Source organism: Pedosphaera parvula Ellin514 (assembly GCF_000172555.1).
Lineage (GTDB): Bacteria > Verrucomicrobiota > Verrucomicrobiia > Limisphaerales > Pedosphaeraceae > Pedosphaera.
The window spans coordinates 1-56,856 of record NZ_ABOX02000050.1 but is presented as its reverse complement, the minus strand read 5'-3'; the positions used below and the strand labels follow the sequence as shown (position 1 = coordinate 56,856).

Genomic DNA, 56,856 nt, shown 5'->3' with positions numbered 1-56,856 from the left:
GTTTGCGCAAGTTTCCCGCAAGGGGGGCCGTGAGACAAACTTTTGGATGCGACCGGAGCCGGGCGTGCTCCTAACACATCGTCTGGAGGAGGGAACGCAAGCGGTGCGCGTGGTGCAGTTTGATGCCAGGAATTCGGCCTGGTTCAGTGAGGTGACGAACATCGTGATAGCCGCGGGGGTGGCGAATGAGGCGACAATGGAACTGAAACACGGCGTGACGGTGCGGGGGCAATTAGATGCACTGGTGCCGCGCCCGGTGGTGAACGGGCGGGTGATCGCACATGTCGGGCCGATTGGATATAAAGCCGAGAATTCGCCTCCGCAATGGCATGCGTGGACGGAGGTGCGAGAGGATGGAAGTTTTGAAATTGGATCTTTGCCGTCGGGAGATTTGGAGATGGTAGCGCTGTGCGATGGATTCGTCAGCACAAACGGGCCGGGAAAATTCCAAATGCGCTATCCACAAAAGCATGTGCTGGGGACAAATGACTTAACCATCACGATCGGCATGGAGCCGACGGTTCGGTTGAAGGTGCTGGTAACGGATGATCAAGGTAAGCCACTAAAGGATGCGCAGGTGTCCGCCTGGCCGAGTGTTCGTTATGGTGAATGGGCAGCAGTGGTCCTGGCCGCTGATTGTTACAATAGTGCGGAATGGTTTTCCTTGAAACCGTTGAAGAAGTCCGAGGACTGGTTCAAGACCCCGGCGGATTTTGTAGGCGTAAGTGACAGCGCGGGTGTGGCAGTGTTGCCAAATTTGCCGGTAACGGTGAAGGAATTCACCGTGGATCACCCTCAGTTCACCGTGCCAGTGACTAGTCACCATGGGGAGGTAAGCGCCGGAGAGTAACTGTCACGCTGGTTCCGGGGCAGACCAATCATGCAGCCATCGGGATGGAGCCGAAGGGGCAAGCGCCGATTGGGCATTATTAGCAAACAATGACCAGAGACAAGCTGCAGGTCTTCCGGTGTGCTTTTGACTTTGCTTGAGAGTTTTTGAATAATGAGAATCGATTTATGAAATCCAAGGTGCTGATTCTCCTGCTCACAATTCTGACTGGTGACATTTCCATTGTTCAAGCCTGCAAGTGGGATTCGACAACCTTGAGCGAGGAAAAAAAGAGGCATCCGGAGTTGGCGAAGGTGGTCTTGGGAGAAGTGCCTGCGCCGGAGGACCCGAAGGTGATGCGGGAGCGGATTCAGAAGTTGATGGCGAACCGTCGTGAGAACGAGCCGATGTGGTGGAATGATCTGGCGGTGGCGCACATGAACCTGGGGGAGTTGAAGGAGTCGGTGCTGGAATCGGTGACGAACCGGTTTGCGAATGATTACGGGATTCATGCGAATCTGGGGACGGCGTATCATTTGATGGGCCGATATACGGATGCGGAGAAGGAGATTGCGCGGGATTTGGAAATCAATCCGGATGCGCATTTTGGGTTGGAGAAGTATCACCTGGCGTTGTTGCAATATTTGGTGCGGGATGACGCGTATAAATCCAGGCATGTTTATGTGGATGAGTTCACGGTGCCGTTTTTCAACAGTAGTGAGGCAGTACTTCCGCGTCCACAGGCGGGCATGGGGGTGTTTGAGGAGCCCAACAAAGATGGCCAGGAAATGATGAAGCTGGAAAAGGAGTATGCGGAGGTGGTCAAAAAAGGCGGACGTGCCTATGGTCTGGGCTCTATCCTCGTTCTTCTAACTGAATTTGACTCGCCTCCTGATTATCGAAAGAAATGGAATCTGGCGGTGATCTCAAGTTGCAGGAGGGGGTTATTTACATGGCGACTCTCAATCCCAAGGAGCCGGCGTGTTTCCAGATGCTTGGGATTTTATGCATGCGGAAAGGGGATCGTCACCTAGCGGCTTCGGCGTATGAGAGGGCAATAGCACTGGGATCGCCGCAGGCGGCGATACTAACCAGGCATGCAAATGAACTGCATGAGTTTATCAGGGAATCGCGGAAGCAAGACTATCCATATTACGCAATCATTGGCTTGGGGCTGCTGGTTATTGCTTATTACATTTATGCGAAGATTCGCGGTAGACAGAAGAAGAACAGGGAAGTGGACGCGTTCGGATTCTGAACCAAGGGGTGGTTTTGCGGTCTTGGTCCGTTCTTTGATCGTGGTCGGGAAGTATGAGTCTCGTTGCCTCGTCTGCTACGGGATTAAGGATGGTCGGGGGTTGGGTCGGCATTGTGGCCGCGTTCGTGGGAAGGCTCTGGAGGACTGGTTGTAAAGGGAAAGTAGAGTCTCGTTGGCTCGCGTAAAACAGGGAATAGGTTTTAAGTTTCGTCGGCTACCCGGGCGAGTTGCTCGATGGTGGGAGATTTAAAGATGGTTACGAATTGCAGCTTTTTACCGGTGAGTTTTTCCCAGCGGGCCAACAGCCGCACGGCGAGTTGTGAGTTGCCGCCGAGTTCAAAAAAATCGTCGCGGATGCTCACGCGCTCCAACCGGAGCACTTGCTGCCACAAGTCGCAGAGTTGACGTTGGGTTTCGGTTGCGGGCGGGATGTGCGCGCTGGCAGGAGAGGGGATCGGCGCGGGATGCCGCGCTTCGACAAGTTTTAGGATTTGTTCCGGGTCACGGGCGTGACGGATGATCCACCGGTAACGTGCTGGTCGCAACGCGGGTGGATCACCATCCATGAGGATTGCGGTGGATGCAGGCGCCGGTAGGGCAGCGGATGTGCGCGGAGATTCCGGGACTTCGGGGTTATGGACGACCGCGGCGGCAAGGTCCGTGGGGAAACGGAAGGGAGAGTTGTCGCCGATGCCATGGCAGGCGGTGGCGCTGATGCGGTTCAGGAAGTCGAAGGCGGGTTGATTTCTTGCGGTGGGCAGGAAGGGGATTTCGACATTGCGAACGCCAATTTTTTGCGCGATTTGTCCCAGACAAGCCAACATGCGGTGTTCCACACCTTTGCCGAGCACGCGACAGCTTAACAGGAATGTATCCACGGTGAGGGTGTCGTGGGAAGTTTGGTAGGTTATAACGCCGGTCAGGCCGTAATCTCCGAAACGGTCACGGACGGTCACTGTCAGAATGTGTGCGGGGTTTTCCCGGTGGAGCTTGAGAATTTCCTCTTCGGAGCGGCGTTGGGTAGTGCAGTTGAACTGGTTGGTGCGGTGCGTCAATTGGGATACGCGTGAGAATTGTTCCGGTCGGGCGGGTTCAATGTGAATCTGAAGTTTCAAGCCGTCCAGAAAATCGGCCAAGGTGGGAGCGGCGGCTTGGGATTGTTCGCGGAGGCGGTTTTGCTGGTACATGGCGTTGCGCCCCCGGTCTTCGCTGGTGACATTCCAATGGTCGAGCGCCCAGATGTGTTGCAGGAATCGCGGCCACTCGGCCAGGTCTTCCGGGAGTTGGAGAGCGAGAGTTTCAGGACAATGGGCCTCGACTTCGGCGCATTCGAGCGGATTGTCATCCAGCAGCACGAAGCTATCGAGCCCGAGGTTCAATTCGTGGGCGAGTGAATGAAGGTTCGCGGACTTGGCTTGCCAGTTGACGCGCCGGGCGGCGAAGTGTTCCGGTCGCAACTGCATTTCGGGGCGGGAGCGGAAGACTTCGGCGACCTCGGCATCATTGTTTTTGCTACAGAGGCAAAGGAGCATTCCCGCGTCATGTTGCGCCCGCATAAATTTTTGCAGAGCCAGATGGGAGGGAGTCAATTCCACGCCCAGAGGGCCATCTTCACCGCAGATTCCGCCCCAGAGCGTTTGGTCACAATCCAGGGCGATGACCTTTTTTGGCCGTCGGGTCAGCGCGTGCGTTTTGCGGATGATGAGGGTGGCGAGGGCGGAGTAGCAGGCAGGTGTATAGGGCAGCTGGCCGAGACGGCTGGCTTGCGGATCATCGTATTGAGGCACAGGATAAAGGTTGAGCAGGTCCGCCGGTGTGACGAGGTGAATGTTTTTCAAGCCGACGAGTTCGGCGGTAAAAAGTTTATCCAGAGAAATTATTGTTTCTGCGAGGGAAGGGTTGGCCAGGGCTGAGTTTGATGCTGGACACAGGCAAGCCAGCCAGGGAACGGTGCCACGAGAAATGGCGGTCTTTAAAATCAGCAACAATTCGCGCGCGGCCCGTTCGCGCTCATGGCCGGCGGAGGAGTTGCCCAGATCTTCCCAACGGAGCAACAGGATATTGAGTCCGCACTGATTGGTTGCGAGCAGGCTGGCGGGATCGAGTAGTTGTTGAAAGACTTGATTGTACGGCGCGAAACGAACCTCCCCAGCCAGTTCCAACTCGTGCATCCAGAATTGGAAGGTTTCCTCAAGCGGTTCCGCAGTGAAGGTGGCGGCAATCGCGAGTATGAATTGTCCTGACTGCCGGGCGGCGGCATCCAAATGCGTTTGGGGGGGAGGTGGCCGGAGCATAATGGTTAAGGGCTTGGGTGCCGTTGCCAGTCTGAACGCTCCGGGAGTTGGCGGCGACGTGGTTGGGCGGTGGACAAGTCCGATCCGGCTTCTGAGCATGGAGGTCCTGGATGGGTTGCCAAAATCATAAACGCATTCTTCAGCGCTACCGCCTTGTTCGCCTAAAGAATCATAATTGCCCTCCGGTTGCCATGGGTTGAATCCCTAGTAGCCAGCCCTCAATTTTTGTCCGCGAATTACGCGAAAGAACGCGAATTGGGACCACGAAGCCGCAAAGCGAAGAAATGGCGAGAAAAAAGGGACATAGAACACACATGGGAGTGAAGGATGAGGATGGGGCGACGCAGGGGCAACGGCAAACGAGGCAGATTAGGATCGCGATTATGAGCAGGATTAGGAAAGCGGCAAACGTTTCCCGCGTGACTTTTGGAGGGGTTGGACGCAGATTTTGCGGATTAATTAATGAGCATGAAAAAAAGTTCTCCAGTTTCGCGGAGTGGCAGGTTTGCCAGTGGTCCGGGTGCGGACGTGGCGGAGTTTACGGAATCGATTTCGTTCGATTGGCGTTTGTGGCGTCATGACATCATGGGATCGATTGCGCACGCGACGATGTTGCAGAAGATCGGGGTGCTGACGAAGGCGGAGCTGCAGGCGATCACGAAGAGTTTGGAGGAGATCGGGCAGGAGATTCACGACGGGAAGTTCGAGTGGAAGCCGGAGCTGGAGGATGTGCACATGAACATCGAGGCCGAGCTGACGAAGCGGGTGCCGACAGGGGCGAAGCTGCATACGGCGCGGTCGCGGAATGACCAGGTGGCGCTGGATATGCGGTTGTGGTTGCGGGATGAGATTGTGGAGCTGGCGGGGGAGTTGCGCGGGTTGCAAGGGGCACTGGTTGGATTGGCAGATAAGAATGCGGAGGTGGTGATTCCGGGTTACACGCATTTGCAACGGGCCCAGCCGGTGTATTTCGCGCATCATTTGTTGGCGTATGTTGAGATGGTGGAGCGGGATCATCAACGGCTGACGGATGCGTTTCAGCGGGTGAATGTGTGTCCGCTGGGAAGCGGGGCGATTGCGGGGTCGACGCTGCCGTTGGACCGGGAATTTGTGGCGGAGCAACTGGGCTTTGTGGATGCGAAGGGGAAACCGGTGGTGACGCAGAATTCGATGGACGGGGTGAGCGACCGGGATTTTGCGATTGAATTTTGCAGTGTGGCGGCGCTGGCGGCAGTGCATTTGTCGCGGTTGGCGGAGGATGTGATTTTGTGGGCGAGTTCGGAGTTTAATTTCATCAAGATTGCGGATGCGTATACGACAGGGTCGTCGCTGATGCCGCAGAAGAAGAATCCGGACGTGGCGGAATTGACGCGGGGCAAGACGGGTCGCGTGGTGGGGAATTTGATGGCGTTGCTGACGTTATTGAAGGGATTGCCGATGACGTATAATCGCGATTTGCAGGAGGACAAGGAGCGGTTGTTCGATACGGCGGTGACGATACGTGGGTGCGTGCGATTGATGGGGGCGATGTTGGAGAACACGAGCGTTAATACGAAGAATTGCGCGGCGGCGGCGAGTGACCCGGCGTTGTTGGCGACGGATTTGGCGGATTATCTGGTGCGGAAGGGAATACCTTTCCGGCAGGCGCATCATGTCGTGGGAGCGGTTGTGGCCTTGGCGGAGAAGGAAGGAAAGGCGTTGAATCAATTGACGCTGGAGCAGTTGAAGGCCTTGGACAAGACGTTTGGGAATGATGCGCTGGGGGTGTTTGATTTGAAGAAGGCGATGGCGCAGCGGAATTTGATTGGCGCGCCGGGGACGAAGGAAGTGGCGAGGCAGTTGGGGCGGTGGAAGAAAATTTTGAAGGGGTAACATTTGGCCACCAACGAACATTCAGCTGAATTGTTAACCTCCTTGTTGCGGGATGTGTCGCGAACTTTTTATAAAACGCTACGTCTTTTGCCTGGTTCCATACGCCCGCAAATCGGGTTGGCGTACTTGCTGGCGCGGATGACGGATACGATTGCCGATACGGAGATTGTGCCGAGTGAGCAACGACTGAAGGCCTTAAGTGATTTGAGGGGGCGAATTCTGGGGACAAGCAAGGAGCGGTTGAAGTTTGAGGAGATTGCGGTGAAGCAGGGATCGGCGGCAGAGCGGGCAGCTTTGGAGCGATGTGAAGAGGCGTTGAAAGTTTTGGAAGACTTTGAGGCGGAAGATGTTAAGCGTGTGCGGATGGTTTTGGATACGATCACGAGCGGACAGGAGTTGGATTTGCAGAGGTTTGCCGGGGCGTCGAAGGGACGGATTGTGGCGTTGAGGGTGGATGCGGAGCTGGATGATTATACCTATCGCGTGGCGGGATGTGTGGGGGAGTTTTGGACGAAGATGTGCCGGGCGCATTTGTTTCCGAAGGCGGCGATTGATGAAGAGTTGCTGTTGAAGAATGGGGTGAGGTTTGGGAAGGGATTGCAATTGGTGAATATTTTGAGGGATTTGCCGGCGGATTTGAGCCACGGGAGATGTTATATGCCGTCGGAGAGGTTGGCGCAGATTGGATTGAACCCCGGGGATTTGTTGGAGTCTAAGAATGAAACGAAGTTTCGCCAGCTTTACAATGAGTACCTGGGAGTGGCGGAGTCGCATCTGGCGGCGGGATGGGCGTATACGAATATGTTGCCGAAGGGATGCGTGCGTGTGCGGTTGGCGTGCGCGTGGCCGATACTGATAGGAATGCAGACGATAGCCAAGTTGAAGACGGAGAATGTGCTGGATCCGCGGCAGCGGATCAAGATTAGCCGGGCCGAAGTGAAGCAGCTGATGATGCGTTCGGTGCTGGCCTATCCGTGGCCGCCAGCCTGGAAAAGGCTTTTCCCGGCTGCAAATTAGATGTTGGTATGTTTGGAAAGCTATTGCTTATCCAAAAGAATTTGATTAAGAATAGATTTTATGCAGATCCCAAAGTCATTGCTGATTATTTGTATGGCGGCGTTGGGCGTGAGCTCGGTTCATGCGCAAAGTGCTGATACTGATGTACAGGCCAAGGCACGTGAGGCTTTGCGCCAGAAGCTTGCTGAAACTCCGGTTCAGCAATCCGCTCCGAGTGCGGTCACTCCCGCACCAGCAGCCCCAGCGGAAGCGCCTGCGCAGGTTGTGCCCCAGGAAGCGCCGGTGAAGAAGAAGACTGCTGCGAAGAAGCCTGCCAAGTCTGAGACTCCGGCTCCCGTGGCCGCCGCGACTGAAGAGGTGATAGTGCCGATCTCCCAGCTTGATGCGAGCTCCGAAAGCAAAGCACGTGAGGCGTTGCATCGGAAGATGCAGGAATTGAGGAGCCAGAATGTGGCGGCAACACCCGCTCCAAAGGTGGGAGGACAGGCTGAAACACCCGCAGTCGCAGTCAATCCTGCGCCAAAATCCAACAAGTACGAATTTATGGATGTCGGCTCATCGCCGGCCTCAACCGCTGGCGTTGTTGTGGCGAACACGAAAGACGCGAAACTGGCTGAGCTTTTGAGGTTGTACATGGCCGATCAGATTACGCCCAATGAATATCATGCCCAACGGGCCAAAATTATCGCCATGCCTTGATATTTTTGTTCTTTGACCGCCAGGTGATTGCCTGGCGGTTTTTTTGTTCCCAGCAGTTTTGTTCGGCTCTTGAACTTTGGTTGTTGCACCTTAAACTCTCGTCCCATGCATTATTTTCGTTACGTTGGTAATAAATTTTACTGTGAGAATGTATCAGTGGAATCGCTGGTAAAGAAATACGGTTCGCCGCTTTACATTTACTCACAACGCACCTTGACGGAGCATTTTCAGAAGTTGGACCAGGCTTTGGCTCCGGTGGATCATTTGATTTGCTTCGCCTTGAAATCCAATTCAAACCAGGCGGTTCTGCGTACCCTGGCTGATCTGGGCGGGGGATTTGATATTGTCAGCAGCGGTGAGTTGCAGCGCGCCATCGCGGCGGGTGCTGATCCGCGCAAATGCGTTTTTGCCGGCGTTGGAAAGACGGAAAGCGAAATTGAGTTCGCACTCAAGAAAGGGGTTTACTCCTTTAACGTGGAGAGCGAGCCTGAACTGCAGCGTATCAACCGCATTGCTGGCCGCCTAAAAAAGATCGCGCCCATCGCTGTGCGTGTGAACCCGAACGTCGATGCGCATACTCATGCCAAGATTACCACGGGCACTTACGACAATAAGTTCGGAATTGCGATTGAGAACATTGAAGGGGTTTATGCGCGGGCTTCGAAGTTGAAGAATATCAAGCTGCGCGGTCTCCAGATGCACATCGGCTCCCAGCTCACTTCGGTGGAGCCATTTGAGCAGGCGGTTAAGAAGGTGTCGCCATTGGTGGAGCGATTGAAGAAGAAGCATGGGCTGGAATTCTTCAGCATCGGCGGCGGGTTGGGAATTGTTTATGATCCAGCCCTGGAAAGCTCGAACCCTGAATGGTGGCGCACGACCAAGGGGAAGAAGATTTTGACCCCGACACTTTATGCGACCCGGTTGGTGCCTTTGTTGAAGCCATTGGGATTGCGCATTTTGATGGAGCCGGGCCGTTTCATTTCCGGCAATGCGGGCATTTTGGTGACACGCATTGAGTATGTGAAACGCACGGGCAAGAAGAACTTCCTGATCGTGGATGCCGCAATGAATGATCTCATTCGGCCGGCCTTCTACGATGCGTATCATGAAATCGTGCCATTGACCCGCAAAAATGGGCAGTTGATCAGCTCCGATGTGGTTGGCCCGATATGTGAGTCGGGCGACTTCTTTGCCAAGGACCGGCCGTTGCCCAAGCTGGGTGAGGGGGATCATCTCGCCCTTCTGAGTGCCGGCGCATACGGTTTTGTGATGGCGTCGAATTATAATACCCGTTCCATGGCGGCTGAGGTTCTGGTCAACGGGAACAAATCCGCGCTGGTTCGCGAACGTCAGCCGGTGGAAGAGATTTGGGCCGGTGAGACTGTGGCGCCCTGGCAGAAGTAGTTTAGACTGCTGAGGGCAGGTTTGAGATTTGCAAATGAGTGCGAGTCGTGGAGTGTGTCCACGACTCGCCTGTTTTACTGCAGTATAAACTAAAAAAGGAGAGTCTATGTGTTGCTTTTCACAGCCTGTTCAATCGGTGAGTGCCACCAAAATATTTGCCCGCACGGGGGAGGGTGAGAATCAGTTCGTGATTTACAGCATGTCGATCGCGGCGAATCGGGATCTAGCAATGATTTTGCCGTTGCCGGTCAAGAAGGGTGCCGGGGAGAAGGCGGTCCATTTTATTAGCCTGAAGGAGTATCCGAATTTCTTTGAGGATATGGAATTGGGATTTCCTATGCCAGCCACGAGAGGCCTTACTGATGGGATTAACACTGCACCGGTTCCAGCACCCGCAAGTCTTGAAGTGGTAAGGGTGGGAAACTTCGAAGCCTCTTTCGTTCCCACGGTGAAGGACTTCGCGCGGTTGGACGCCCGGTTTCGACTTCCCGCCGGTACATGGAACAAGTTGCCGGGGTATGCTCATTATGGATTTGCTGTGTTCAAATTGAAGAAGGGAGCCGGACCGATTCATCCGATGGCTTTTTCCTTCCCTCGGCGGAATACGGATAAACTATTCTTTCCAACAGTACACATCCACGACGGTAAGGTGCATGCGAAAGCGGAGTTTGATCACGTGCTTTATTGCCAACCGCACGAACATCAGCATTTAGAGCTTCTGCACTGGAACGAGTCGCCCCAACACGCTCGCAGTTTCATGAAGTTGGATAAATCCAAAGGACTGATCGAGCCGGATCAGCATTGCTACAAGATGCCAATGACGGGCGAGTTGCCGAATAAGGACACGTTTTTAGCCGTCCAAGCCTGAGTTAGATGGTGAGCTCCTGGCTTGGGGTTTATTGCGAAGCCAGGTTGTTCCATGGCTAACCAGAATTGAACCACGCGGTTGTACTGTGCATGAAAAGACTATTATTAGCCGGCTTGGGATTGCTTTTGAATCTGGCTCTTGTCCACGCTGCTGATTTTGACATTAAAATCGCGGATCAATTCTCCAAGCTGGTGTCCACCAACGCCGAGCTGAAAAAGCTCGCTGGCGGAATGAAGTTTGTGGAAGGACCGGTGTGGGTTTCGCGTGATGGTGGATATCTGGTGTTTAGTGACATTCCTGCTGAAGAGCTCAAGCAATGGAGTGCCAAAAATGGGCTCGCCACATTTCGCACGAACAGTCATGGCGCCAACGGTAACTGTGTTGATCGGAAAGGAAAATTGCTCTCCTGTGAACATCTGGGAAGACGGGTGGCGATCACAGAGAAGGATGGCAGGATCGAAACGCTCGTGGATCAATACGAGGGGAAAAGGTTCAACTCACCGAACGACGTGGTGGTGAAATCGGACGGCACGGTATGGTTCTCGGACCCGGATTATGGCTTGGGCAGCAAGCCGAAGGAAGTGGACGGGATGTATGTCTATCGCTTTGATCCGAAGACGAAGAATATTTCGATTGTGGCAAAGGATTGTGACCATCCGAATGGCCTCTGTTTTTCACCGGACGAAAAAAAGCTTTTTGTAGCGGATTCCGGCAAGCCGCGTTTGATCCGCGTCTATGATGTGCAGAAGGATGGCACGTTAAGTGGTGGTCGGGTTTTTTGTGTCATCGACAAAGGAGTGCCGGATGGCATTCGTTGTGATGCGAAGGGAAACATTTTCTCCAGCGCCGGGGATGGAGTGCAGATCTTTAATCCGCAAGGCGAATTGATCGGGAAGATTTTGGTTCCGGAATCGCCGGCCAATTTGTGTTTTGGCGGAAGGGATGGAAAGACCCTTTTCATTACCGCAAGGAGTTCACTCTATTCGATTCCGGTTCTGGTCAAGGGTGCAAAGTGATCGTGAAAATGTCGTGCTTTAGGCTGGCCGATTGATTATTTTAAACAGGTATTTCCAACTGCGGGCGTGTTCCACGAAGGGATACGCCGTGGATGAACACTGAAACCAACAACCCGGAATAAATTATGTCAGAGAGAATTGGATTCGTAGGTGTCGGACGGATGGGAAGCAATATGGCTCGTCGCCTAAAGGAGCAAGGTTACACAGTTTCTGCGGTGTATGACGTGAATACCGCCGCGGCCCAGGCGTTGGCGCAGGAATTGGGTTGTGAATCCCCAACCGAGCTCAAACAGGTCACCAAGCTTTCCGATATCATCATCACGGTAGTGACGGATGATGCTGCGATGAAAAAGATTTTTGGCGGTGGATTGCTGAGCAGGTCGAAAGGCAAGCTGTTTATTAATTGCGCAACAGTCTCGCCAGAGATCCATGTGAAGGTCGAGGAAAAGGCTGAAAAAGCTGGATCACAGGCGCTTGAAGCCTGCATGGCTTCGAGCATCACCCAGGCACGCGAGGGCAGCCTCTATCTCATGTGCGGTGGCAAACCGGAAGTCTTCGACCGCGCCAAGCCGGTTCTGGAAAAGCTCAGCGCCTCCCTTCGTTACGTTGGCGGTGCTGGTCAGGCTGCCCAGGTAAAGGCGCTTGTCAATATGATCATGAACATCAATACCGCAGGATTGGCGGAAGGACTCGGTCTTGGTGCGGCGCTGGGGTTGGATTTGGCGATGCTGCGCGAAGTCTTCTCGCAAACAGGCGCCAATTCCCGTGTGTTGCAAACGGATGGTGAAGATATGCAGAATCGCGATCATAGCTGCTTCTTCTCCGCGGCGCATGCAGCCAAGGATTCCGGCATTGCACTCAAGTTGGCAAAAGGTCAGGGTTTGAACCTGCCGCTCGCCACCGCCACCAAGAAACAATACGACAAGATGGTCTCCGAAGGTTTGGGCGAACTCGACAAGTCGGGCATCGCCGAACTGACGTTCAAGGGACGTCATCTGCACAAGTAATTTTTGCCAGCAGGCGGTTGGGTTCACTAACCGCTTGCTTTCCGCGACAGCCAACCGCTGTTGGCCTCGATCAATCATGAAGCCGATTCCTCCTGTTCTCCGTCATATCATTAATCTTTGGACGCTCGTCTGGTATCCTTCCAAAAAGCGGGAATGGTCTTTGGAGCGAAAACTTAAAGCAGTAAAGGAAGCCGGTTTCGATGGGTTCACCAGTTTGCTTACCCCAGAACACAAGAAACTCGGCGATAAGTATGACTTGATGCGGGTCGGATATTTTGCGTCGGGTAATCCGGAAGAATTTGGCAAACTGCTAAAACAGAACAAGGATGCCGGAGCGCATCATATTAATGTTCAATTAGCTGACCACGATACACTGGCCAAGGTGGCGGTGCAGTTGGCGAAGAAGTTGATGGCAGAGGGGCGGAGATTGGGAGTGGAGCCTGCCATCGAGGTCCATCGGGACACCTGCACTGAAACACCTGAAAAGACTTATGCATTGGCTGAGGGATACGAGAAAGCAACCGGTCAACTTCTCCCGATGACATGGGATCATTCGCACCTGGCGATTGTGAAGCATCTGTTGCCACCCTATTGGGAACGTCTGAATAGGCGACCTGATTTGATTCAGCGTGCCCAGCAGTTTCATTTCCGTCCGTTCAATGGCCATCACTGCCAAGTGCCGGTGACGAATGGGCGCGGAAAACTAACACCCGAAGTTTTGGATTATCTGCCATTTGTCGAGAAAGTGATGGAAACCTGGCTGGAGACGGCGAATCCGGGGCGTGAAATGATTGTCGTGCCTGAAATGGGGCCGCTTTGGCTGGGATACAATTTGCATTCTCTACCCAATAGTTGGGAGGATGCTATTATACTACGTAGTGAAATAGAAAAGTGTTGGCGTCGAGCCATTAAAAAATGGAAGCCAAAAGTGAATGATTGAGAAGTCATGACCTCGCATAAGCTCCAGAAAAATTGGAAGGATAGGCTGAAGTCAGCCGTTCCCTTCGGACTGGGGCAGGCCAAGCCCAAACACTTTCGCGACATGGGGCAGGTGATTTGGAAGAATCGGGATAACCTTGGCTACGCGTACAAAGTATTGAGCCGGGGAGTTTGCGATGGTTGTGCGCTGGGAGTGGCGGGCTTTCATGATTGGACCATCAAGGGGGTTCACCTGTGCATGACGAGGTTAAATTTGCTGCGCCTGAACACCATGCCGGCGTTGGATGTTAAAATTTTGGAGGATGTCGCCAATCTCAGCAAGCTGGACAATGCGCAACTGCGTGAATTGGGACGCCTGCCTTACCCAATGCTGCGAGGGAAATCAGCCAAAGGTTTTCGACGGATTTCGTGGGATGAAGCCTATGCGCGGATTGGCAAAAAGCTGCGGGCGACAGATCCGAAACGCTGGGCGATGTTCGTGACTTCGCGTGGGGTGACCAATGAGATTTATTATATGGCGCAGAAGGTCGCACGCTTTCTCGGCACAAATAATGTCGATAACGCCGCGCGACTATGTCATGCACCATCAACCGCAGCCATGAAAGCTGCAGTAGGTGTGGCGGCCACCACATGTAGCTATAAGGATTGGTATGGTACGGATCTGATTATTTTCTTTGGCGCCAATCCGGCCAATGACCAACCGGTGACCACGAAGTATTTGCACGAAGCCAAACAGCTCGGGACGAAGGTAATAATGGTGAATCCCTATTTGGAGCCGGGGATGAAACGTTATTGGGTGCCGTCCACGATGAGTAGCGCTCTGTTTGGAACTGACATAGCGGATTATTGGTTTCCGGTATCGCAAGGAGGCGACATTGCCTTTATTTATGGTGTGTTGAAGGTCATTTTCGCGAACGGTTGGGAGGATGAAAACTTTGTAAAGAATTATGCGGTTGGCTTTGAGGAGCTCAGGAAGCAAACCGAGCAGATGGATTGGGCGGTGTTGGAGAAGCAATCCGGAATGGGTCGCGCCAGCATGGAGGAGTTCGCGGAGTTGATTCATCAGGCGAAGAATGCGGTGCTGGTTTGGAGCATGGGCATTACGCAGCATGTCTTTGGCGCCAATGCGGTTCAAATGGTGCTAAATCTCGGCTTGGTAAAGGGCTATGTGGGGCGGGACAAATGTGGGCTTATGCCTATTCGGGGACACTCTTCCGTGCAGGGCGGTGCGGAGATGGGTGCTTACGCGACGGCACTTCCCGGCGGCAAGCCGGTCAATGCGGAAAATGCTCAAAAGCTCTCGGCAGAGTATGGTTTCAAGATTCCTGAGTGGGTTGGGTTGACGACTACTGAGATGGTGGAGGCTTGCGCCCGTGGAGAGATGGATGTGCTCTACTGTTTGGGTGGCAATTTCCTGCGCACGCTGCCAGATCCAAAGTATGTTCAGCAGGCTCTGGCCAACGTGCCGATGCGGGTGCATCAGGATATCATTCTTACCGACCAGATGTTCATTGAGGCAAAGGAAGAGGTGATTCTGTTGCCAGCCAAAACTCGTTACGAACAAGATGACGGCGGGACGGAGACGATCACCGAGCGCCGCATCGCCTTTACGCCGGAAATTCCACGCCAAGTGGGCGAAGCAAAAGCTGAGTGGAAGATTTTACGCGAGCTGGCTGCCGCAGCCTATCCCGAGAAAGCTCATTTGCTGGGATGTGAAACCGGCTGGAAAATGCGTGAGGAGATCGCGCGTGTGGTTCCCTTTTACGATGGTTTTCAAAAGTTAAATAAAACAGGTGAGGCTTTCCAATACGGCGGTCCGCACCTTTGCGCCGACTGGAAATTCAACACCCCTGATGGCAAAGCACACTTCTGCCCGGTACCGCTTCCGGATTTGAATCGAAAACAGGGCGAGTTCAAGGTCAGCACGCGTCGTGGCAAGCAGTTTAACACATTGATTTATGCGGAGATCGATCCGTTGAACCAGGCGCCGCGCGATGCCGTTCTGATGAATCCGGACGATGCTGCGGAGTTGCACCTAGTCCATGAAGATCGGGTGTTGCTAAAAAATGAACTTGGGCATTACGAAGGACTTGTATTTCTGGCTCCGATTGCGCGCGGGAATCTGCAGATTCACTGGCCTGAGGGGAATGTAATTGTTCAGCGTGGCATGGTAGATCCTGCCGGGATGGTTCCGGATTACAATGCCTGGGTGCGCGTGGAGAAGGTTTAGTGCGTCCAGATCATTTGATTGCCCAAACGAGCGTCATCCACTCTGAATGTTGACAGCCTGTGACGAACGAACAAAAACAACAAACAGGTGGTTCAGAAATCACTCCCGCGAAAGTGCTACGCTGGCGGGTTGGTGGGAAATTGCTGGAGGAGGATGATCAGCTTGTCACCGAAGAACCGCTGGAGATTCGTGTGCGCGGCAAGAGCGTGGCGATCACAATGAGGACTCCCGGGCAGGATGAGGAGTTGGCGGTTGGATTTCTTTTGACCGAAGGCATCATTAAAAGAAGAAGCGATGTAGTGGAGGTGGCGTACTGTCAACAAGGTGAGGCTGCCAATTATCAGAATACAGTGAATGTCTTTCTTGCGCCTGATGTTGCGGTGAACTTTGAAGAATTAACCCGGCATGTATTTGCTTCGTCCAGTTGCGGGCTGTGCGGCAAAGCCTCGATCGAATCGGTGCATCAGCATTTCACTCCCGTTGATTCCAACGTGACGATTGCGCCCGAAATGATTTTGCAGTTGCCGGATTGTTTGCGTTCGGCACAGGAGACGTTCTCCAAAACCGGTGGTCTGCATGGAGCGGGAATCTTTGATGTGCAAGGAAACTTGCTCGTCATGAGAGAAGATGTGGGCCGGCACAATGCGGTGGATAAAGTGTTGGGTCATTGTTTTCTGAAACAGATATCCCTGAGCAACCATGTGTTGTTGGTGAGCGGAAGGGCTTCCTTTGAGATCATGCAGAAAGCGCTTGCTGCAAGGATTCCGATTGTTTGCGCGGTGTCAGCGCCGTCCAGCCTGGCGGTGGAGTTTGCGCGGGAGAGCGGGCAGACGTTGGTCGGATTTTTGCGAGGAGGAAGCATGAACATTTACTCCCACCCACAGAGGGTCATTGTTTTAGGATGTAGCTGAATAAATTCGCGTTGACCGAATCGGATGGTTGTCCTTAATCTCTCATGCCTAAGCCCTCATTACTCAATTGCACAAACTATGAATACTATTGTACCTCTTATTAGTTCAGGCGTTGCCGGTCCATTGGGTGTCCTTCATCTGCCGCGTTTGTGGCTCAAAGCCTCCCTCGAAGCCTGTGGTAAACTGGCTCCGGGCTATCCTGGCGCTGGCAAAGGTTATGACCAGATGGTTATCGACGGCATCGGTTTGAATCGTGATGCCGTGTTGAAGTTTATCAAGACGAGCAAGCCAACGTATCCTCAGTTTGAGGCCTGGGTGAAGCAGAATGCCACCAAGCTCGACAAGGCTTCCATTGAGAATCTAAATGCAGCCATCCGCGGCTACCATCATGATGATGATACGCGCAAGTGCATTCTCCATGCGAATGGTCTTTCGGATGATGCTTCCGCCTCCAAAGATGCAGTAAACTTGAATAATCTGGATGACTGGAAGGAATTCCACGAAGCCGTTCTCAAGTAAAATTTGGTTCTGTTGATTTGTGCCGGCGCAAGCTCCAGTGCTTGCGCCGTTTTTTATTGCACTTGACATTGCAACTATTTTTCACTCGACATACGTTGCCATTTTCGGATAGCTTCGCTGCGAACCCCCAACGAAAGGACAAGCATGAAAGGCAACGAATACCTTTTTCCCCATCGTCTTACCCGTCGTGATTTTGTCAAAATGGCAGCGACTGCAACTGCCGGTCTGGCTCTGCCGGGCTCAGGTTTTGCAGAAGAAAAAAAAGAACCTGTCCGCATTGGTAGTGGATATCATACGTATGAACTGGTCGAGGATTGGGGCAAGCTTCCCGCTGGAATGAAGTATGGTCATGGGTGTGGGATTATTGTGGATTCCAAGGACCGCATTTTCGTCACCTCCCGTTCTGCAAACCCTTGCGTTGCCATCTTTGATCCGGACGGAAAGTTGCTGGAGACCTGGAGCAATGATTTTGCCCAGAAGGTCGGGTATACCACGGCAGAAGTGGCCGACACTGCACACTGCCTGTATTGGAATAAAGAGGGCGACGATGAATTCATTTATTGGACTGAGAATGTCAGCACCAATAAAGAGGGTCCCAAAAAGGGCAAGCGTGTTTACAAGACAGATCTGAAAGGGAAAATCCTTTATCAGATCGGAAATGTGGAGAAGGAAGACAGCACTTCACAAAAATTTGATTGGACCAATCCGACCGACGTGGCTGTAGCGGCCAATGGGGACATTTACGTCGTAGATGGATACGGCAGCCAGCGTGTCAGTCGGTTTGATAAGAATTTTAAGCACATCAAGACCTTTGGGACCCGTGGCAAGGAACATGGACAGTTCAACACCTGTCATGGAGTTTGGATTAATACCTTGAAGGGGGATCAGGAAGTTTATATTGCCGACCGTCATAATGATCGCATCGAGGTTTTCTCACCGGAACTCGAATATAAGAGGACGCTAACGGGTGATGTGCGTAACCCGTGTTGTTTCTATCAGCACAAAGATAAACTTTTTATTCCTGATCTGGCGAGTCGTGTCACCATTCTGGATGCGAACGATAAGTTGGTGGCACATCTAGGGGATGGAAAGGACAAGCCGGACAACAGCAAGAATCCATCCATGTTTGCCGCACCGCATGCACTGACGGTGGATTCCCATGGCGATTTGTACGTGGTTGAGTGGGTGCCCTTCGGACGCCCACGCAAATTCAAGCATACGCCTCAAATTGCTTAAGACTGAGAGTTGTGCGAAGCCCGCTCATCCCAGCCATGGGATGCGGAAAATGAGTAGAGCTGCTTCTGAAGCTTTGCAATCGGTTGCGGAGCAGGTTTCTGCGGCGTGGCGAGCCCTGAAATTTAGGTGCTGGTTGGGTTTGCAATCCGGCACGGCCCCGTTAACTTGCCTTTATGCAAAGTGAATTTGCCGTGACCGCACACTGGCGAGGGGAGTTTGAGGAGGCCGCCTTTCAGGCCTGGGCGCGGAAATTGCGTGCCGAATTGCACGCCCCCAAGGTTTCGCTGGGACTGGTTTTCATGTCACCGAAAATGTTTCCTCAAGCGGAGCAGATTCTGGAAATTCTACGAGTCGACGGCCAGATACCGTTGCTGGCGGGTTGCTCCAGCAACAGCCTGATCACGGGTGTTCACGAGTTCGAAGATGATGGCGGACTGGTGGTGGCGCTCTACTCGCTTCCGGGTGCTGAATTGAAGGCGTTCCGATTTACTCAGGCGGATCTGGAGCAAGGCAGCGGTCGTGCTTACTGGCAGCACAAAACCGGCGTTACTCCTGAGCAGACCAACGGTTGGCTGGCCTTTGCTGATCCTTTCAACATGGATTGTGAAGCCTGGCTCGGCAGTTGGAACGAGGCTTACGCGCCAGCGCCGATTCTTGGAGGACTTGCCAGTGGCGAACAGACCACACAGCAAACCCAGCTTTATTTGAATGGGGAAGTGTATGAAGAGGGTGGAGTGGCCATTTCCATTGGCGGAGACGTGAAACTGGTCGGAGTCATTTCACAGGGATGCACACCGATTGGCGATACCTGGACGTTGACGAAGGTCGAGAAGAATTTGATTCAGGAAATTGGAAATCGTCCCGCATTTGAAGTTCTCGCTGAAACTTTCGGCACGCTCACGCAAGACGAGCAGCAAGCTTCGCGGGGAAATCTATTCATCGGGTTGGTCATGAATGAATATCTGGAAGAATATCATCGTGGCGATTTCCTGGTGCGCAACCTCATCGGTGTTGATCCCCAATCCGGTATCATTGCCGTGGGAGCGTTGCCGCGTCTGGGGCAAACCATCCAATTCCAAAGACGTGATGCAGCAGCGGCTACAGAAGACATGAAAGCTCTGTTGGCGCGGGCCAGGAAGCAGCTGGCAGGCGCCACGGTCTATGGCGGTTGCCTGTGCAGTTGCAATGGCCGCGGTCAGGGATTGTTTGGAGAGCCAGACCACGATGCAAAGATGATTCAGGAAATGCTGGGACCCGTTGGGATGTCCGGATTCTTCTGCAACGGAGAAATTGGTCCGGTAGGAGAAAGGAATTTCCTCCACGGCTATACCGCTTCTTTGGCTTTGTTCGTCAAAAAGAGCTGAGCTTACTCCCACGCCTGCAAATTCAAAAAGCAGAGCCAACCGGAACCATTCAAGTGCACGTTGCTAGGAAGTTTTCTTCCCAAATTCGGCATCGAGCGGAATAAATTTTATGATCAGGAAGCCTGGAATCGTGGCCAGCAGGACCCAGATGAAAAAATGTTGATAGCCGATGATGTCCTGCAGCCAGCCGCTGAACATACCTGGAATCATCATGCCCAGTGCCATGAACCCGGTGCAGATGGCGTAATGCGCGGTTGAATGCTGGCCGCGGGCGATATAGATCAAGTAAAGCATGTAGGCAGTGAATCCAAAACCGTAACCGAATTGCTCAATGGCGATGCAAAGGTTGATGATCCAGAAGTTGTCCGGCATGGCGTATGAAAGATAAACGAAGACCGCATCCGGCAGATGAATTGCGAGCACCATCCACCAGATCCAGAACTTCAGGCCTTTTTTCGCCGCCACCACTCCACCACAAAGACCGCCAATCGTAAGTGCGGCAATTCCGATGGTTCCGTAGGCGAGCCCAAATTGGGCAGTGGTCAACCCCAGGCCGCCGACCTCACGGGCATCGAGCAGGAAGGGAGCGACCATCTTGACCAACTGCGCTTCAGCGAAGCGATAGAAGATCATGAAGAGAATCAGGAATCCAATTTTATCCTTTTTGAAGAAAGTGCCGAAGGTGTGGAAAAACTCCTTCATAAACTTTTTCAAGGAATCTGCAGTTCTAGGCTGGTCAGTCGCCGGCCAGGGCAGAATAAATCGATGGTAGATTCCAAAAAAGAGGAACATTGCGGACAAAATAAACATCGTGATGACCCAGGAGAGAGGGATGTTGCCTGAGGAGACCTGCATGGTGGTGGAAGCCGATGTTTTTAACTTTGGATCGAGTTGAATTACACCCAGCGCAGGCTGATTCCAGTTTTGATCGTTGAAGACGAGTCGCGTGCCTTCGGCCACGGAAAAGCTCTTATCATCACTGGCACCCAAGCCCATGCTCACTCTGGAACCGAGGCTTACCACGACATCTTTACCCGGGGGTTTGGAGAGATGAATTGAAACCAAGCCAATGTTTCCTGAAGTATCGCTCTTGGATTTGGGTTCTGGTGCGAAATGCGATTTGAGGAAGGCTTCCAAAGGGTTTGAGATCAAGGTTGAGAATAGGGCGCCAATGGGTTTGCTAACATAGGTGCTCCACCAGGAAGGGTTGTCCTCGGCTTTCTTTTCAAGCTGATAAAAGCCATTTTGGACATTGTTGCTTTTGGCCAAGGCAATCAGTGACTGTATCTCCTTTTTTGAACGAACTTCGGGACTCACCTCGACCACTTCAGGTTGGGCGAGAATGCGCAACTGTCCTTCCAGAGGAGCAGTGGTGATTGGTTGTTGATCCAAGGATTGAATCAAGGCGACCCCGGGCCTGGCATTCACGTGCAAATTAACCTTTGGAAGACCGGTATTGTTCTGAATGTAACCAGCGAGGATAACGAGAAGTCCCTGACCGAAAATAGTGGATATGCGGTAGAATGTGCTGCGGATGCCGACGAAAAAGGCTTGTTCCTTCTCAGTAGTTGCCAACATGTAGAAGCCATCCGTTGCGATGTCCTGCGTTGCCGAGCTGAAGGCGAGAATCCAGAAAAAAGCCAGGGTGTATTTAAAAAAGTTGGGAGATGGAATGGATAGCGCAACGCCGGCGAGCGCGCCTCCAATAATGATTTGCATGATCCAAATCCAGAGCCGTCGGGTTTTCAGGATATCCACGATGGGACTCCAGAGAGGTTTGATGACCCACGGCAGATAAAGCCAGCTTGTATAGAGAGCGATGTCTGTATTCGAAATGCCCATGCCCTTGTAGATAATGACCGCGACGATCATCACCACCACGTACGGGAGACCTTCTGCGAGGTAGAGCGTGGAAACCCATGCCCAAGGATTGCGATAGGTGGCTTTGGTCGAACTGGGGACCTTTGGTGTCTGCTGCGATACGCTGGGCATTGACATAATATCGGAATTACGGGGTTTTGTAGCAGCAAAGCGGAGGGAGCGGCAAGCTCAGAAAGGAGTGGCGGAATCCGCCGAGACACGAGGAAATGAAAAAGCCATACCGAAATCTCCGGTATGGCTTGAAATGTCAATTGAGCGGATTACTTCTTCGCCAAACTTTCCTTTACGGCGATGACGCAACGGGCGCAGATGGTTGGATGCTCAGGGCTGCTTCCGATATCGGTTTCCCAGTGCCAGCAGCGTTCGCACTTTTGGCCGTCGGCTTTCGCCACGACTGCGGTGATGGGTTGATCGCCTTCAGTTTTGATTTCAAGTTGGGAGACGTTCAACAACTCACGCAAGGCTTCTGCATGCGATCTGGCTTCGGCGAGAGAAGGGTTCGTGCCGGACAAGTTCAGCTTTGCGTCCAGAGCCTTGCCGATGGTCTTGGCCTGACGCGCCTTTTCCAACTCCGGCAGGACCTGTTCGCGCAACTCAAAAAGAGTTTTCCAGGTAAGCTGCTCTTTTTCAGGAAGCGTGAAGCTGGCAGGCGTCCAATTCGATAAATGAACGGAAGCTGCTGGCTTGGCAGGAATAAACTCCCAAGCTTCATCGGTCGTAAACACAAGCATCGGAGCAAGGATATGAGAGAGGCCGGTGACCAATCGATAGAGAGCCGTTTGCGTGGAGCGACGGCGCTGCGAGTTGGCGGCATCGGTATAGAGACGATCTTTTACGACATCATGGTAGATGGATGACAATTCCACGGCGACGAACTGGCTCACCTTTTGGTAAACGACGTGAAACTCATAGTTGGCATAGGCCGCCAAAACTTCTTTCTCTAACTTGGAGAATTCACCCAAAATCCAACGATCCAAGCCGGTCAGCTTATCATCGGCAACGGTGTGTTTAGCTGGATCAAAATCATAGAGGTTTGAGAGTTGGTAACGCAGAGTATTGCGGATGCCGCGGTACGTCTCGCTGACCTTGTTGACTCGTTCCTCACTGACGACAATGTCGTTGCGATAGTCTTGAGAAGCGACCCATAGGCGGACGACATCGGCGCCGTACTTCTTTACATAGGCCTCGGCAGTTTGAGGTTTTTCGTAGCCACCCTGGCCCTGCTTGCTCTTGGAGATTTTTTCACGATCAGCGTCCACCATGAAACCATGGGTCAACACGGTTTTGAATGGAGGCACACTGTTGCCAGCGAGTGACAGCAAGAGCGAAGACTGGAACCAGCCGCGATGTTGGTCGCTGCCTTCCAGATAAACATCTGCCTGCCACCGGTCCACGCCGGGCTTTTCATCATGATGCAGTTCAGGACGGCGCATCAAAACAGAACGTGAGGAGGAGCCGGAATCGATCCAGACGTCGAGTGTATCGTTTGACTTGGTGACAGCATCAGCACCTTTCCAATCCTTGGGTTTTACTAGGGACCAGAGGTCGGTGGGTGACTTTTCGAACCAGACATTCGAGCCGTATTCTTCGATGAGATCGGCCGCGTTACGCACGATTTTAGCATCAAGGATGGCGTTGCCCTGAGCGTCGTAGAATGCCGGGATAGGCACGCCCCAAGTACGCTGGCGCGAGATGCACCAATCTGGACGCGACTTGACTGCGCCTTCGATACGATTCTTGCCCCAATCGGGTACCCATTTCACGTGGTTGATCGAGTCGAGTGCTTGATCACGGAATTTGTTGTGGTCGATCGAGATGAACCACTGATCCATGGCGCGGAAGATGATCGCTGTCTTGCTGCGCCAGCAGAAGGGATAGCTGTGGTGATAGTTTTCTTGATGGAGCAGGGCCTTGCGCAGACGGAGTTCGTGGAGGACGGCTTCGTTGGCGTCGCTCTTGCCGTGCTTCTCCAGGATGGACTTGCCAACCATTTCGGCGGGCATTTGTTGTTCGCGGGGCAGGTCGTTGGTATAGGCCAGGCAGCCATCGTCGTCGACGGGGGAGTAGATGGGCAAACCATTCTGGCGGCCGAGATTATAGTCGTCAAGGCCATGGCCGGGAGCGATATGAACGAAGCCGGTGCCGACGCTGTTCTCAACGAAGTTGTCACCCGCGAAAAGCTTGCCCGTGCGATTGCAGAAGGGATGCTGGTATTCCACTTCCTTCAAGTGTTCGCCAGTCAAACTGCGGATGATTTCATAACCGGCCCAGCCGCATTTCTCAGAAACCGTCGGCAAAAGCATGGTTGAAAGCACATAAGTTTCATCGCCCACGCGCACATGCGAGTAGCTGAAGGTTGAGTTATAAGCGACCGCCAGGTTGGCGGGGAGCGTCCAAGGAGTCGTCGTCCAGATCAAGATGTAAGTATTTGGCCGGCCAACGATTGGAAATTTGACATAAGTGCTTTGGCTGACATGGTCGTGGTATTCGACTTCGGCTTCGGCCAGCGCCGTACGGCAGGGGATGCTCCAATAAACCGGTTTTTTGCCACGATAGACAAAGCCCTTTTCCACGATATCTGCGAACATGCGCAATTCGTCGGCTTCGTATTCCTTATTCAAGGTCAAATAAGGATTGTCCCAATCGCCAAGCACGCCCAATCTTTTGAACTGTACGCGTTGGAGATCGATATACTTGCGGGCATATGCTTCGCAGGCTTTGCGGATGGTGGCTGCATCCGCGGCAGTGTCGCCTGCTTTGCGCATTTCCTGACTGACCTTGAATTCGATGGGCAAGCCATGGCAATCCCAGCCGGGCACATAGGGAGCGCTTTTGCCCCGGAGAGTCTGGTACTTGATGATTATGTCCTTAAGAATCTTGTTGAGCGCGGTGCCGATGTGCACGTCGCCGTTGGCGAAGGGCGGGCCGTCATGAAGAACGAATTTTTCGGCTCCGGCACGCTGGGCTTGAATTTTTTCGTATAAACCATTGGCCTGCCATTGCTCCAGGCGTTGCGGTTCACGGGTCACCAGATCGGCTTTCATCGGAAAGTCGGTCTGCGGCAAATTCAATGTATTCTTATAGTCCATGTGAATGTTTCAAAGAGTTCGCACGGTACCAGCAGGTTGAGAGGGTGTCAACGCGAGGACAGGGTGGCTCGAAATGATGGCAACTTTCTCATTTGTGCTCAGTTGTGTTAGTTTACTACAGGACCAGGCCGGAAGATAGAGGCCGGCTCACTTCAAATACACGAGAACTAAAAACGATAAAGGACTATGCAAAACAAATTGGTAGTAGTCACTGATCTGGGTTGTCTCAAAGCATACAAGGTTGATTATGATGAATTTAGCACAAGCCCGCGACTGGAGTTGATCAAGGATATGCAGACAGCGGAAGCGGATGGCCGACTGTCAGATAAAAACACAGATGGAGAAGGGAGGTTTAAAAAAGGTGGGGCATTGGGGATGGGAACAGGAGGGAATGTGGATCCTAATAACATGGAATTGGAATTGGAGCGGAGAGCAATCACTCAGCTGGCAAAAACTGTAAACCAATTGGTGAAAAGCAATGATGGAGACCGGCCTGTTTACCTGGCAGCTATCAAACGGATTAACAATCAACTGATGGATAAGCTCGACCCGGGCGTCCGGGCGAGAATTGAAAAGAATGTTTCTGAAGATTTGACCAAGATTAATGGAACAAAATTGCTTGGTCACTTCGCCTGAGCGTTCCAATAGCCGTGACCAACATTGGCCACTTCGCAGGGGTTATTACTCCGTGCGGAGAACTGGGTCTTTTCTCTCGCAAAAAATACTTCCTGTTTTTTAGTCGTATTGCATTTAGAGCGAAAGTGGCTATTCTTCCGAAATGATTAAAAGTGAGAAACCTCCGGTGGATCCGGAACTAAAGAGGCGCATTGACGAACTGATCAAGTATAAAGGTGGCGGTTACAATCCTGAGGCCGTTAGTGACATCATTGAAAGTGCATTGAAGCTAATGACCGATGTGAAAGACAGCGGTGATGTTAAGGTGATTCAAACCGCGGTGCGGGAGTTACGTTATGCATTCAAGCTGTTTGCACCTTATGCACATAAACGCAAGGTAACGATTTTCGGTTCTGCCCGTACGCAACCTACCAAGGTGGAATACCAACAAGCTGTCGAATTTGGCAAAAAGATAGCGGATGCAGGTTTCATGGTGATTACCGGGGCTGGCGGGGGGATCATGCATGCTGGACACGAAGGAGCGGGGCTCGAAAACAGCTTCGGTGCGAATATTCGACTGCCTTGGGAACAGGGGGCAAATCCCGTCATTCAGGACGACAAAAAGCTGATTACCTTCAAGTATTTCTTTACCCGCAAACTCATCTTCATCCGACACTCGGATGCCATTGCGCTCTTTCCGGGCGGCTTTGGCACGATGGATGAGGGTTATGAAGCATTGACCCTGATGCAGACCGGCAAAAGTCAGCTCATGCCACTGGTGCTCATCGATCGACCCGGCGGCACCTATTGGAAAACGTGGGACAAACACATTCGCGAACATTTGTTGCGCGACCAATTGATTTCACCGGATGACCTGAACCTTTATCAAATTACGGATGATACGGATCAAGCGGTGAAGATCATCAGCCGCTTTTATCGTAATTTTGTTTCGACCCGGTTCGTAAAAGAGCTGTTTGTGATTCGCCTCAAGCATGCGCCTTCAGCATCGGCCATCGAAGCAATGAACGAGGACTTTGCCGATATCATTGTCGGGCCGAAGATTGCCACGATTGAAGCGACTCCCGAAGAACGCGCGGATGAAGATATGATTGACCTGCCACGGATTGCGTTTGGATTCAATCGTCGGGATTACGGCCGGCTGCGGCAGTTGATCGATGTATTAAATGCGCTGTAGGAGCGAGTGGTTAACCGCTTTTACTTGGTGGATCACCTCTACCATTTCAAGTTGAGTTGGAATTACTTGATAGCGTGATCTGTATTTCGCCTGGCTGGTTTTTCCGGCCAGGCGATGCCCTTTTAAGCCAGAAATACGGAGGCGAAAAGTGAAACGGCTTTACGTGAGCGGGGCACCAGACACTCAATACTGCATCGCAGCGATAATTTCCTGGGCAATGTCGTTGTCGTTATCCTTTTCCTTGACCATGTTCACCCATTTGCGGGCGGTTTGGAGGTCATCATTTAAGGCAAAGAAGATGGTTCGATCCAGGGCGAGTTCGATCACCTGCTGACGGGATTTTTGCTGCTCAGGCATGGTGTTCAGGAGGCTCTCGGCACGTCCAAGCCAGCCATTCACTTCGGCAGACACGTTGGCATCCTGCATCCGGCGGAGTAGGAGAGCGGCGATCGAGAGGGTGGCGCCATAATCATTGGGGGAATCCTTTACAGCTGCGAGCGTGTGCTCCTCAGCATCGGTCCAAAGTTTCATCTTTTCACATGCTTTGGCCAGCAACATGCGGGTATGAGCGGTGTCCTTAAATTTTAGACGGTCCTGACAAACGGTGAGCAATTCGGGATAGTTTTGCGACTTGATGAGCATGGACGAGAGGGTTTCCCATGCCTGATCACGATTAGGATCAAGCGATACGGCGCGCTGCAGGCTGGAAACACTACAACAATAATCACGGAGGATGGGTCCCTGCAGAATTCCAAGTGCTTCCAACGCGCCGGCCACCACGTGCTCATCAGGGTCTTGCGCCATGTTTTCGAGGCGCGTCATGGCATCACGGATGGAAAGCTGAGTTTTGTCCGGGAGTGAACTCCAGGCGGACTCGTCATCCCGCTTAATTTTGCCATCTTTGGCCATATACATTTCGAACAAAACCACCCCCAGAATGCGTTTGGGATCCTTGGGGCTCAGGTCGCGGGAGCGTTGCAGGTCGGACAGGCTTTTCTGAGTGAAACATTTGGTTAATGGGTCTGAATTATCCTGTTGAGCACCCGTGAAGCGCTGAATTTCCGAGAGAACATAGTTCTCCAGCGAATGGTGCATCGCCCGACGGAAATAAACATCCGCCTCGTCCGGTGCGATCGTAACAGCTTTTTCAAAACATCCAGCCGCTTCATCAAGGCACCTTTGTGAATGACTGACTTTATTGTAGGAGGGTTTAAAGGACTCGGAAGCGGTTCTTTTTCTGATGTTTCGGGAGCTTTCGGTCAGTTCGCTACGAGCTTGGGCGTCCAGGAAACGGCCCAGGGTTACCCAGCACTTCCAATCGGTGGAACCAACGCGGGTGGCGCGGCGTAGAACGCTCTCGGCTTCCTCCCGCCTGCCGATATTGTTCAAGGATTTCCCAAATTCCAACAGAAACTCACTGTTGTCGGATTGTTGTTCGATGGTTTTGCGGTAAAGCTCAACGGCCTTGGCCCAGGATTCCTCTGCGGAAGTGTAATCTCCGCTTTCTGAGTAAAGCCGGCCGAGTTGATAGTATCGTTGAGCGTCGCTTACATCACCCTTCAGGTCCTTCCGTAAATTGTCGATTTGGGGGGAGAGATCTTCATGCGGCAGACCAATGGTAAAACCACGCTCAGGGTCGAATGTCCAGTCCGCCTGAAAGGCGATGCCGGGCAATTTTACCAGGCGACGCAGCTTATCCTTGCCGAGTTCAGGCGTGGATGCCTGAAGGGTCAGCGCCATCAACAAAAAAGACAAAACAACTTGGATACGCATAAAAAGTCTTTTTCCAGCAAATGCATACTACCTGCCAAGCTTGGACGGAGGCCAGTGAAAAAGTATTCTAGCGCAAAATTCCTACACGGCATGGGAAACCAAGGGTTTCAAATAATAAACCCATATGGCGGCTACCTCACGCGCCATCATGTAAGGCGTTTCGCGGAGCAAATAGGTTTCCCTGGCCGGAACAGTGTAAACATCCCAACCATCGCGGCGGTAAGCCATTTTGATACGCGGCAAATGGTAAAAGTGGCTGACGACCAGAATATGACGGGCATTAATTTGGGAGAAAAGGCGCTCAGTATTGTTGACTGTCGCCTGAGTGTTTAGTCCAGCCCGGTCGGTAAGGATATCCTGCGGTTTGACTCCAAGTTGAACCGCCATGCGGGTCATGGATTCCGTTTCATGAACCGAACCATCGCCTGGTCCGCCCGAGAAAATCAGCTTCTTGACCAGACCATCACGGTAAAGCTGACAGGCGGTGCGAACACGATCTGCCAAGGCATCAGAAGGCCGGCCGTCGGCATAGGCCCGGGCTCCAAGGACAACTGCCACATCCGCCGGGCGACGATAATCGGTTTTACCAAAGCAAAGCATTTGGGCGAAGGGAAAGGCAAGGAGACAGAGGAGGAATAAACCAGTAGTGCGGACAGTGGCCCGAGCCTGCGCGGGGTGGAAGTCAGGGCGTGAAGCCGCCCGGCAGATGAGTATCAAGCCAGCCAGGATGAAAAGAGAAATGGGCAGAGGAAATGCGGGCCGGATGGTTCCGTGCGCCATGAGTGAATAGAACTTAATACTGTTGCAGGCGCCAGCGGCTGCGAGCAAACCAGTAAAAAGGACGGTGGTGATTCGGCGCCAGTTCGATTGTGGCGGGCGAACGGCAAAGGAAATCAAAACAAGGGAGCTGAGCAGGAGAAAAAATTTGGCGGGCAGTTCCGGCAGAGCTCGCAGGTCAATCCACCAGAGATTAGCATCTAGACCGGGCAGCCGGAAGCTCGCGACAATGTTTATAAAGCTGAAAGTGCCGAGAAAAAGAGCCAGGGCGCGGGCGGCGGAGAGAGACAAGAGTTCCCGGCGATCTTTATCAAAGCGGAAATATTGAAGCCTCATTCTCATAAGGGCGACAGTAATCCTGCCGTCGTTGAAACTCAAGAAAAAGCAAAGGGCGCGCAGAATATTTCGCCTGCGCGCCCTTTGGAGTGCGGGAAGAACTATTTAGACGGTGCGGAGGCCGACAGCAGTTCGAGCAGGGCTGCATCCTTTTCCGGGCCGCTGATGAAATCCAGGGCACGGAAGTAATGATCGCGTTCCCTGGGCGAGGTGTTTTTATCCGAGATAATCTTTACAAGATAAGGCAGGGCTTTGGAAGAGCGGGAGCGCCAGATGACGTCGTGGCCGCGTGGAGTGTTCCATTTGTCACCTACTTCAGCCAACCAGGCTTCGAAGAACTTGTCCTCCTGTTTGTCCATGCCGATACCCAGTGCTTCGAGATACCAGCGGTCCTTGCCATCGTGCTGTGTGGCCAGTGTGGCCCAGAGTTTTGGAGCTTTCGGAGAGTTGCTGTGACGGAGGGTAATCGCGCATTCGCGCCTCACGGCATCCGAAGGATCATACACCAGCGCCTTTACAAACAGGGTCATGTCGAGTTTGGCTTCGCAACCAGCTCGTAAACCGGCGATACGAATGTCCGGGTTAGAGTCCAGCACGGCTTTCTTCACATATTCGTGCTCGGTACCTTTGATTTGCGAGAGGAAATAGAGCGCACGGGCGCGCATGCGAGGGTTGGCTTTGGTGTCCTGCCACACTTTGAGCAGTTCGCTTTCCGCACGGATGCCCATATGCTTGAGCTCCATCCAGGCGACATAGCGGGTGGAAAGGTTTGGAGATGCGAGGGCATTCACGCAGCCCGCAGGAGTGGTGAGATCCAGTTTTGGCACGGAAGGTTTGAAACCAACCGGTGCGATCCGGTAGACGCGGCCCGTCATGCGGGCGGGGTCCCGGTCAGCCATGTTGTGACCACCTACGCCAGCATCGTTCCAGTCAGCAACATAGATGGAACCATCGGGCGCGACACAAACATCGGACGGGCGAAACCAGGAATCGCTGCTGGAGAGGAGGTCGACACATTCCGCCTTGTAACCACCGCCCCGGGCTTCAACCGGATAGGCGCGCACCGTCCGTGGCCCGGCGTCGCAAAGAATGATCTGGTTCTGAAATGCCTTCGGGAGCAGATTGCCTTCGTATATAGCAATACCCGTGGGAGCGCCGGCTCCGGTGATGAGCAGGTTGGGCACGACGCCGGGATCATTCTGATGCCAGTGGCGTTGCTGGATTTCCTCCTCCATGCCGGTGCGTTTGGCGGTCCACCCTTCACCCGTCATTTCGTCGGCGTAACCGAAGTTGCCATGCTCCATAAGGTAGTTGATGCGAACACTGCGGTTGCCATCGTCGTCGTTGTCCGATTGCCAGACGGTGCCAAAGGAATCGACCGCGACTTCGTAGGGATTGCGGAAGTTATGAGCGAGCACTTCGACGCCTGTGCCATCGAGATTGCAGCGAACGGCCATGCCATTACGATAAGGCTTGCCAATGTTGATTACTTCATTGCCATCGATGTCCATGACCGGCTTCCCATCCTTGTCTTTGAGTTGACCGGCATGGTTGCCGAAGTTGAAGTAAAGTTTTCCGTCAGGGCCGAAGCTTACGGCATGGACACCGTGGTCGTCATCGACACCGGAAATTCCTGTGAAAAGCAGTTCCTTTTTGTCTGCTTTGCCATCGCCGCCTGTGTCGGTAAGAACAAAAATGTTCGGGGACGAAGAGACGATAACCTTGTTGCCAAGAACGCAGATGCCCAGGGCAGCGTTGATCTCCGGCCCCTGGTAGAAGGTGGTTTCCTTGTCGGCGACACCGTCACCATCGGTATCCTCCAGCACGACGATGCGGTCGCCTTTGGGGTCGAGAATGCCCCATGGCTTGATAGTGGAACGATAGTTCACACCTTCGGTGATCCAAATGCGACCGCGTTCATCGATATCCATATCGGTGGGATTGCGCAGCATCGGTTCCGAGGCGAACAGAGAGACTTCGAGGCCGGGCGCGACAGTGAAGTTTTTCAAGGATTCCCTGGCTGCATCAGGTCCGACTTGATGCGGAGGAATAAAGTTTTCACCAGAAGACACCTTTAACAGGGAGTCGTCCGGTTTTTCAGTAAAGACCATGAATTGCACCGCAGAGCCGCAATTCTGTTCGATTCCACCCTGGTCGATGCCAGCCTTGGCCAGGAAGTGGGTGAAGTTTTCGGGAAGCTCGAATTCAATGAGAGAAGGGGAATGTGTGCCAATGCCGTCTTTTGCGACTTTCTGACCAACCTTGAGAGGCCCACCCGCGGCATTCTTATCCACATTGACATTGCCCCAGCCAGCACTGGCTAATTTCCACTTCAATGAGGTGAGCTTTACCGAAGTGCCATCAGCCCGCACGAGTTGTGGATTCACCCAATCCGCCCAGTCGCAGCCGATGCCATTTCCACCATCGGTCACGACCAGATACAGAGACTTGGCACCGGTAATGTCAGCATCCACGGTTATCTGGCCGGATTGTATAATACCGCTGGCATATTTGGGTTTGGGAGAATTGGGAGGAGGTGTGCTTTTTTTGGCCACCTTCTTTGGGCCTTTCGGATCAAGGTTTTGCTCGAGATCCTCCGGAGTAATGGTGGATTCGATCCCGTTCGGAGGAACATCCATTTGAGCCGTCCAGACAATGGCGTTCAGCACGATTTTGCGAAAATCATCGTTGCCCCAGTTTTCGTGGTGATGAGCGCCGGTGAAGCCGAAGCCGCGACCTCCATCGGGGCGTTGATAAGCCCAGGCAACATCCTCCGGCATGCCTTTGCGGGAACGCACAACCGGGTTTCCGCCGTGAGGATCATCGGGATGTTCGCGGGTGGAATCTGGTGGGATTGCGGTGAGGATAGGGGTGACATGATCTTCCTCCTGAAAACGCATATGGTAATACCATTCATCCTGAATTTTGAAGGGCTTTACGCCACGGGTGACAGGGTGGGGTGGAAGGTCTTTGAAATCGGCTTCCCAATTGGGATTGACCGACCAATTGGTTTCGAAGTAGCCGCCAATCCAGTTGAGGAATTCCATGCCGCCCGGCTTGCTCGGAACTTCCACGGCATAATGAATACAAACCAGCCCGCAGCCGCGTTTCATTTGCTCCTGCAATTGATCCAGATGATGGTCCTGAATGGCGAGATGATGGTCGCCGCCATCCATGTAAAGGAGGATGGTCGCGGCACCGTCAAAGGCCTTCGCGTCCTTGGGCCAGCCGTTGGTGTAAGCAATGGCTTCGATGTCGGGGACTTTGTCGAGACACTTTTTCAGCAACAGCACGCCGGCGTTGTGCTCATGTTCGCGTGGACCATGGCTCGGAGTGCCGGCGACGAGGACAATTTTCTTTTTGTCCTCAGCGCACGAATTGTTTGGTTTACTGAGAGCGAAAACGCAGAGTAGCAGGGCAATGGCTTTCAGGCATTTCATAGGATTAATTGTAGGTTAAGTATCAGAAAATCGGAAGCATGTTGAGTTTTCTTTTCCATTCCAGGGCAAAAAAAAGGACAGGCCCACGGCCTGCCCTGAAAGAAAGCAGGTCGATGCCTGCCGTATGCTTATTCGATAGTTCTGAGCTTGAGGTCTTTAAATTGCACCATCATCGGAGGACCAGCATGGATTTGAAGTGCCAGAACTCCTGATTTGGCCGCTTTGGCTTCCTGTTCGTCCGTGACATCAATGGTTTGTTTGCCATTGATGAAATGTTGCAGGTGATTGCCTTTGGCGAGAATCGTGTAGTCATTCCAGTCACCCTTTTTGATGCCAGCCTCGATTTCCTTGGAATCGCCCACTGAGCCGGTCACGGTGACTTTGCCTTCGGGGGTGATCACAACTCTTTCGCCGCGTTTGGCCAAAATACCGCGGGCTTTTTCTTCGTAAAGGATGCCGGAATAAGTCGGGCCGGCTTCCATGTCGGCCTGATAGCCGGAAATAACCCAGTAACTGGGTTTTACAACCTTGCTACGATATTGAACACCGGAGTTTGCGAAGCCTTTGGCATCACCAGGAACCAGTTTAAATTTGCAGCGCAGTTCAAAGTCCGTCACGGTGCCATTCGTATAGATCAAAAACGTGTTTTCCTTGGCGGGATGTTCCGGAGTGGTCTGACCGGTGATGACACCGTCCTTGACCGACCACAAATCGGGGCTGCCATCCCAACCGGAAAGATCCTTGCCGTTGAAGATGGATTTAAAACCCCTTTCGGAATCGGCTGCGAACGTTGCCGCAGCCTGCAGGAAGAGGGCGGCGCCCAATGTAATTGCTGCGAATGATTTTATTTTCATGATTTGGACAAGCTTGTCAGGTTGTGGGTTTGGACGCAATTCTCACTTTCGTCATTCACTTTCTTGTGATTGAGGTAGCGGCCCGCGCGCCCCCCCTCATTGCGCCGATAAATTACTTATTGAAAGCCTTTTTGAGGAACTTAAGTCCCTTGACCGCGATTTCATCCTGAGTGGGTTCGATGCGACGCCAGATGGCGGCGGCGCGGGCAATCACCTTCACATCCGTGGTGAATGATTCAATGACCACATCGCCATCGTATTTGATCGATTTAAGCGCGGCGACGATAGGCTTCCAATCGAGATGGTCATTGCCGGGAGTGCCGCGGTCACTGCCGCAGGCATGAAAATGGCCCAGGAGCTTGCCGGCCTTCTTGATGGCATCAGCCTGGTACTTTTCCTCGATGTTCATGTGGAAGGTGTCGAGGTGAAGCTTCAAAGCAGGATTATTTACATCCTGGATCATCTGGAGAGCCTGATCGCAGGTGTTGATGAAATCGGTCTCAAAGCGGTTGAGTGGTTCGAGGCAGACCTGACGGCCGTTTTTTTGGGCGTATTTGGAAAGCGTCTTGAGATGACGAACGACAGTTTTCCATTGGACCTTGTATTCGTTGGGAGGAACGGCGTCAGCGCGACCCACGGCGGAATAAACCGGGCCGATCAAGGAAGGGCAATCGAGCACGACCATCTGGTCGATGAGAGTCATCATGTATTTGAGACCGGTCTCCTGATTCTCAGGCGTCCCGCGCAGGTCGCGGTCAGGACCCATGCAGGCGCAAACAGAACCGCAGACGAGGCCGTGCTTGTCCAGTTCAGCCTTCACGTGAGCGGGGTCGATGTGGGATGGATCTTCAACGGGAATTTCAATGCTATCAAAACCCCACTTCTTGAATTGTTTGAACAATTTGGTGCTGTCGTTGGTGAAGGGCGAGGTAAACAGAAAAGTATTGATGCCGAATCTCATAAAATCGTTGTCGTTGGATTTCTCCGCTAGGCTAATTGATAGGCAAAAAGTGTCAACGCAACAAAAGCCGTTTCGATAAGGCCCAAGGGAAATAAAGTCTCGAAAGAGATGAGTTTTCCGGTAGGTGGTAACCCCAGAGTTTCGCAATGGAAGTGTGCTACGTTAATAAATTCATTATGAAAAAATTACTTATTCAAGGAGTGGGGTTGGTGTTGTTGGCAGGCTTTATAGCCGGGTGTCAAACCGCATTGGAAACGGCCACCGGTAAACCCGAAATCAGGGTTTACCAGAGCAATGTGAATGACATTCAAACGGTGACAACATTGTATTTCAGAGACAAGGGATACACGCCGGCGGAAGTCGATGAAATGGGATTGTCGCGCCCGGTCAGGGAAAACGATATGGTTTTTGAGAGACCGCATCACCAGGCGACCAATCTGATAGGAGTTCCATCTGCTTCGCGAATCCTGGTGAGTATAGACACCACGCCTGAGGATGGAGTAAAAGTGTTGCGAGGGGAGGCTTTTACTGTGGGAGATGTGCATACGGGATTCGAAAATGTGGTGCCGGCGGAGCGTAACTATCCAGAGTTGCAGGCTGACCTCTACAACATTCGGAGGAATCTGGAAGCAGCGCGGAGGGGAGGCACCGCGCGCGTGGCCTCAGTTCAGGTTCAGAATTGAGCCAGACTCAGGCGACAGTTTTGTCGACCGCATTTTTTTCCACGGTTTCACAAATGGCGATCAAATTGCTCAGCAGCCGCTGATACAATCCGATAAGCTTTTCGACGTGGCTGGTTCCCTCCCTTAGCAGCAACTGGCTGGGGACTGAGTGGTAGTCCTTGTTTCGGGCGTAATCACTAACGAAAACGTTTTCCGTGGTGTGCGAAAAGGGGTAGCGCACCTGGGAGAGTTTGGTTTGAAGCTGGTTGATGGATTCCTGAATGCCAATGGAGAGCACTTCGATTTCAGCTTCCAATGTTCCGGCGTTCGCCTGTTCCTGGCGATAATGTAGCAAAACCTCAAGGGTGGCGCAGTCTTTTCGCAGTTCCAAAACTTGGCCGAAGGTTTCACCGAGGCGTGATAATGTCCAGATCATCTGCCTGGACTCGTCCTGCAACTGTGTTCCTTCAGGGATGGAGGCAGCGATTTGAGGAAGGCGAAGGAGTTGGATGGCGTCATTGATTCTCAGCCGTCCGGCTTCCTCAAAGGGTTTGAAGGCATTCACGGCCGTATCGAACTCTTCCTGGGCTACTTCAACCGCTTTTTTAATTTCCTGACCGGCCACGCCAAAGTCTTCAGGGTTGAAAGTGCAGCCGCCATCCAAAAGGTGCAAAGCCTGTAAAGACCGAATGAGACGGTCATCCGCGTCTTTCAAAGAATTGTAGGCTGTTACAGCCGCGGGTAGGATATCATGCATTCGCTGGCGGTTCTGCTGGATGCTGGTGATGAGGTGTTCCCGGCTGCGAAAGACCAAAGCTTTATGTTCTGAAATAATTATCGGTCGCAGACTGGTCGCCACTCCATGGAAAAAGCGCTTAATATTTTGTTGGTCGGCCGTATAGTCATGTTCGCCACGACGGGTGACGGCCTCGGTTGAGACCAGAAGATCAGGCGTGAACTGCGGGCCGAGGAGGTCCTGATAAAAGAAGACAGTAACTCTTTGGGAAAGCTCAGCGAAGTTGCTGAACAGTTCACTCGCGGGTTCAGTTCGGTGAAAGACTCCACGTTCGCCAGCGCGGAGTGCACGTTGAATGCGGAGTGCATGGGAAGGATGGGAGTCGTACCAACAGGTTTTTTGTTGCAGCGCCTGCAGGTAAACCTGGTCCTGGGTATCCGCCGGGATTTCGTCTGCACGGCTGGTGATGAATTCCGGCATTCGATCGAGCAACTTGCGTTCCTGTTTCCACTTGAGCCCCATTTGCTTGTGGGCAATCTGGGTTCCAACCACAATTTGTCGCAAGCGGCGGAACGTGGCAACGAATGTTTCACTTCCGGACATTTTCATTTGATATTGGTCAGCATCGAATTCCATTTGACGCGACAGAAAGGAACTGAGGAGGTGGCCCAATACCATAAAAATCCAGAGAATCCGGCGACCGATCCAGACGCAAAAACGGGCGAGGTACAATAGAATCATTAGGCGGCCGTCCTGGCCCTCATCTTCGGACATGGCGACGAGTGAAGTGTCCCAGTGGTCCCGTTCATAGACAACTTTGTAAAACCACGCGTTGATGCTGACGATGATGAATTGGGCACGCATGGCCACGCCTTGGGAAAAATGGCCATACTCATGGGCGATAACTCCTGCCAGCTGGCTTTGGGTCATGCCTGAAACCAGAGGGAGTCCGATGGTGAGAATGATATCATTTCCAAAAAGGCTGCGCCAGCCTCCTCGAAAACCGGCCGAGGCATTGGGACTGCAATCCACATCGACACGACTTGGGATGGGGGCGTTCAAGGCCCGACAAATCCAACCAATCAATGCGAACAGATGAGGAGCATCTGTGACGTTCAAGGAGTAACTCTTTTCTTCAGTGGAATGACGCCTGAAAATAGGTTTGATGAAAAAGAAAGTCAGAACGGCACCGGAAAAAATTGGGCCGATGTAAATCAAGACTTGAAAAATGAAAATTCGAAAACCGTGATAATGTGTAAGCAGGAAGGAAAAATGAGTTGCGTAATAATAGACGCAAAAGCCGAAGAGGCCGACCAGGCACACATAAGACAAGGGCAATAAAATCATGGCAGCAGCCACGACGATGAGTCCGAGTTGGTACATGAACGAAACCCTGGATGGGAGAAGCTCTCCTTCAATAGAATTTAAAGGAGAATCAGCAGAAACTCCTGTACCTGCCAGCTCACCGGTTGTATCGACTATTTCCTCGTCCATGTCTTCAGCGGAATCCTTGCACTGAATATGAAGAACAAGCCCGGGGAAAGTAAATGTTAAATCCGGTTAGACTAAAGTTTACTTATATAGTCGAGAATGCTGGGTTTACTGAATGCTAACCCAGCGTTTGGCTTTCATTTCAAAACGGGGCAGGCTGCCAGCGGGAACAGCAGTGATGGGGACGCGCAAAGCCAGATCGGTTTCGAAATTTTTTTCAAGCGAGGCCACGAGTGCGGCGGAATCCTTGCTGTCAGGATAAAATTCAACCTGAATATGCATTTCGGCGAGTGCTTGGGAGTGGCTGATTTGCACACGGTATTCGGAAATGCTTTTGCAGTTGCGTATGATTGCTTCGACGGCACTGGGATAAACATTGACCCCGCGAACGACGATCATGTCATCGGTGCGTCCGAGAATGCCACCCTCCAGCAGGAGTTCGTTGCGGCCACAGGCGCACGATGAAGTGCTTAAGGGACGTTTCACGAGGTCGCCGGTGCGATAGCGCAGAAGCGGTGAACCAGTGCGGGCGAGGGTGGTGAGAACGAGTTCGCCCACCTGTCCGGGAGCAACCGGTTGGCCGGTTGGCGGATCAATGAATTCTGCATAGTAAGCGGATTCAATGATGTGTAACGAGCAGGGGTGCACTGGGCATTCGTAAGTGACCGGTCCGACTTCCGTCATGCCGTGATGGTCAAACATCCGTGCGCCAGGCCAGAGTTCTGCGACGCGCGCACGCGTGGCAGGAATGCTGCCGCCCGGTTCACCGGCGACGATGATGGTCTTTATTTTTGATTGCCGCAGATCCATTTTTTCCTCCGCAGCCACTTCGGCAAGGCGAATCGCATAGGTGGGAGTGCAGCACAAGACGGTGGCGCCGTTGTCGAGAATGGCGCGAATGCGGGCAGCGCTGCTCATGCTGCCGCCAGGGATGCAAAGAGCACCGAGGCGTGTGCCAGCTTCAAAAGCCATCCAGAATCCGATGAACGGGCCAAAAGAGAACGCGAAGTAGATGCGATCTTCGTTCGTGACTCCAGCAGCACGATAAACTTCGATCCAACTCTCAAGCATGTTTTCCCAGTTTTCCTGCGTGTCCAGGCAGCGGAGAGGCGTGCCGGAGGTGCCGCTGGTCTGGTGAAAACGTGTGTAGCGAGAGAGAGGATAGGTGAGATTGGTGCCGAACGGTGGATGCTTTTGTTGGTTCGCGACCAGTTCCTGTTTGGTGGTGAATGGGAAGCGCTGAGAGAAATCCTCGAGTGAGGCTATATCGAAAGTGATGCTAACCGCGCTGTATTTTTCAGTATAAAACGCGTTGCCAGGAAACAGTTCCGCCACGAGGGAACGCAACTGCTCAAGTTGGCTGCTTTCTATGGCCGCGCGGGAAGGATGGGGGCCGTCAGCCATGAAACTGCCTAGTTAATCTTGTTTGGATTGGAGCGAGCGGCAGCTTGTACAACGGCGGGAGCAGGAGCGGGTTTGGGAGGAGCGGGCTTGTATATGGTCACCAGGCAGCCACCGAGAGCCGCCATGGCAATACCCAAATAAAATTGAGGTTTGATGGTGCCCCAACCGCCCTCAGGCGGGTGCAAAACCAGGGCTACCACAGCGTTAACGACCGGTGCGCCACCGAATACGATGGACATGACAACCCCTGGTTTGCCGCCATTGGCAAAGGCCAGCAGGACGCAGAAAGCGCCCAAGGCTCCGACGATGCCTGCGACCAGTGACCATCCCATACCGGCGGTGGGCATGCTCCAGCTGGCCTTACGCGAAATCAGCATGCCCAAAGGGGCAAGAACGGCGGTAATGAAGTAAGCCAATCCGACGAAGAGGAAAGCTTTGTAGAGACCATTGCTCTTGTCGGCCATGGCTGTTTGGCCGTTGTGAAGAAAAATGCCATACAGGCCCCAGGAGACCACGGTCATCAATGCGAAAGTGAGCCAATTCATATAAGGTGAAGTATAGTCAGCGCGCCGCTTTACAGCAAATGCTTTGTCGGGTTAACTTACAAAATGACGCCTGAATAATGTTATTTATCGGTCGTCTCTTAATATACTGTGAAGTTGCTTTCTGTTTTGCTCGTGGTGGTGCTGTTCGCGGGGTGTGCGAGTGCTCCAAAGCTGGATGCCCGCAAGAAGGAACGTTATGGCACATACGCCGCTCTCTCCCCCGAAATGAAGGCGGCAGTTGATGCCGGGCAGATCAAGGTGGGAATGCCGATGGATGCAGTATATATCGCCTGGGGGCCACCGTCGCAGAGTCTTCAAAGTGCTGACCCATCCGGAGAAGCGATTACCTGGCTTTATCATGGTGGGTATGTTCAAGAAGTCAGGTATTGGGGACGTCGTAACCTGCATTATGCCTATGATCCGAGAACCTATATCCGAGCACAGGTTGTGTTTGTGAATGGATTAGTGCAGTCGTTTCAGACTTTTCCGGAGCCGGTGTATTGAGCCCTGGCCTTCTTTATTAAAGCAGCAGTTCTGAGGGAGCGACTTCGATCTTATCCGCAAATTCCTTGGGGATATGTGCGGCTGACATTTTGCCGTCGGGACCTTTAACCACGCAGACGACAGTGAGAGTGCCGCGGGCTACTTCGGGTAATGTGGGGGCGTTGAGTTTGCGGAATTTGATCAGGTAGCTCAACGACTTGGATTTCTTTTCACTGACGAGCAGATGAATTTCCACCTCATCTTCAAAACGCAAAGGCTGGCGGTATTCGCATTCGGCATTCACACGCGGCCAACCAACCGGTGGATCGGTTTGGTTCATCACGACCGAGAAGCCGAGTGAGCGGAAGAAACCGTGCTCCGCAGTTTCCATGTAGCGGAAAAAATTGGAGAAGTGAACAATTCCGGCCATGTCGGTTTCGGAAAACTCGACGCGACGAACGGCTTTGAATTCGAAGGGCATGTGGCGATTTTTAGATTTCTATTTTCAATTGGCGATTGAAATCAAGCGTGCGGTTGAGCTTTTTCGCGGCTGGTAACATCCTGAAATGCCAGCAAGGTTTCGACTGCCATTTGTTCAGCTGTGAAACGTTCCTGAACGGATTTCCGACCGGCGGCACCCAGGGCGCGGGCTTGATCGGGATTCAACAAAAGTTGCTCAAGTGAGTCAGCCAGGGCTTTGGGGCTGCGCGGTTCGCAAATCAGGCCGCCGCCCGAGAGTTCAACGAGTTCAGGGAAAGCGGCATGATTGGGCTGCACCACCGGGACGCCGCTAGCGAGGGCTTCGATCACATAGAGGCCGAAGGCTTCGCCATAGAGAGCGGGGACGGAAAATACTGAGAGGGAACTGAAGAAGGAGAGTTTTTCCTCGCGTGTGACATTGGGATGAAATTCGACGTCGTTTAAAAATACCTTGGCGCGCAAGCGTTCGCGCAGGGTATTGACGAATGGTTGATCGGATGGGCCGCAGCCACCGCCGACTTTGAGTTTGAGGTTCTTAACACGATTGCGTTCCTTCAAAATGATGAAGGCTTCCACCAGAACATCGAGACCCTTTTCCTTGCACATGCGGGCGAAGTAGCCAAGGACGGGAGGGTTGGGCGCGGGGGCGTTGGGAAGGCTGATGGGAGATTGGGCGAACCCTTCGATATTAATTCCGTTCGAGATGACGCGGACGCGATCGGCAGGCAGGCCAAGACGTTCTTTCATCAAGTTGCCGAAGTAGCGCGTCGGCGGGATGAAGAGATCGATCTCGCGGGCGCGTTCTGCGAGTGTGCGCCAGGTGAGGTTACGATGGGAATCAGGCAACGCATCCAGGAAGGTATCCTCGCCTTGAAGCACACAGGCAACTGGGATGCCGAGTTCCTGCTTCAAGCGTCGAACCATGCCGATGAGCATGACATTGGAAAGGCAAATGATGTCAGGTCTGGGCTGGGTTTTGAGGAAAGCAATAAGCTGCTCGATTTCACGGGCCTGGTTGCCTTCTTCGCCGCGCATCATGGACAGCGTGAGATCACCCACATCCGCGGCGCGGGTTTTGGCGGCACTGCCGGCGGCCAGTTTGAGGAGCGCGGGCGAACCGGTCAGGTTATGCAGCCAATTCGGAGCTTCACGGAAGAAGGCGGATTTTTGCTCCAGATAAACGTTGATACCGTTGAAGAAGATGCGAGTGCCTTCGGTTTGGTCCTCCTCATCAAGCGTCATCGGCAGATAGAGAGGAATCATCAGGACCGAATGGCCCTTTTTGCGAAGCGCGGCGACGAGGGCGTTATCGCGGAAACAATTTCCGCAATACATCCCTCCGGCACCGGGTGTTATCTGGACGATGTTCACGCTGGAGAAATATTAATCAAGAATGGGCGTGGATAAACATGAAATTTAATACCCAATCTCCGGATAATCCCGCCGCTGCTTTCATTGGCAATGGAATCATGCAGCTTGCATTTGAGCGTCTGGCTTAATGAGGGGCTGGCCATAGGGAAGAGACTCAGGGATTTCGGCGAATTCCTTGATGGCGGTGAACAGCTTCGTGAAATCCTTGTTTATGTCACCAGACAGGCAATCCGTAATATCACCTGCGAGGTCGGGGTATTTGTCAGTCAGCTTGCGGAAGCTGAAATTGGGATCGTAGAAGGCGTAAACGAGCTTGCGCATGTTTTCGATGCCTTCACGAAGAGTTTTACCGTAACCTTCAAAGCGGGCCGGGGAGAAATCCGCTGCCTTCAAGGCTTCGTCAGCATAATCGGCGGCCAGAACACCGCTTTTCATGGCGAACATCAGGCCGGAGGAGAAAACCGGGTCGAGGAAGCAGAAGGCGTCGCCGACCAGGACGAGGCCTTCCGTCGCGCAATATTTGGAATGAAAGGAGAATTCGTTGGTGACGTAATAAGGGCCGAACTGTTTTCCGACTGCGAGATGTTGTTCAATCCACTTGTTTTGAGTGACTTCGCGGAGGAACATTTTTTCGGGATCGCGCACGCCATCGCGTGACAGATATTTGCCTTCAGCGACCACGCCGACACTGATGATATCGTTGTGCTGGGGGATGTACCAGAACCAGCCCTTTTCCGGTACGAACGCGACCGTGGTGGCGCCAGCATCGATGCCTTCATCACGCAGGGCGCCTTTGTAATAAGTCCAGACGGCAACCTTGTTGAGCATGGGGTCCTTGATGCGCCAGCCGTTGCGGACGGCGGCGAAGGATTCCTTGCCGGTGCAGTCAAAGGTCAGCGGCGCATGGTAATCGGTGATTTTGCCGGTCTTGTCTTTTGTGCGGGCTCCGATGACGCGGTCGCCGTCCTTGAGCAATTCTGTGACGGTGATTTCTTCAATGACGTGCGCGCCTTTTTCGCGGGCGTGGTCCAGGACAATTTGGTCAAACTCCGAGCGGAGAACCTGCCAGGTTTGGGCCACGTCCTTATCGTAACGGTTAAAGAAATAAAACGGCTGCGAGGCGCGGCCGGAAGGGGAGACAAATTGAACACTGAACTTTTTAACGAATTGCGAGGCGCGGAGCTTTTCGACGAGGCCAAGTCGCTGGAGCGGGTGAAACGTGAACGGCAGAAGCGATTCGCCGACGTGGTAGCGAGGAAATTTTTCCCGTTCCAGGACGAGGACCTTGTGACCCTTCTCGGCGAGGATTGCGGCAGCGGACGAGCCGGCTGGACCGCCGCCAATGACAATCACGTCGTAGTCAGTTTTCATATACGCACTTCCAATGTTCCGTTTTCCTATTAGTTTGCCGCCGGCAGAATTTCAACTATCTCCGCCAGGGGACGATTCTTTGGATCAAAGAGAGTATTACGCCGGCCAAACAGAACCAGCGCGCCAGAGGTTTTTAGAACATTGTTGATCAATGGATCCGAAGCCACGCGAAGGAAGGCGCTGGGACGGCTGGTGTGGGAGATTTTATGATCGGCAAGGATGCGCCCGAGCGGCAGGCGTTCCTCGAGGATGGCGTCCTGCGCCGGCTTGGGGAACAGGTCGAGATGGATTTTAATGGCGCCGAATTCAACGGCTTTTTCATCGCGGTCCAGCAAAAGAAGCACCTCGCGAAAGTAAGCGTCCTCCTTCCGTCGACGGCCGATGACCTGGATATGAATTTTTGAGTTGTAGAACTTTTCCAGGGTCGGCGTCATGTCATTCTGGTGCACCAGCAGGGTCTTGTAGGGCTCGGGAACTTTGGAGCCTTGAACCTGGTTGAGCGGAGGCAATGGCTGGCCAGCTTGCGCATAGAATTCATCCAGCGGATGGACCAGTGAGCTTCCAAGCGCTTGAGCAGTGCCGGCCAGGGTAAAAGCTTTTTCAGACATATCTCGCGTTCCGGTGCTGGGGCAGGAAGAACTCGTGCAACAAGCGATCTACTTGCAGAAGTCCTTCGCGGTTAATCAATATGCGGTCGCCCTCGATGGACAGGAAACCCCAGTCCTTCAAGGTCTGGAGCGGTTGGGCGAAGCGTTCAGACGGGTCGGTGCCGAACTTGCTGGTGAAATAATTCCGGCTCACATGGCCGAGCTTGAGCTGTAAAATAAATTCACGGATGTAGCGTTCGTCGTCAGCCGGAGTCAGGGCGCGGTAAACGGGAAGTTCGCCCTGATTCACACGGGCGACGTACGGATCGAAATCGTGATGATTTTGATAATGCGTGCCGTTGATGTGACCGAAGGAGGCAACGCCGAGCGAGAGCAAATCGGCGCCAGCCCAGAGGCGATCGCGATAGACGAATTTGGTGCGCTCAGGATTTCTGATGGCGGTGTAGGCGCTGGTGACGGTGTAACCAACCTTTTCAAGTTCAGCGAAGGCGTAATGGACCCAGCGACGTTTGGTTTCCCAATCAGCCACCGGGGCGACGAGTTTGCCTTCCGCCTTCATCTGTTTATAAATGGTGGTGTTATAGGGGATTTCCATTTCGTAAATGGTCACGCTGTCGGGAGCCATTTCGATGGTTTTGCGGACGTTCTCGCGCCAGTTGGCATCTGTTTCCTCGACCATGCCGGCGATGAGATCGATATTAATCTGCGGGAAACCGAGTGAACGGGCGTAGCTGTAGGCGCGGGCAATTTCCTTACTGTGATGCGCGCGGCCGTTGATCTCGAGGATGTGATCGTCGAAATTTTCCACGCCGAGACTCAGGCGGGTGACACCCATGTCCCGGATGGCCTTGAGCTTATGATCAGTGAGTGTGCCAGGTTCCGCTTCAAAGGCGACTTCCTCCACTTCATCCCAAGGCAGAAGTGCTTTCATGCCATCGGTGAGATGCTTCAATTGATCGACGGAGAGATAGGAAGGAGTGCCGCCGCCGAAATAAATGAAGTTCGGCTTGCGACCTTTGATCGCCGGTTTGGTGGCGTAAATGGCGAATTCTTTGAGCGTGGCTTCGATGTAGTTGCGAATCGAGGCGGAGTCCTTGTCGGTGTAAACGCGGAAGTAACAAAAGTGACAACGCTTGCGGCAAAACGGGATGTGGAGATAAATGCCGAGCGGGTTTCCGAGCTTGGGCGGGCGTTCCAGCGCGGAGAAGAGCTCGCCGACGGCGTCCTGTTTCCAGAATGAGAAGGGCGGATAATTGGAAACGAAATAATTGCCGACCGTGGTTTGCTTTTCGATGGGCGGGGCGGTCGGCGTCGGTGGAATTTGGGTGGTGGTGCTCATGTAAATTCTTTTATTTTGTTCCGAAGCAATAAACGCTGCCGTCATCGGAACCGATTACAATTTTTCCATCAGCGACAGCGGGCGAACTGTCGATGGCCTGGCCGATGTCGTAGGACCAAAGCTCCTTGCCCTCGTCTAAAGATACCATGTAAAGGCGGCCGTCGTCAGAGCCGACTATGACTTTGTTGCCGCACGCGACGGGGGAACTATCAACTTTGCCGCGTGTGGCAAACGACCAGAGTTTGGTGCCATCGTCGCGCTTCACACAATGGAGTTGTTTATCGCGACCACCAAACAGGACGCGGTCAGTGAGCACGGCAGGCGAGGAGAAATAGGCGAAGTCGCGATTATGAAATGTCCAGATGCGTTTGCCCTGGGGAATATCGATGCAGACGAATTCATTTTCGAAATGGCCGAAGTAGGCACGGTTTTTGTCGAGGGCGATGGAGGCGGCCACGTAGGCGCCGGCCTCGATCTCCTTGATTTGCTTGCCGTCTTTCAAACCGATGACATGCAGAAGGCCATCACAGCCGCCAAAAGCAGTTTGGCCATCGGCGATTGCGGGTGTGCCGTTAATGTAGTTGCTGCATTCGAAGTTCCAAACGGCCTTGCCGGTATTGGCATCGACGCAGTGAAGTTTGAAATCGTAACTGCCGATGAGTATCCAGGTAGCATCACCGGATTTGTAGTAATTGGGCGAGCCAAGGATTTTATCGTCGGTTTTGTATTTCCAGAGGAGATGGCCATCTTTGGCATCAAGTGCGTAGAGGAAGCCATCGACGGAACCGATGAAGACTTTGCCGTTCAGCACCAGGGGAGAGGAGTCAACTGAATCGGCGGTTGTGTAGGACCAAAGCTTTTTGCCGTCAGTAAGGCTCAGGCAATAGGCATTACTATCATGCGAGCCGACGAAGACATGAGCGTCGAGGATGGCCGCGGAAGATTTCACGGGGCCGCCGGTTTTAAAGGACCAGAGGAGAGTAGGTTTATCCGAGAGTTTGGAATTACTGACGCCGAGAAGAGCGGGAGAGCCGCGGAACATGGGCCAAGCCTCAGCCGCCTGGAGAGCCGAGCCTGCCAAAAGCCATAAGAAGGCGATATAATGCACCGCACTCATTTGAGAGTGAACCGACTGAGCTTACTAACGCAGCATTATCGTTTACGGAAAGGAGAGAAGCAATCAAATTATACTTACACGTAATAGTCTTTTTGCTGCGTGGGAGGTAATTGCGGGTTTGCCAGATTGAACAGTCTGGTTAAAATACGACAGCTGGTGTGGCCATCCTGCACTCAAAACTAGGAGTTGCAAGATGCTCACTTGTAATCTCTTGTGATCGTTTATAAACACTTATTTCGTGATGGAACACTACCTGCTTATTGTTATCCCCAACGATGAATGCGACAGGTTTTGGGTTCTTTATCCTATCGACGGCTACAGGATCAAGCGTGTCACACAAGCGTAACCAAACTGTGAATAAGTTTAACAATGAATCGCTTGTAAATAATGACTGAGTGTCTAGTCTGACTCACGCTTAGAAAAGTCGACAAAAAACAGTGCTGGCAATTCCGAGGGGTGAATTGTCATATGAAGGCATTGTGTAGTGTGGCTTAACTCAAAGAACTAAAACCATGAAAAAAATCCTGTCTGCGGTGTTATTATCCGCCCTAACCATAGGGGCAGTGAAAGCCGATCTTATATGGAATGAAGGGTTCAATTATCCCGACGGTGGCATCACCACCAATTCTGCTGGAGTCTGGATCAGGCAAAATGGATCGGGAAATGACTCCCTGGTAAACAACCATAAGTTGGAAGTATCTGCGACGGGGGGAGTGCCAATCAGTCGCTCAGACGATGTGCATAGAAACTTGTCTGATCCTTACACCAATACCACAGTAATTTTTGCCAGTTTCACAGTTAATGTAACCAGCCTGCCTAACGCCGCCGGTGGTTATTTTGCTCACTTCGAGAATGGGAGCAGTACTTTCTATGGAAGGATATTTGCATTGACCGGTACGCCAGGGCCAAACAGCACTAATTTTACAGCGTTGCCTGGAACCTACCGGATCGGTGTGTCCGCTTCGTCGAATGCTCCCAATCAGATTTTTCCAATCGATTTGGCGACCAACACAGATTATCAGGTGGTGGTTTCTTATAACACGGCAGACAGTTATGCCCAACTGTGGGTTAATCCACTTTCTTTCAGTGATACATCAGTTTCCACGGGAGACCCTGTGAAGACACAAGTTTATCTCCAATCCTTTGGTTTTCGGCAAGCTTCCAGTTTTGGGAATTTCTTTTGTTCCGTGAGTAATCTAGCTACGGCGACCACCTTTGATGAGGCCGCAACGAATGTTTGGAGCCTGACACCGGTTGCTCCTGTAATCCTGTATCAGCCGAAGAACGTGACCAACTTTACTGGCAACCCGGCGACGTTGTCCGTGGTGGCTAATGGGCAAGGGTTGGCGGGATTGAATTATCAATGGCAGAAGGGTGGGGTAAATATTTCCAATCCTGCCGGCAACGCGAATACCTTCACCATTTCGAGTCTGGCTTTGACTGATAGCGGTTTTTACACCGTCGTAGTGAGTAATCCCACCACTGGCCTGTCCGTGACCAGCGCGGCGGCTTACATTTCCGCGAACAATAATCCGATCCCTCCAGTGATCAGCCAGCAGCCAACCAACCTGACGGTCTATTATGGTCAGACGGCGAATTTCTCGGTGAACGCAAATGGCGCGCAGCCGATTACTTATCAATGGTTGTATAACAACAGCCCCATCGGTGGTGCGACGGATGCGACGCTGAGTATTCTCAATGTGAATACCAACAATGGCACGACAGGCACTTACAAGGTGGATATTACCAATCCGTATGGCACCACACATAGTGCCAGTGCGACGCTTGCTGCCATTGGAGCTCCGGTGGTGACCATTGGTTACCTGCATACACTGGTGGATGGCACGTTCTATCTCCCGACCAACACCACGGCGCTTTACACCGTGACTGGAACAGTGACCTCGTATACCAACATGACCACCCCAGGCAATTCTGAATTCTTTATTCAAGACGGCACTGGCGGTATTGCGGTTTTCTTTGCTGGAAACGGCACCACAATTCCCCAGGCTGGAGACAGCGTTACGGTGACCGGCCCGTTGGGTCAGTTCAACAGCTTGTTGGAAATGAACCTGAGCGCGTCTGATCCATCCCATATCGTGGTAACCAATAGCAGTGGCCACCCGATTACCAGTGTAGTGCTGCCATTCAGCTTTACGAATTCAGTGGCTTACGGTGGCATTTCCAATGCGGTTCGGTTGTATGAATGCGCGGTTGTGACCTACACCAATGTGTATTTCCCGGCTGGGTTCACCAACGGCACATTTGCGAGTGGTGTTAATTATACCATTACTAACGCCGCAGGTGAAACGGGTGTGTTTCGTGTTGATTCCCGCGTGGGAAACATCATTGGCCAGCCGATACCGACGTTTGCCTGGACGGTGACCGGACCAATGAGTTACTTCCTGACTGCCACGGCCTCAGATCGTAGTGCAGGTTACGAATTATTGGCGACCCGCCTGGAAGACATCGTGACGAACACACCTGCAGCCATCGGCGTGACGGATGCCCAGAGCGGTACCAATAACGTTTTGAGCTGGGTGACACAACCTGGCTATGTGTATAGCGTGCTGCAGTCCGCCAATGTGGCCGGGCCTTATACCCGTGTTGCCACGACTTATGCAACCGGTGCTGCCGGCTCGTATGTCTCTACCAACGCGGTGACTGGGAGCAAGTTCTTCCAGATTGTCAGCCCATAAGGAGATTCATAGACAATATCAATAAGCGCCCTGGCCTCGGGTTGGGGCGCTTTTCTCCAATAAGACGCTTGTTCTATCCAAGATTAGATACTATTAGGAAGCTTGCTTTTTAAACTTGGCCAATGGTAGAGTAAGGTAACTCTAAAAAAATATCGGCCAGCAGATGTACTAATATTTCACCCGTTCCCAACATGATTTTTAACAATTGTTTAACAAGGGGTAAGAGGGCCTTCACTTTGATTGAGTTGCTGGTGGTGATCGCAATTATCGCGATTCTGGCTGGACTTCTTCTGCCGGCATTGGCCAAGGCCAAAGAAAAGGCAAAGAAAATTGCCTGTGTTAATGATCTCAAGCAATGGGGGCTTGCCCAGCACATCTATAGCGGCGATAACACCGATGGTATTCCGCGCGATGGCATGGGAGCTGGAGGCACATATCCTGGTGGCGGCCCGGATGGAACTCCCGATGATTTAAATGCATGGTTTAACGTGCTACCGCAAAACGTGGGAGAGCGCCGTTTGACCGATTATTTTCATGATCCGGGTGGCAATATGCGAACGAAAATGCCTTTTCCCGGTGGCAAGGGGAGAATTTGGCATTGTCCGGCTGCCTCAATGAGTGATTCTGAGTATGCTGTGCTGAGTGGAGGTGGTGCGAATGGCTTTTTCAGCATGGTTTTTAATATAGATTTAAAAAAGGGTTCTGCAGGTACATTGACTTATCCCTTGATGCCAAAACTGGCCTCGATTCCGAAACCATCTGCAACTGTGATGCTGTTTGATTGCGTTTTTAATCCAGTTACAGAGGTTGTTAACGGTTCGCCACAATTTAATTCTGTGAATCCTGCAAATCGATACAAGAGTGTCGGATCACGGCATGAAAAAGGAACTATAATTGCCTTCCTCGATGGCCACGCCAATTTCTTCAAGGATGATGCAGTGACGAACACAGTTAAATACGGAACTGCGAGCAACGGTGAGCCTAATAATTCTGATATTATTTGGGATTATAATGTTAGGTAACAACGCAGCTTGATGTTTGGAACCCTTCGATAATCGAGACCAACGAATATCTTGTGCGTTGTAGCATTTTTTAAATAAATCAAAGAATGGCCGGGCGAGAGCCTGGTCTTTCTTTTTATAGGAAGTTAGAAAGTCGTAGACGGTACAATTGATCGTGTACGCCTGAAACCTGGGCCTGATGCTCAGGGCGAGAAGAAAAAATCCAGAATAGCCCCAGCCTTCATGAGAGGAGTCCTCAATGTTATCCGGGGAGATTCATTAACCGGAGTCCCAACCTAAATTGACTATGAAAATGCATAAACTGATTACGCTGTCGGCAACCACGCTGGCAGCTTTTGCGTACTTGCGAGCGGAAGCGCAGGTGCAGATGAGCGCCGGAACTTATTCACAGAACTTTGACACGCTGGCCAATACCGGCACGGCGAATACGTGGACGGATAATTCCACATTGACGGGCTGGTATGCCTCCAAAAGCGCAGGCGCTGCGCTCGCTGCATATCAAGCGGGCACAGGCAGCGGCACGGCAGGCGCGCTCTACAGCTTCGGTGCCAGTGCAGCAACTGATCGCGCATTAGGCTCAATTGGGTCAGGCACCGTGGGAAACCTGGCGTATGGTGTGCGCCTGGTCAACGACACGGCGGAGGCGGTTAATAATATTACGATTTCCTATACCGGCGAACAATGGCGCAACGGCGGCAATGCGACGGCGCAGCCCTTGACGTTCTCGTATATGGTGAGTGCGACGCCAATTACCAGTTCTGATGCCGGGACTACCCTGACTTGGACGGCTGTGCCTGCGCTCGACTTTACCAGCCCAACCACTGGCGCGACGGCGGCCGCCCTGGATGGAAATGCGGCGGCCAACCAACATGTTTTCAGCGGCATTGTGCTTTCAGGAGTGTCGGTTCTGCCTGGACAAGAAATTTTTCTGCGCTGGTTGGATCTGAACGACGCGGGTAACGACCATGCGTTAGCTATAGATAATTTGACGGTGAGCTTTACCGGTGCCCCGCCGGTGACCAATCCTCCTGCCATCACCACCCAACCCGTCAGTCGCACGAACAACGCGGCGTCGGCGGCAACATTTACTGTAGTGGCCACCGGATCAGCGCCGCTGGTTTATCAGTGGATCAAAGACGGGAATGCCCTGAGCGATTTCGGAAACGTGGCCGGTTCAGCAGGGCCGACGCTTACCATTACGAACCTCGCCAGCAGCGATGCCGGCAGCTACTCGGTGGTCATTACGAATGATGCCGGGGCGGTCACAAGCTCGATTGTGTCATTAACCATCGTGGATCCGGCCGTCAACCAACAGCCGGCAAGCCGCACGAATATTATTGGAGACACTGCCAACTTCTTTGCTTCGGCTGCTGGCGTTGCCCCGCTGAGCTATCAGTGGAAGCACAACGGCACGGATATTCCTGATGCAACCACAACAGCGCTTAACGTGATCAACGCCCAGGCTGCAGATCAGGGTTCCTACCAGATAGTGGTTTCGAATCCTTCGGGTTCAATTACGAGTGCGGTGGCAACCTTGACGCTCCTGAGCACGCCCTCTACGCAGCTTGCCCGGTGGGACTTTAATGCCACGAATGCGCTTTCCACAGCCAGCCCGGCGCCTTCCTCGGGAGCAGGTACGGCATTGACAGTCGTGGGAACAAACGGCTCGTTCGCCAGTGGGTCATTTTCAGACGCAGCGGGAGTTCCAGGGTCCGCCAACAGCGGATGGAACACGCAATTTTATCCAACCCAGGGAACCAGCAATAAAATGGCAGGTGTGCAATTTAACGTGAATACGGTGGGCTACCAAAACATCCTGTTAACCTGGGAGCAGCGCCATAGCAACACGGCGAGCAAATATGAGCGCCTGCAATACAGCACCGACGGCATCAATTTTGTCGACGGCGACTTGATTGTGATGAATGCAACAAATAACTCATTCGTGTTTTTTTCGAGCGATTTGTCCGGCATTCCAGGTGTGAATAACAATCCCAATTTTGCGTTCCGGATAGTATCAGAATTCGAGAGCACAGCAATTGGGACCACGAACGCGAACTACGTTGGAACTACGGGGTCTTATAATGCAGGCACAGGCGGCGGGACCATCCGGTTCGACCTGGTGAATGTTTTTGGTAACGCGGGCAGTGTTACGCCGACGTCGATTCCGTTAAACATTGTGCTCTCGGGCAGCAATGTGACGCTGAGTTGGACGAATGCGTCGTTTACGTTGCAATCGGCGACGACGGTGGATGGGACTTATGGCACTATTGCTGGAGCGACGAGCCCTTATACGACGTCGGCAAGCGGAGCGCAGAAGTTTTTCCGTTTGAAATACTAGGCACGACTCACAACTTAAGTTGAGCAGGGACGGCATTTCGGTGCCGTCCCTTTTTTATTTAGCGGATGACGGCTGTTTTCCGGGATAGCAAGCAACCGCAAAAGAATGGCAAGCGACCGCAAGCGGGATTTCGAGTCTTCAGCCACATTCCTTCTGCCGGGCAACATTGGGTTGTGCATGAGAACTGAGGCCGCGTGAGTAATGCCGCTGCCGTGCGAATCCGAAGCCTTGGGAAATCAGTGGAAGGAATTATGAAGAAACTGCGGGAATCGGGATTTACGTTGATCGAATTGTTGGTGGTGATTGCAATCATCGCCATTCTTGCAGGGCTGTTATTGCCGGCGTTGGCGAAGGCGAAAGAGAAGGCGCAGCGGACGGGTTGCATCAGCAATCTTAAACAATGGGGGTTGGCCCACGTGATGTACCAGGAGGACAGCGGCGGGGCATTTCCGATTGCCAGAATTCCGAATGGAACGCCGGGATCTCCGGGCTATGATCAGGATAATCCACTGTGGACCGACCTGGCGGCGTTCGCGGCGGCGGGTCAGGGGAATGATGCCTGGTTCAATGCATTGCCTCCATACGTCGGGAAAAATCCGATGTGGCAATATGCAAATGATCCGGCGAGCCTGGTGAATGGCAAAACGATTTTTACCTGTGCCACGGCAAGTGCAAAGCCGTCCGAACTGGATCCGCTGGTGCGGTTGGTGTTCCACTATGCGATGAATCACAAGGGCAATGATGGGTTGTCAGCGGATGTGAAGTTCAGTGCCAAAAGCGTGCTGAATCCTTCTGCATTCGTGGTGCAATCTGAAGTCCGCGCGCATGCGTCAGAGACTCCGTTTTATGGCACTGACGTGGATCATGAACTTTCTGTTTCGCATTGCAACACGCGGAGGATTTCATCGCGGCATGGCGCGGGGTCGAACATCGTTTTTGGAGATGGGCATGCGGCGTATTTCAAGTATTCGTATATTTGCAGCAATGCGGTGACGAAGGCGGTGGATCCGGGACGGCCTGATATTCAATGGACATATGATGGGCATGTTTTGCCGTAGCTTTGAGGAAAGAGTTTAACCACGAATGCACACGAATTTTTCACGAATAGGCATTTGTGGCCACAGATGAAACGATGATTGAACGCAGATACAAGGAGGACGGGAAGAGGATTGGGAAACCTCGGACTGAACTGAAGGGGGGAGTCCTGCATTTAAATTCTGATGAGGCAAAGTTTGCTGGATTTGTGGGGTAAAACGGTTTTAATGCAAGGATGGTGAAGTTGCGAAGCTTTCTGCCCGGCATTTTTACAGCCGCATTGCTGGCTGGATTTGCCTGGTTGGTGCTGCGTCCGCATGAACCTGTTTACCAGGGCAAGACATTGATTGTGTGGCTGCAGGAAACCTATGAAGCCGGGGGTGATACCAAGGCTGAGGAGCGGGCGGAGGAAGCCATTCGAGCATTGGGCGCAGAAGCGTTGCCGGTGCTGGTAGAGGGCGTGCGGGGGCAATCGTCGGTCTTTCGCGCCATTGTTAACGACTTGGGCAGGGACAAATCGATGCATTTTTTACATTTGCCGCCGCAGGATGGGTTGCGGCAAAAGGTGGTTTGGGCATTTAACATACTCGGGGCACGGGCGAAGCCGGCGGTGCCGGAGCTCGCCCGCCTGCTTGATCCGAAGGATCACGATGTGGCTGTAACAGCAGTTAAATGCCTGGGAAATATTGGGCCGGAAGCCAGGGATGCGGTGCGAGAGATGGTGAGGCTGTATGAATTGGCGCCCAAAGGGCAGCGGGGGGAAGAGTTGAGGTACTGGACGGCGCTGGCTTTGGCTGATGTGGGGCCGGTTGCCCAACTGGCGATTCCCGTTCTGTCTGCCACCACGAATAGTCCGGCCGCGGAGTTTGCATTGATAAAAATCCGTGGGGACTCATTTCTGCCATACATCGAGAGTTTGAAAGATACCTCGAACGAGGCTCGATGGAATCAGCGTGCCATGTTGGTTTCGAGGATCGGGACGAATACCGAAGTGGTGGTGCCATTGCTCGTGGCCGGGCTGCAAACCACTAACAAGAGTTTGCATGCAACCGCTTTGAGGGCCTTGGGGCAGATTCACAGCCAGCCGGAGATTTGCATTCCCGCCATGATTCCGTTCCTGAAATCCACCAATGTTTTTGTGCGGCGGACTTCACTGGAAGGATTACGCTCGTTTGGCATGGCGGCCCGGCCAGCGGTGCCGGAAATTCTAGGTTGTTTAAAGGATGCTGATTACTCGGTGCAACTCCAGGCGGCCAATGCCTTGCGCGCGATTGAGCCGCAAGCCCTGGCTAAAAAGGAAGGTGCAAAACCATGACCTTGCTGCCAATAGTTGAACGAGAGTTGCGAGTGGCGGCGCGACGCCCGGTCACGTACCGGATGCGCTCATTGGTGGTGCTGATGGCAATCGTGGTCAGCAGCTTTGTTTATATGGCGACGTATAAAGATTCGTCGCGACAATTCGGCCAGTTACTGTTTTGGGTGCTTTCGGCGCTGGCGTTTTTATACTGCCTGGCGGCGGGTGTGCGTTCGACGTCTGATTGTTTAAGCGAAGAGAAGCGGGAAGGAACGCTGGGATTGCTCTTTTTGACGGATCTGAAGGGATACGACGTGGTGATGGGAAAAATTGCGGCGACGTCGTTGAGAGGCTTTTATGGATTGCTGGCAATTTTTCCAATCCTGGCATTGCCGCTGTTGGTGGGTGGTGTGACACAGGGAGAGTTCTCCCGGATGATCCTGGTTTTGTTGAACACGTTTGTATTCTCGCTGGCCATTGGTGTGTTTGTATCTTCATTAAGCAAAAACGCGCGAAAAGCCGTGGTGGCCACGTGCGTTTTACTGGTGTTCTTTAGCGTGGTGCTTCCAGTTTGTGCGGGAACCATATTATTCCTTACTCCCACGCACCGAAGCCAGTTTGCCAGTGCATTATTATTGCCCTGTCCGTTTGCGGGCTTCGCAGGTGCTTTTGATAGCACGTACCGTTCTTCGCCGAAGCTTTTTTGGTATTCGATCGGGATAGTTCATGGCTGTTTATGGGCGTTCTTGATCGGAGCCAGTGTTATCCTGCCGCGAGTCTGGCAGGAGAAGCCGGGCAGGAAGGGAGCGGCGCAGTGGCGGGAGACGGTGCAGCGCTGGGTGTATGGGAGTGAGGGGCGACGGAAAGCATTCCGGACGCGATTACTGGATATGAATGCCTTTTACTGGCTGGCGAGTCGTGTCTGGTTCAAGCCGACGCAGGTTTGGATATTATTGCTGGCTGGTGGTTGTTTCTGGATTTGGGGAGGCATAAACCTTGGAAGCATCTGGTACACTGAAGCCATTTATTTTCCGACGGCGATAATGCTGAACGCAAAGTTGAAACTGTGGGTGGCAGCAGAGGCTGGACGGAAGTTGGGGCAGGATCGAAAGCTTGGGGCATTGGAACTGGTTTTATCCACACGAATGACGGTCAAAGATATTTTGCGCGGACAGTTCCTAGCCCTGGGGCGGCAATTTTTCTGGCCGCTGACGCTGGTGATTGGGATGCAGGTGATTTTCATGGCAGCATCGCTGCAGCCCCTCAGTGGTTAGCAAAATCCGATGAACCCGACGGTGTGGCTTGCGGGCATGGTTATGCTGGTGGCGGATGTAACAGCGATTAGCTGGGTGGCGATTTCCGTGGCGTTGTCGATCAAGAATCCAAATCGAATCACCGGAACCACGGTGGTGAGAATGTTGGTCGCGCCGTGGATTCTGTACATCGCCATTCTCATCATTATCGGCATGATGATTAAAGTTTTTGGGTGGTCATACGAGCCGAAGTGGCCATTTTTTGTGGGGCTGTGGTTTGGGCTCGGGATGGTGACGGATTTGATATATGGGCTGATGGCGTGGCGGAAGGTGAAGAGGAATTTTCGAGAACTGGCGTTGCAGCGGTTTACGCCGAAGCAATCACTGTTGGGCAGGTTGTTGAGGCGGCGTGGAGAGAATGTGCCGCCGGTGATTGCGGGGTGAATCAGGGATTATTGTCTAAGGTGAAAGGGGCGCAGGGTGCGGCGCTTCACCTTCATTTGGAGCAAGTGAGGTCATGAATTCGCCCGAACCAACATGAGTAGCGAGATGGCAGCTTCAACTGCGATCCAGATCAAATCGTCCTAGGATAAGGGCTGGGATCAGATTGTTTGTTCGGGAGGACAAATTTTGACATTTGTCAAACAAAGTCATACAAATAAGTTGACATATGTTGTTTTACTTCATAATTTATCATTATTGTAAGTTAAAAAACTGAGAGCGGACCAAGACTTATGTTAGTGAAAAGTCAATCCAAGCGAGGGGGAATTGGGGGAAAGGTAGACGTTTGGCCAGATGCCTCCAAAGTCGCTCACGGTGAAATGAAAAGTTTTCGAAGCGGAGTCGCGCTAACTCGCGCTAACTTCAGTTAAAATTTATGGAAAAGAACGTGGCATTCAGAAATGCGGGTTCGAAGTTCGGATTTGGGAAGGATGGTTCATGGTCAGTGTTCAGGGGCAGTTTGGCAGTTAATACGTGTATGGGGGCGATGGAAATTGCGAATACTGAATTTCGAATCGCGAATGTAAAAAGTGGAAGGTATCGGAAGGTATCGGAAGGTATCGGAAGGTATCGGAAGGTTGAAAAAACCGCTGGCAGGCGACCGGCGGATATTTTTTGGGTTTTCAAGCGGAGCAAAGGGGATTATCTATCTCGCTTTTGAGACTGAAACTGAAATGAAACGCGCTGTTTTTTTAGATCGGGATGGGACCATCATCGTGGAGAAGA

At 52.6% G+C, this 56,856-nt stretch carries 43 protein-coding genes; 26 read left to right on the top strand and 17 right to left on the bottom strand.

All coding sequences use genetic code 11. The features are described 5' to 3' along the window. Together CFLAV_RS26195 and CFLAV_RS26190 are read left to right on the top strand one after the other, a co-directional pair. Positions 1-850 (top strand): hypothetical protein (locus CFLAV_RS26195; protein ID WP_237712469.1); only part of this gene is annotated, 850 nt, incomplete at its 5' end. 167 nt (positions 851-1,017) lie between these two features. After that, positions 1,018-1,863: a tetratricopeptide repeat protein gene (locus tag CFLAV_RS26190; RefSeq protein ID WP_007417900.1), complete on the top strand. Its 846-nt coding sequence runs from the start codon at positions 1,018-1,020 to the stop codon at positions 1,861-1,863. 424 nt (positions 1,864-2,287) lie between these two features. Here the strand turns inward: CFLAV_RS26190 and CFLAV_RS26180 are convergent, their stop codons facing one another. Beyond that, positions 2,288-4,381 carry an HAD-IIIC family phosphatase gene (locus CFLAV_RS26180; protein WP_050785962.1) on the bottom strand — a complete coding sequence of 698 codons (2,094 nt, stop codon included), beginning with the start codon at positions 4,379-4,381 and terminating at the stop codon, positions 2,288-2,290. A 462-nt stretch (positions 4,382-4,843) separates the two neighbouring features. Here CFLAV_RS26180 and argH point away from each other — a divergent pair, with 462 nt between their 5' ends. The 13 genes from argH (at position 4,844) to CFLAV_RS33215 (ending at position 19,463) form a co-directional block, all read left to right on the top strand. Continuing rightward, the gene (gene argH, locus CFLAV_RS26175; protein ID WP_007417897.1) at positions 4,844-6,253 is read left to right on the top strand and encodes an argininosuccinate lyase; all 1,410 of its coding nucleotides are present in this window, start codon (positions 4,844-4,846) and stop codon (positions 6,251-6,253) included. A 54-nt stretch (positions 6,254-6,307) separates the two neighbouring features. After that, on the top strand, positions 6,308-7,270 hold the full coding sequence (locus tag CFLAV_RS26170) for a phytoene/squalene synthase family protein (protein ID WP_160164663.1): 963 nt from the start codon (positions 6,308-6,310) through the stop codon (positions 7,268-7,270). 60 nt (positions 7,271-7,330) lie between these two features. Continuing rightward, on the top strand, positions 7,331-7,969 hold the full coding sequence (locus tag CFLAV_RS26165; protein ID WP_007417895.1) for a hypothetical protein: 639 nt from the start codon (positions 7,331-7,333) through the stop codon (positions 7,967-7,969). 105 nt (positions 7,970-8,074) lie between these two features. After that, complete coding sequence (gene lysA / locus CFLAV_RS26160) at positions 8,075-9,373, top strand: diaminopimelate decarboxylase (protein WP_007417894.1); 1,299 nt, start codon at positions 8,075-8,077, stop codon at positions 9,371-9,373. A 136-nt stretch (positions 9,374-9,509) separates the two neighbouring features. Next, positions 9,510-10,241, top strand: a complete 732-nt coding sequence (locus CFLAV_RS26155; protein ID WP_150107601.1) for a hypothetical protein — start codon at positions 9,510-9,512, stop codon at positions 10,239-10,241. 89 nt (positions 10,242-10,330) lie between these two features. After that, positions 10,331-11,257: an SMP-30/gluconolactonase/LRE family protein gene (locus CFLAV_RS26150; RefSeq protein WP_007417892.1), complete on the top strand. Its 927-nt coding sequence runs from the start codon at positions 10,331-10,333 to the stop codon at positions 11,255-11,257. Positions 11,258-11,382: 125 nt separating this feature from the next. Further along, entirely contained in the window at positions 11,383-12,264 is an 882-nt protein-coding gene (locus tag CFLAV_RS26145) for an NAD(P)-dependent oxidoreductase (protein ID WP_007417891.1), read from the top strand. 76 nt (positions 12,265-12,340) lie between these two features. Further along, positions 12,341-13,204 carry a hypothetical protein gene (locus tag CFLAV_RS26140; RefSeq protein ID WP_007417890.1) on the top strand — a complete coding sequence of 288 codons (864 nt, stop codon included), beginning with the start codon at positions 12,341-12,343 and terminating at the stop codon, positions 13,202-13,204. Positions 13,205-13,210: 6 nt separating this feature from the next. Beyond that, positions 13,211-15,433, top strand: coding sequence for an FdhF/YdeP family oxidoreductase (locus CFLAV_RS26135; protein ID WP_007417889.1), 2,223 nt, complete (start codon positions 13,211-13,213; stop codon positions 15,431-15,433). 59 nt (positions 15,434-15,492) lie between these two features. Then, positions 15,493-16,344, top strand: a complete 852-nt coding sequence (fdhD, locus tag CFLAV_RS26130) for a formate dehydrogenase accessory sulfurtransferase FdhD (protein WP_007417888.1) — start codon at positions 15,493-15,495, stop codon at positions 16,342-16,344. Between the two features lie 78 nt (positions 16,345-16,422). Further along, positions 16,423-16,863, top strand: coding sequence for a hypothetical protein (locus CFLAV_RS26125; protein ID WP_007417887.1), 441 nt, complete (start codon positions 16,423-16,425; stop codon positions 16,861-16,863). A 144-nt stretch (positions 16,864-17,007) separates the two neighbouring features. After that, complete coding sequence (locus tag CFLAV_RS26120; protein WP_007417886.1) at positions 17,008-18,099, top strand: twin-arginine translocation signal domain-containing protein; 1,092 nt, start codon at positions 17,008-17,010, stop codon at positions 18,097-18,099. Between the two features lie 173 nt (positions 18,100-18,272). Then, positions 18,273-19,463 (top strand): FIST signal transduction protein, encoded by a 1,191-nt coding sequence (locus tag CFLAV_RS33215; protein ID WP_007417885.1) that lies wholly within the window; start codon positions 18,273-18,275, stop codon positions 19,461-19,463. Positions 19,464-19,526: 63 nt separating this feature from the next. On the opposite strand, the gene CFLAV_RS26110 is transcribed toward CFLAV_RS33215, so the two are convergent. Together CFLAV_RS26110 and ileS are read right to left on the bottom strand one after the other, a co-directional pair. Beyond that, a complete protein-coding gene (locus CFLAV_RS26110) occupies positions 19,527-21,455 on the bottom strand; it encodes an MFS transporter (RefSeq protein WP_007417884.1) in 1,929 nt (642 codons plus the stop codon). 149 nt (positions 21,456-21,604) lie between these two features. Then, positions 21,605-24,433 carry an isoleucine--tRNA ligase gene (ileS, locus tag CFLAV_RS26105; RefSeq protein ID WP_007417883.1) on the bottom strand — a complete coding sequence of 943 codons (2,829 nt, stop codon included), beginning with the start codon at positions 24,431-24,433 and terminating at the stop codon, positions 21,605-21,607. A gap of 186 nt (positions 24,434-24,619) precedes the next feature. Here ileS and CFLAV_RS26100 point away from each other — a divergent pair, with 186 nt between their 5' ends. Further along, on the top strand, positions 24,620-25,069 hold the full coding sequence (locus CFLAV_RS26100) for a host attachment protein (protein WP_007417882.1): 450 nt from the start codon (positions 24,620-24,622) through the stop codon (positions 25,067-25,069). 142 nt (positions 25,070-25,211) lie between these two features. Then, a complete protein-coding gene (locus CFLAV_RS26095; RefSeq protein WP_007417881.1) occupies positions 25,212-26,243 on the top strand; it encodes an LOG family protein in 1,032 nt (343 codons plus the stop codon). 183 nt (positions 26,244-26,426) lie between these two features. Here the strand turns inward: CFLAV_RS26095 and CFLAV_RS26090 are convergent, their stop codons facing one another. The 5 genes from CFLAV_RS26090 to CFLAV_RS26070 form a co-directional block, all read right to left on the bottom strand. Further along, the gene (locus CFLAV_RS26090; protein WP_007417880.1) at positions 26,427-28,016 is read right to left on the bottom strand and encodes a tetratricopeptide repeat protein; all 1,590 of its coding nucleotides are present in this window, start codon (positions 28,014-28,016) and stop codon (positions 26,427-26,429) included. Positions 28,017-28,097: 81 nt separating this feature from the next. Beyond that, entirely contained in the window at positions 28,098-29,135 is a 1,038-nt protein-coding gene (locus tag CFLAV_RS33210) for a YdcF family protein (protein WP_083809154.1), read from the bottom strand. A gap of 95 nt (positions 29,136-29,230) precedes the next feature. Continuing rightward, positions 29,231-32,569: a PVC-type heme-binding CxxCH protein gene (locus CFLAV_RS26080; RefSeq protein ID WP_007417878.1), complete on the bottom strand. Its 3,339-nt coding sequence runs from the start codon at positions 32,567-32,569 to the stop codon at positions 29,231-29,233. Positions 32,570-32,697: 128 nt separating this feature from the next. After that, positions 32,698-33,423, bottom strand: a complete 726-nt coding sequence (locus tag CFLAV_RS26075; RefSeq protein WP_007417877.1) for a 3-keto-disaccharide hydrolase — start codon at positions 33,421-33,423, stop codon at positions 32,698-32,700. A gap of 112 nt (positions 33,424-33,535) precedes the next feature. Then, on the bottom strand, positions 33,536-34,384 hold the full coding sequence (locus CFLAV_RS26070) for a sugar phosphate isomerase/epimerase family protein (RefSeq protein ID WP_007417876.1): 849 nt from the start codon (positions 34,382-34,384) through the stop codon (positions 33,536-33,538). 176 nt (positions 34,385-34,560) lie between these two features. Here CFLAV_RS26070 and CFLAV_RS26065 point away from each other — a divergent pair, with 176 nt between their 5' ends. Next, a complete protein-coding gene (locus tag CFLAV_RS26065) occupies positions 34,561-35,067 on the top strand; it encodes a hypothetical protein (RefSeq protein WP_040550249.1) in 507 nt (168 codons plus the stop codon). Positions 35,068-35,074: 7 nt separating this feature from the next. Here CFLAV_RS26065 and CFLAV_RS26060 read toward each other — a convergent pair whose 3' ends face one another. The 3 genes from CFLAV_RS26060 to CFLAV_RS26050 all read right to left on the bottom strand — a co-directional run bounded on the left by CFLAV_RS26060 (position 35,075) and on the right by CFLAV_RS26050 (position 39,222). Further along, entirely contained in the window at positions 35,075-37,276 is a 2,202-nt protein-coding gene (locus CFLAV_RS26060) for a M48 family metallopeptidase (RefSeq protein ID WP_007417874.1), read from the bottom strand. 105 nt (positions 37,277-37,381) lie between these two features. Continuing rightward, positions 37,382-38,677, bottom strand: a complete 1,296-nt coding sequence (locus CFLAV_RS26055) for a phenylacetate--CoA ligase family protein (RefSeq protein ID WP_007417873.1) — start codon at positions 38,675-38,677, stop codon at positions 37,382-37,384. A gap of 8 nt (positions 38,678-38,685) precedes the next feature. Then, complete coding sequence (locus CFLAV_RS26050; protein WP_007417872.1) at positions 38,686-39,222, bottom strand: hypothetical protein; 537 nt, start codon at positions 39,220-39,222, stop codon at positions 38,686-38,688. A 108-nt stretch (positions 39,223-39,330) separates the two neighbouring features. On the opposite strand from CFLAV_RS26050, the gene CFLAV_RS26045 reads away from it, so the two are divergent. Continuing rightward, the gene (locus CFLAV_RS26045) at positions 39,331-39,726 is read left to right on the top strand and encodes a hypothetical protein (protein ID WP_007417871.1); all 396 of its coding nucleotides are present in this window, start codon (positions 39,331-39,333) and stop codon (positions 39,724-39,726) included. 16 nt (positions 39,727-39,742) lie between these two features. Here CFLAV_RS26045 and CFLAV_RS26040 read toward each other — a convergent pair whose 3' ends face one another. The 6 genes from CFLAV_RS26040 to CFLAV_RS26015 all read right to left on the bottom strand — a co-directional run bounded on the left by CFLAV_RS26040 (position 39,743) and on the right by CFLAV_RS26015 (position 45,991). After that, positions 39,743-40,186 (bottom strand): acyl-CoA thioesterase, encoded by a 444-nt coding sequence (locus CFLAV_RS26040; RefSeq protein WP_007417870.1) that lies wholly within the window; start codon positions 40,184-40,186, stop codon positions 39,743-39,745. A gap of 41 nt (positions 40,187-40,227) precedes the next feature. Further along, positions 40,228-41,556, bottom strand: a complete 1,329-nt coding sequence (locus tag CFLAV_RS26035; RefSeq protein WP_150107600.1) for a glycosyltransferase family 4 protein — start codon at positions 41,554-41,556, stop codon at positions 40,228-40,230. Between the two features lie 96 nt (positions 41,557-41,652). After that, positions 41,653-42,927: an NAD(P)/FAD-dependent oxidoreductase gene (locus CFLAV_RS26030; RefSeq protein ID WP_007417868.1), complete on the bottom strand. Its 1,275-nt coding sequence runs from the start codon at positions 42,925-42,927 to the stop codon at positions 41,653-41,655. Positions 42,928-42,956: 29 nt separating this feature from the next. Then, positions 42,957-43,535, bottom strand: a complete 579-nt coding sequence (locus CFLAV_RS26025; protein WP_007417867.1) for a hypothetical protein — start codon at positions 43,533-43,535, stop codon at positions 42,957-42,959. Beyond that, a complete protein-coding gene (locus CFLAV_RS26020) occupies positions 43,528-44,874 on the bottom strand; it encodes a coproporphyrinogen-III oxidase family protein (RefSeq protein WP_040550258.1) in 1,347 nt (448 codons plus the stop codon). Before CFLAV_RS26020 ends, CFLAV_RS26025 begins: the two co-directional genes overlap by 8 nt. Positions 44,875-44,884: 10 nt before the next feature. Continuing rightward, the gene (locus tag CFLAV_RS26015; protein ID WP_007417865.1) at positions 44,885-45,991 is read right to left on the bottom strand and encodes a beta-alanine-activating enzyme beta-propeller domain-containing protein; all 1,107 of its coding nucleotides are present in this window, start codon (positions 45,989-45,991) and stop codon (positions 44,885-44,887) included. A gap of 512 nt (positions 45,992-46,503) precedes the next feature. Between CFLAV_RS26015 and CFLAV_RS33205 the strand changes: the two genes are divergently transcribed. The 7 genes from CFLAV_RS33205 to CFLAV_RS25980 all read left to right on the top strand — a co-directional run bounded on the left by CFLAV_RS33205 (position 46,504) and on the right by CFLAV_RS25980 (position 56,073). Continuing rightward, the gene (locus CFLAV_RS33205) at positions 46,504-48,687 is read left to right on the top strand and encodes an immunoglobulin domain-containing protein (protein WP_007417864.1); all 2,184 of its coding nucleotides are present in this window, start codon (positions 46,504-46,506) and stop codon (positions 48,685-48,687) included. 191 nt (positions 48,688-48,878) lie between these two features. After that, positions 48,879-49,709 (top strand): type II secretion system protein, encoded by an 831-nt coding sequence (locus CFLAV_RS33200; RefSeq protein ID WP_007417863.1) that lies wholly within the window; start codon positions 48,879-48,881, stop codon positions 49,707-49,709. A gap of 286 nt (positions 49,710-49,995) precedes the next feature. Beyond that, positions 49,996-52,047 carry an immunoglobulin domain-containing protein gene (locus tag CFLAV_RS33195; protein ID WP_007417862.1) on the top strand — a complete coding sequence of 684 codons (2,052 nt, stop codon included), beginning with the start codon at positions 49,996-49,998 and terminating at the stop codon, positions 52,045-52,047. Positions 52,048-52,298: 251 nt separating this feature from the next. Beyond that, positions 52,299-53,105 carry a DUF1559 family PulG-like putative transporter gene (locus CFLAV_RS25995; RefSeq protein WP_007417861.1) on the top strand — a complete coding sequence of 269 codons (807 nt, stop codon included), beginning with the start codon at positions 52,299-52,301 and terminating at the stop codon, positions 53,103-53,105. Positions 53,106-53,317: 212 nt separating this feature from the next. Next, a complete protein-coding gene (locus CFLAV_RS25990; protein ID WP_007417860.1) occupies positions 53,318-54,397 on the top strand; it encodes a HEAT repeat domain-containing protein in 1,080 nt (359 codons plus the stop codon). Further along, the gene (locus CFLAV_RS25985; RefSeq protein ID WP_007417859.1) at positions 54,394-55,650 is read left to right on the top strand and encodes an ABC transporter permease; all 1,257 of its coding nucleotides are present in this window, start codon (positions 54,394-54,396) and stop codon (positions 55,648-55,650) included. Before CFLAV_RS25990 ends, CFLAV_RS25985 begins: the two co-directional genes overlap by 4 nt. Positions 55,651-55,659: 9 nt before the next feature. Beyond that, positions 55,660-56,073: a hypothetical protein gene (locus CFLAV_RS25980; protein ID WP_007417858.1), complete on the top strand. Its 414-nt coding sequence runs from the start codon at positions 55,660-55,662 to the stop codon at positions 56,071-56,073. Positions 56,074-56,856: the final 783 nt, after the last annotated feature.

What these genes read in the sequence shown, in the direction of transcription:
- CFLAV_RS26075 (WP_007417877.1), bottom strand. Translation starts at nt 33,423, where the DNA reads ATGAAAATAAAATCATTCGCAGCAATTACATTGGGCGCCGCCCTCTTC.
- CFLAV_RS26065 (WP_040550249.1), top strand. Translation starts at nt 34,561, where the DNA reads ATGAAAAAATTACTTATTCAAGGAGTGGGGTTGGTGTTGTTGGCAGGC.
- CFLAV_RS25985 (WP_007417859.1), top strand. Translation starts at nt 54,394, where the DNA reads ATGACCTTGCTGCCAATAGTTGAACGAGAGTTGCGAGTGGCGGCGCGA.
- CFLAV_RS26040 (WP_007417870.1), bottom strand. Translation starts at nt 40,186, where the DNA reads ATGCCCTTCGAATTCAAAGCCGTTCGTCGCGTCGAGTTTTCCGAAACC.
- CFLAV_RS26150 (WP_007417892.1), top strand. Translation starts at nt 10,331, where the DNA reads ATGAAAAGACTATTATTAGCCGGCTTGGGATTGCTTTTGAATCTGGCT.
- CFLAV_RS26110 (WP_007417884.1), bottom strand. Translation starts at nt 21,455, where the DNA reads ATGCCCAGCGTATCGCAGCAGACACCAAAGGTCCCCAGTTCGACCAAA.
- CFLAV_RS26060 (WP_007417874.1), bottom strand. Translation starts at nt 37,276, where the DNA reads ATGGACGAGGAAATAGTCGATACAACCGGTGAGCTGGCAGGTACAGGA.
- CFLAV_RS26025 (WP_007417867.1), bottom strand. Translation starts at nt 43,535, where the DNA reads ATGTCTGAAAAAGCTTTTACCCTGGCCGGCACTGCTCAAGCGCTTGGA.
- CFLAV_RS25990 (WP_007417860.1), top strand. Translation starts at nt 53,318, where the DNA reads ATGGTGAAGTTGCGAAGCTTTCTGCCCGGCATTTTTACAGCCGCATTG.
- CFLAV_RS25995 (WP_007417861.1), top strand. Translation starts at nt 52,299, where the DNA reads ATGAAGAAACTGCGGGAATCGGGATTTACGTTGATCGAATTGTTGGTG.
- CFLAV_RS26190 (WP_007417900.1), top strand. Translation starts at nt 1,018, where the DNA reads ATGAAATCCAAGGTGCTGATTCTCCTGCTCACAATTCTGACTGGTGAC.
- CFLAV_RS26100 (WP_007417882.1), top strand. Translation starts at nt 24,620, where the DNA reads ATGCAAAACAAATTGGTAGTAGTCACTGATCTGGGTTGTCTCAAAGCA.
- CFLAV_RS26165 (WP_007417895.1), top strand. Translation starts at nt 7,331, where the DNA reads ATGCAGATCCCAAAGTCATTGCTGATTATTTGTATGGCGGCGTTGGGC.
- CFLAV_RS26090 (WP_007417880.1), bottom strand. Translation starts at nt 28,016, where the DNA reads ATGCGTATCCAAGTTGTTTTGTCTTTTTTGTTGATGGCGCTGACCCTT.
- ileS (WP_007417883.1), bottom strand. Translation starts at nt 24,433, where the DNA reads ATGGACTATAAGAATACATTGAATTTGCCGCAGACCGACTTTCCGATG.
- CFLAV_RS26050 (WP_007417872.1), bottom strand. Translation starts at nt 39,222, where the DNA reads ATGAATTGGCTCACTTTCGCATTGATGACCGTGGTCTCCTGGGGCCTG.
- CFLAV_RS26020 (WP_040550258.1), bottom strand. Translation starts at nt 44,874, where the DNA reads ATGAGCACCACCACCCAAATTCCACCGACGCCGACCGCCCCGCCCATC.
- CFLAV_RS26140 (WP_007417890.1), top strand. Translation starts at nt 12,341, where the DNA reads ATGAAGCCGATTCCTCCTGTTCTCCGTCATATCATTAATCTTTGGACG.
- CFLAV_RS33205 (WP_007417864.1), top strand. Translation starts at nt 46,504, where the DNA reads ATGAAAAAAATCCTGTCTGCGGTGTTATTATCCGCCCTAACCATAGGG.
- CFLAV_RS26120 (WP_007417886.1), top strand. Translation starts at nt 17,008, where the DNA reads ATGAAAGGCAACGAATACCTTTTTCCCCATCGTCTTACCCGTCGTGAT.
- CFLAV_RS26145 (WP_007417891.1), top strand. Translation starts at nt 11,383, where the DNA reads ATGTCAGAGAGAATTGGATTCGTAGGTGTCGGACGGATGGGAAGCAAT.
- CFLAV_RS26015 (WP_007417865.1), bottom strand. Translation starts at nt 45,991, where the DNA reads ATGAGTGCGGTGCATTATATCGCCTTCTTATGGCTTTTGGCAGGCTCG.
- CFLAV_RS26055 (WP_007417873.1), bottom strand. Translation starts at nt 38,677, where the DNA reads ATGGCTGACGGCCCCCATCCTTCCCGCGCGGCCATAGAAAGCAGCCAA.
- CFLAV_RS33195 (WP_007417862.1), top strand. Translation starts at nt 49,996, where the DNA reads ATGAAAATGCATAAACTGATTACGCTGTCGGCAACCACGCTGGCAGCT.
- CFLAV_RS25980 (WP_007417858.1), top strand. Translation starts at nt 55,660, where the DNA reads ATGAACCCGACGGTGTGGCTTGCGGGCATGGTTATGCTGGTGGCGGAT.
- lysA (WP_007417894.1), top strand. Translation starts at nt 8,075, where the DNA reads ATGCATTATTTTCGTTACGTTGGTAATAAATTTTACTGTGAGAATGTA.
- CFLAV_RS26070 (WP_007417876.1), bottom strand. Translation starts at nt 34,384, where the DNA reads ATGAGATTCGGCATCAATACTTTTCTGTTTACCTCGCCCTTCACCAAC.
- CFLAV_RS26030 (WP_007417868.1), bottom strand. Translation starts at nt 42,927, where the DNA reads ATGAAAACTGACTACGACGTGATTGTCATTGGCGGCGGTCCAGCCGGC.
- CFLAV_RS26135 (WP_007417889.1), top strand. Translation starts at nt 13,211, where the DNA reads ATGACCTCGCATAAGCTCCAGAAAAATTGGAAGGATAGGCTGAAGTCA.
- CFLAV_RS26180 (WP_050785962.1), bottom strand. Translation starts at nt 4,381, where the DNA reads ATGCTCCGGCCACCTCCCCCCCAAACGCATTTGGATGCCGCCGCCCGG.
- CFLAV_RS33210 (WP_083809154.1), bottom strand. Translation starts at nt 29,135, where the DNA reads ATGAGAATGAGGCTTCAATATTTCCGCTTTGATAAAGATCGCCGGGAA.
- argH (WP_007417897.1), top strand. Translation starts at nt 4,844, where the DNA reads ATGAGCATGAAAAAAAGTTCTCCAGTTTCGCGGAGTGGCAGGTTTGCC.
- CFLAV_RS33200 (WP_007417863.1), top strand. Translation starts at nt 48,879, where the DNA reads ATGATTTTTAACAATTGTTTAACAAGGGGTAAGAGGGCCTTCACTTTG.
- CFLAV_RS33215 (WP_007417885.1), top strand. Translation starts at nt 18,273, where the DNA reads ATGCAAAGTGAATTTGCCGTGACCGCACACTGGCGAGGGGAGTTTGAG.
- CFLAV_RS26080 (WP_007417878.1), bottom strand. Translation starts at nt 32,569, where the DNA reads ATGAAATGCCTGAAAGCCATTGCCCTGCTACTCTGCGTTTTCGCTCTC.
- CFLAV_RS26095 (WP_007417881.1), top strand. Translation starts at nt 25,212, where the DNA reads ATGATTAAAAGTGAGAAACCTCCGGTGGATCCGGAACTAAAGAGGCGC.
- CFLAV_RS26125 (WP_007417887.1), top strand. Translation starts at nt 16,423, where the DNA reads ATGAATACTATTGTACCTCTTATTAGTTCAGGCGTTGCCGGTCCATTG.